The organism is Proteus mirabilis ATCC 29906, assembly GCF_000160755.1.
GTDB lineage: Bacteria > Pseudomonadota > Gammaproteobacteria > Enterobacterales > Enterobacteriaceae > Proteus > Proteus mirabilis.
Map to the genome: position 1 here is coordinate 184,906 of NZ_GG668583.1, position 57,671 is coordinate 242,576.

A 57,671-nucleotide genomic window follows, 5' to 3' on the forward strand; every position below is an offset into this window, starting at 1 on the left:
CGTGAAGAGTGGTTAAGGGGATTGCATCAAGCAGTTTTCCTTTCATGGGAAAGTTACTCCGTCAGTTTAAATTTCCTAAGTTGTTTTTGTGTCATTTGCATTTCTGCCCACCATGAGTCCGGTGCTTCAATTTCGCCACGATCATTAATATAAGGGCGAGGCAGTCCTTTACGACGAGAAACTTCAGCAAGTACTGGATAGCCACCTTCAAAGAGTAAAATTTGTTGCTCTTCTGCAGTTAATGCACTTTCGGTTCGATTATACATGCCCGCCGCCTGACGTTGGCGTTGTGCTTCATATAAAATTAATGCACTCGCCACAGAAACATTCAAAGATTGCACCATACCCATCATCGGTACAATGATATCTTGATCGGCCAGCGCGATAGCTTCTGGTGATATACCGGTTTTTTCTTGCCCCATAATAATACAGGTTGGTTGTGTGTAATCAATCTCACGAAAATCAACCGCTTTATCTGAGAGATGGGTCGCAAGAACTTGCATGCCTTGTGCACGAAAAGTGTTGATGGCGTCGGCAATGGTTGGGTGAGTATTAACATTTACCCAGCTATTACTGCCCGCTGCGGGAGAAACCAGCATACGCATTTTTTCTTCAGGCCAGATAGCATGGATTTTAGGGATCCCCACCGCGTCCGCAGTGCGTATTACAGCAGCAACATTATGAGATTTATGCACTTCTTCAAGGCAAACAGTGAGATCAGGTTGCCGCATCGCCATCATTTGGCAGATGCGGGCATAGCGTGTTGGATTCATAATTAGTTTTTATTACGGCTGACACGTAATACATCAGGCATGATACGAAGTTTACGCATAATATTGGCTAATTGGATGCGATCTTTGGCTGTCAGTCGAATAAATGCACAATAGACGCGTCCATCTTTCTCTTCGGTATTCATGCTCTGAATGCTTGAATTAGCGTCATTAATTGCTGCGGTTAAATTCGCTAATGCACCTTGATGGTTTATCATATCGACTTTGATTTCGGTAATAAAATCACCATCAATATCTTTATCCCACTCAACTGGCATGAATTTTTCTGGCTCTTTTTGATAACCGCGAATATTACGACAAGATTCGTGGTGAATAACTAAGCCTTTACCAGGGCTAATGTGCGCAACAATAGGATCACCAGGAATAGGGCGACAACATTTAGCAAATGAGATAAGTACACCATCAGCCCCTTTAATAGGTAATTTAGGTGTTTCGTCATTGGTTATGCTTAGATGTGTGTGTTCTTCTTGTTGTTGGTTGTCAATCAATAAGTTACGCGCCACAACAACACTCATCGCATTACCTAAACCTATCTCAGCCATAATATCGTCCATTGAGTGAAGCTTCATGCGCTTCAACTCTCGTTCAATATTTTCTAGCGGAATATCTGCCACTTTATGATGGCCTAAAGCGTGATTAAGTAGACGACGACCTAAATTAATAGAGTCTTCACGTTTTAGATTTTTGAGCAACTGTCTTATCTTTGAACGGGCTCTTGAACTGACGACAAAGTTTAACCAAGCCGCATTTGGTCTTGCACCCGGCGCAGTAATGATTTCAACGGTCTGTCCGGTACGTAAAGACTGTGAGAGTGGATAAGGTTGTCTATCAACCCTTGCACCGACACAAGCATGACCAATATCAGTATGAACTGCGTAAGCAAAATCAACCGGAGTCGCACCCGTTGGTAATTCAACAATGCGACCTTCTGGGGTGAAAACGTAAATTTCATCAGGAAAAAGGTCTGATTTCACGTTTTCGATAAATTCAAAAGAGCTACCTGCACTTTGTTGCAATTCAAGTAAACTTTGCATCCAACGTTGTGCTCTGACTTGGGCTGTTGTCCCCGGCTGCTCACCTTGCTCTTTATAAGCCCAATGGGCCGCAACGCCCATTTCAGCCATTTGATCCATATCTTCGGTGCGAATTTGTACTTCAACAGGGACACCATGAGGACCAATGAGCGAAGTGTGAAGGGATTGATAACCATTAGCTTTGGGGATAGCAATATAGTCTTTAACGCGGCCAGGGCGAGGTTTATAAAGGCTATGCATTTGGCCTAACACGCGATAGCAGGTATCGACATCTTTAACGATGACGCGAAAGGCATAAATATCCATAATTGAGTGAAAACGTTGCTCTTTTAGCAACATTTTACGATAAATGGAATAAAGGTGTTTTTCGCGACCGTTAACTTTGCATTGAATACTCGCTTCTGTAAGGCGCCCTTCAATTTCAGAGAGGATTTTATTAATCATCTCTTTACGGTTACCACGAGCTGCCTTAACAACTTCTTTAATCACGCGGTAGCGATTAGGATGTAGTGCCTCAAAGCCTAATTCTTCTAGCTCAGTTTTAATATGGTGTATACCTAAACGGTGAGCAAGAGGACTATAAATTTCCAGCGTTTCGCGTGCAATACGGCGACGTTTATCTGGGCGTAGTGAACCCAGCGTGCGCATATTGTGAGTTCGGTCTGCCAATTTGATCAAAATAACGCGAATGTCTTTTACCATCGCCATGATCATTTTGCGAAAGTTTTCAGCCTGAGCCTCTTTTTTATCTCGAAACTTTAATTTATCCAGTTTTGAGACGCCTTCAACCAGATCTGCCACCGTACTGCCAAACAGAGTTTCGATATCTTTAAATGTCGCAGGTGTATCTTCAATGACATCATGCAACAATGCCGCCATTAGCGTTTGATGATCTAATCGCATATCGGCAAGAATACAGGCAACCGCCACAGGGTGAGTAATATAAGGCTCACCACTTGAACGAGTCTGTCCCTCGTGGGCATCTCTGGCGACGATAAAGGCTTTTTTGAGTTGTTCAACTTGCTCAGGTGGCAAGTATTTTTGAACGATTTGATTCAGGCTTTCAAACAGGTACAAGGCAGACCTACCCCTATTTTATGAGACGATTAACGACGACCTTCCGCAATCGCTGAAACCGCTTGTAATTCTGCGGCTTCTTGCTCTTGCTGCTCTTGACGTTCACGAGCATCAAGAATTTTACCGTTAATCAAACCTTCTTCGATTTCGCGTAGTGCGATAACCGTCATTTTATCATTTTCTTCTGGTACTAAAGGATCTTTAGCGCCAACTTGTAACTGGCGCGCACGACGTGCTGCGACCAGAACGAGGTCAAAACGGTTACCAATTTTCTCTACAGCGTCTTGAACGGTTACGCGTGCCATATTTGTGTTACTCCACCATTAACGAAATGACTGGGCATAATACTGAAACTTATCTCAGTCTGCCAATAATTTGCTGATTAAATCACCATGTCGTAGTGTTTGACGATCAAGGCGTAATTTTTCTGAGCGAATGATTGATTGTAAATCAGCAAGCGCAGTATTGAAATCATCATTGATGAGCAAATAGTCATACTCATTAAAATGTTCCATTTCAGACACAGCTTGTGACATACGTTTAGCAATCACTTCTTCACTATCTTGCCCACGCCCGCGAAGTCGGCGGTAAAGCTCTTCTTTAGACGGTGGCAGAATAAAAATACTGCGAGCTTCAGGCATCTTTTTACGTACCTGCTGCGCACCTTGCCAATCGATATCTAAAAAGACATCAACGCCACTGGCTAAGATCTGTTTGATAACTTTACCCGATGTACCGTAATAGTTACCAAACACACAAGCGTGTTCGATAAAATCTCCACTTGCTATCATACTTTTAAATTCTTCTTCAGTGACAAAGAAGTAATGCTCACCATGGTTTTCTCCTGGTCTCATTGGGCGGGTAGTATGAGAGACAGAAACCTGTGTGTCATATAAAGGCTGTGTTTTTAATAAAGCCTGAATAAGACTTGATTTACCCGCACCGCTTGGAGCGGAAACAATATAAAGTGTTCCTTGGATCATGATGACTTTCTGAATTTGACTGGAGAATTAATATAAATGTATGTCTAGGGAGCAAATCCCCCTATAGTATACACATACCACGAAGCACATACAGTGCCCTTGTTTAATACAGGGCTATTTTTTTCTTAATTCAGCTATTTTTTTGTTTTGAAATAAGAGAAAAATTGAGTAAGCCCAATATTAACATACAAATAACGTCTCAGTGATAGGAATTGCCTTTTATCATCATCGAGAAAAGAGATGATACTTTGAGATACCCCACAGAATCTACAATAATTGCTGTTGTTATTACTCCGTTTCGCTAATCTTGATTTTCATAATTAAATACGGGTAAGCCAAGCTTATAGCGGATAGCGAGTAGCCGAGCCGTGAGTCCGGCAACAAGCGTAATAATAATCACGACATCTTTAGGGAGTGGCGTGTAAAACAGTAATCCCATGTAGAGCCAAGCGGCGCCAAATGCGACACCCGCATAGATCTCTTTTTGGAAGACGAGGGGAATGGTATTACACAGCATATCACGTAAAACGCCACCAAAAGCGCCGGTGATCACGGCTGCAATGGCAGCAATAATAGGACCATATTCCATATCGAGTGCAATTTGGGCACCGATAATAGAAAAAACCATCAATCCGATGGAGTCTAAAATGAGAAATAAGCGTCGTAGGTGTTTCATCATGGGGGCGACCCAAATAGTGATCACCGCAGCACAAGCTACTGTGACAATATACTCAGGGTGTTTGACCCAACCTAAAGGGTAGTGACCAAGAAGAATATCTCTTACTGAACCACCACCAATAGCAGTGGCTGATGCAATGATGATAACGCCAAAAACATCCATTTTACGGCGACCAGCGGCAAGTGCCCCTGTCATGGCTTCTGCGGTAATACCAATAATATAAAGAACACTAAGTAACATGATTTTTTAATTTTTTGACTGTTTAGTGAGGGTAGAGTAATCACCTTGCGAAAAAGTCTCGACTGAGTTTTTTTAGTGCCAGGTAAAATCAATTAGTTTTTATAATGTGGAAATTTATTTCCCGATAAGGATAACTATGTCTTTTCAGGAACAACAGATTACATTTGATAGTCGTCATCATCAGTTAACCAATATAAATGTTTGGACACCAGATAGCCAGTGGTTAGTTTATGATGTACGTCCCAATGGTGGATCTTTTACAGGATTAACCATAGAAAAAATTCATGCGAAAACAAAACAGCAACAGATAATTTACACCGCCACTCAAGGCGCTCATGTTGGGGTTGCCACAATAAGCCCTGTGGCACCGGTACGTTATGCTTTTATTCATGGCCCAGAAAATCCCGATGATTTATGGCATTATGATTTTCATCACCGTCGCGGTGTGATTGTTAATGAGCAGGAAGATCTTGGTGCAGTTAATATTGATGCTTGTTCCCTGACATCGCCTTATCAAGCTGGCGCGTTACGTGGTGGAACCCATGTGCATGTGTTTAGCCCTGATGGTACACGTTTAAGCTTTACTTATAATGATCACATAATGCATGAGTTAGGGCGCGAGTTCGATCAACGTAATGTTGCAATCGCAGTGCCACTCAAAGCCGTTAAAGTTGCGAAAAAGCACCCCCGTGAGTATGACGGTGAATATTTCTGTACCCTAATAAGCCAAACAGTCGCTTATCCACAAAAGGGCAGTGATGAAATTAATAAAGCCTATGAAGAGTGTTGGATAGGTAAACAAGGTTATACCAAAGCTGATGGCTCACAACAGCGCTGGGCTATTGCTTTTATTGGTGATACGGTCAGTGAAAGTGGTGAGAAGGTCGCTGATATCTTCTTAGTTGATTTGCCAGATGATGATCATGCTTTCAGTCTAGAAGGTGATAAACCTCTGGCAGGAACAGAGACGACGATGCCAGCTCCTGCACAAGGGATTGAACAAATTCGCTTGACGAATACCCACCATAGAAAATATCCCGGTGTTTTAAATCAACCTCGTCATTGGTTAAGAAGTTCACCGCAAGGAGATGCGATTGCTTTTCTGATGAAAGATGATGATGGTGTTGTCCAGCTATATACCGTTTCGCCAACTACCAAAGCGATTAGACAGGTCACTTCACAGCAATGGGATATTCAATCTGCATTCACTTGGAGCTATAGCGGAGAATATCTCACCTTTATTTGTGATAATAGTGTGATGTTATGTAATGCTAAAACAGGTGAATTAACGCGATTAACTGATAAAACAGCACAAGCACCAAGTGGTGACGCAGTCGTATTTTCACCTAATGATCAGTATATTGCTTTTATGCGTGATATTGATGGTTATCGGCAAATATTTACGGTAGAAAGTGGGTTATAACGTTTTTTTATTGTGAAAGGTAACTGATTTTGATGTTACCTTTTCTATTATTATTAATATACATATTATTTAAATAAAAATTAAAATATTTATTTGTCTTGATTCATTTTATTGGTTTTTATAAAGCTAATTGTCATGTTAAAGTTAACTTATTGTTTTAATAATAGTTATTAGTGATTAAAAATCAAATATATTTTAATGGATATAAAATATAACAATGGAATTAAATTTATGCTGGTGGAATATAGGAATATCTCCACCGACAAAATCAAAACAGAACGTCAAGACTGAAAAAGTTGGCTTAGCGAAAAAATATCTTGAAGAACTTATCATTAAAAAAACGCTTGATATCATTGCGTTGAGTGAGGTTTCTGAAAACGAAGGCTACGCTTTTAAGCAGTTGGCAACTCAATTAAAAATGGGTTATATCGATCTCTCAGGGAAAATAGGACGAATTATTATTGATATATCATTAATATATCAAATGAATAAACTAGAGTTTATTTCAAGTAAGTTTTTAACTAAACTCCAGCCTGATAATAGAATGGTAAGGGTAGGCGTTGCTGTTGTATTTAAAGAAATCGAACATCAAAAAATAATCACCCTTTTTTTATCACATTGGCCATCAATATTAAGTGCTAATGATACAACTCGAGAAGTGGCAGCTGCAGGATTAAGAAGTAGTATTAATAAACTCTTTGAAAATAATGGAGATGATGTTCAGTTTATTTGTATGGGGGATTATAATACAGAGCCTTATTCTAATGCGATGCTTAATATATTGTATGCGACAAGAGATTATCATTTAATAAAAAAGAAAAGAAAACTATTATTTAACCCATTTTGGTATCTCTTATCTGATAAGAAGACTAATAATTTAGGTACATATTATTATAATTCCGCATCTATTAATCGTTTGTATGTGTTTGATCAAATGATTTTTTCTTCATCATTTTTATATGGAAAAGAAGATTGTTTTAAATTAGATCTTGAACAGCTTGATTTTTATCGCGTCCTAAATGATGATAATCACTGCCTTGATGATATCTTTTTTAAGAAATTTGATCATTACCCCATATTTTGTAGGATCTTCCATGAATGATGAACATAAGATATTCGAAAAAATAAAAGCTTCACTCAATAGAGCATCTTTTATTATTGATCTACGAAGTAAGATAGAAGATAAAATCAGTGCAGTGGTCAAAAAGCTAGAAGTGATCACCAATAATAAAGTTAAGGTATCATTTGAAGATAATAATAAAAGTAATATTCATTTTATAAATAGTGAGCGCCTTGTTTATATTAATAATGCTGATTTAAGTAAAGAGGGTGGTTTTATACTATTTGGTTATAGCTTTAGTAAAATAAATGGCTTTCCTATTGAGATAGAAACGGAAATAGAATCTTTTCACGCAGAAGATATTGAAAATTTATTACATATTATTGTTAATATTATTGATAATGAGTCTATCAGGATCATCGAGCTTACTCATCATACTATTTATAATAAATTGATTAATCACCAATAAAAAACCGGCACTGCTTTCGCAATGCCGGTTTTTATTCTTTTGAGGAAACTAGATGAATAATATTTTTTTATCTATTAAATGAAGAAGTCGTAGTGCTGCACCATTGGGCTTAATTTCGTTTCTTTCCCACTTAGAAACGCTTTCTTTAGTCATATTCAATATCAAAGCAAGGGAAGATTGAGAGATATTATTTTGCTCACGGATCCTTTTTATATCTTCACCTGTCATAGGGGTAGGATGTTTATACTTAGCTTGTAATTCTTTCGCTTTTATTCTGGCGGCAATACGTTTAGTTGTACTGCCATCAGTGACTCCTGCATCTTCCATTTCTTGTGCAAATTTTAGCATTTCTTTCATTTTATCAGTCATATTTAACCTCTGTTAAAAGGCCTAGTGCAATCATTTTATCTATTTTATTTTGATTTGCATTGAAGAGATCTTTTGCTAGATCTTTATAGGACTCAAGTTCATCATCTGTGATCTCTTTGGTTTTTTTAGAGCTTAAACTCGATTTTTTCCAACCATCAGCAAAGAATAAATTATTCCCTTGCTTATAAAATATAATTGTTCTAATTCCGCTACTTTTACCTTTTCCTTGGATACAGGCACGTTTCTTGATAACACCACCACCTAGATCTGCCTCAAATTGTCCTGCAAGGACTTCGGTAGCGATAGCTATTAGTTCTGCATTCGTAAGCGTTATTTTTTTGAAACTATTTTTGAACATCTTTGTTTTATAAATAACCATCACGTCCTCTGTGGTAGTTTTTACTATAGTAAATTTTATCACTCAATCATAGAATGTAAATGGGTATTTTTTAATCGTTTTTTATTTTAATTTTAAGTAAAAAAACCGGCACTGCTTTCGCAATGCCGGTTTTATGTTGTTGTATGACTAAGTTTTATAACTTATTGTAAAACAGAAATATCAGCGACTTTTAAGAACAACTCGCGTAATTCATGTAGCATGGTTAAACGGTTGACACGAATTTCTTCGTCTTTATCCATTACCATCACTTTATCAAAGAAGTTATTCACAACATCACGTAAAGAGGCGAGTTCAACTAATGCTTCTTGGTATTTACGTTCAGCAAATAGAGGGGCTAGCTTATCTTGTAGCACAGAAAGATTAGCCGCTAGCTGAACTTCTTCAGGCGCTTTTAGCACCGAGGCTAATACTTTATCGTTGAGCTTAACATCTGCTGATTTTGCTAAGATATTAGAAACACGTTTATTGGCTTCGGCTAATGCAGCTGCTTCTTCTAAGGTTCGGAAGTAAGTAACGGCTTTTACACGAGCGTTAAAGTCAGCAGGTTGTGTTGGGCGGCGCGCTAATACCGCTTGAATAGTATCAATACTATAACCCAGCTCTTGATACCAAGCACGGAAACGACCTAGCATAAACTCTACGACATCACTGACGACATTTTTGTTCGTCAGTTTGTCACCATATAAGCGAGCCGCTTCTTGGGTTAATTCTTCAATATCTAATGGTAAATCTTGTTCAACAATAATACGTAGCACACCAAGGGCAGCACGACGTAAAGCGAAAGGATCTTTATCCCCTTTAGGGTGTTGACCAATACCAAAGATACCCGCCAGCGTATCCATTTTTTCAGCTATAGCGACAGCACTTGCTACTGGGTTAGATGGTAGTGCATCACCTGCAAAACGTGGTTGATATTGCTCTTTTAATGCGACAGCAACTTCTTCATCTTCACCATCATGGCGAGCATAATGCATCCCCATAACCCCTTGGGTATCGGTGAATTCAAACACCATATTGGTCATTAAGTCACATTTTGATAATAAACCAGCACGTGTTGCTTTATTGACATCAGCACCCATTTTCTCAGCAATAAAACCGGCGAGAGCTTGAATACGGTCTGTTTTGTCGCGTAGAGAGCCTAAATCTTTTTGGAAAAGAACAGTTTCAAGGCGTGGTAAGTTATCTTCTAAACGCTGTTTTCGGTCAGTTTTAAAGAAGAATTCCGCATCCGCTAAACGAGGGCGAACCACTTTTTCGTTACCACTGATTATCTGTTGAGGATCAGAGGATTCAATGTTAGAAACGAAAATAAAGTGAGGTAATAGCGCACCTTGTTTATCGTAAACAGGAAAATATTTCTGATCGCCTTTCATGGTGTAAACCAGTGCTTCAGCCGGAACTTCAAGGAATTTTTCCTCAAATTTTGCCGTTAACACCACAGGCCATTCAACTAATGAAGTGACTTCTTCAACTAGGCTGTCACTTAAATCAGCGACACCACCTAGTTTTTCAGCCGCAAGACGTGCATCATGAAGAATGATGGATTTACGGTTTTCGTAATCGGCAATGACCTTACCACGTTCATAAAGGATTTCAGGGTACTGGTCTGCATTATCGATAGTAAATTCAGCTTCACCCATAAAACGGTGGCCACGAATAATACGATCGCTTTGTACACCTAAGATTTCACCGTCAATGAGGGTATCACCCAATAATAAAGTAACAGTATGCACTGGACGCACAAAATGCGTTTCTTTATCACCCCAACGCATTAATTTAGGGATAGGCAGTTTTGCCAGTGCATTGCTTACCATACCAGCCAGTAGTTGGTTAACGGCTTCGCCTTTAACTTCAGCACGATAAAAGAGCCACTCACCTTTATCCGTTGATAAACGTTCAGCTTGATCAACAGTGATGCCGTTACCTCTAGCCCAACCTTCTGCGGCTTTAGTTGGCTTACCTTCAGCATCAAATGCTTGCGCTATAGCAGGGCCTCGTTTTTCAACGATCCTATCTGCTTGAGATTTTGCCATATTTGCCACTTTGATGGCTAAACGACGAGGAGCGGCAAACCAAGATACATCACCATGAGTAATATTGGCGTTATCCAGTTCAGCCGTAAAATGGGTCGCAAAAGATTCGGCTAAAGAACGAAGCGCTTTCGGCGGTAACTCTTCTGTGCCGATTTCCACAAGGAAAGTCTCAGTTGTCATAATAGCCTCTTACTTTTTACACATAGGGAAACCAAGCGCCTCACGGGAAGCATAATAAGCTTCAGCGACGGCTTTGGTTAAAGTACGGATACGTAAAATATAGCGTTGACGCTCTGTAACAGAAATCGCTTTACGTGCATCCAATAAGTTAAAAGTGTGACCTGCTTTTAAGATACGTTCGTAAGCAGGTAAAGGCAGAGGTTTTTCTAACTCTAACAACTCACGAGCTTCTTTTTCATATTGTTCGAAACAAGAGAATAAGAAGTCAACATCTGCATATTCAAAGTTATAAGTTGATTGTTCCACTTCATTTTGGTGATAAATATCGCCGTAGGTGGTTTTACCTAATGGGCCATCACACCAAACTAAGTCATAAACGCTATCAACGCCTTGAATGTACATTGCCAGACGCTCTAAACCGTAAGTAATTTCGCCAGTGACGGGTTTACACTCTAATCCGCCGACTTGTTGGAAATAGGTAAATTGCGTCACTTCCATGCCGTTGAGCCAAACTTCCCAGCCTAATCCCCAAGCACCTAATGTTGGGTTTTCCCAGTTATCTTCAACAAAACGAATATCATGGATAGTAGGATCTAATCCTAATTCTCTTAAAGAGCCAAGATAAAGCTCTTGGATGTTATCCGGTGATGGCTTGATGATAACTTGGAATTGGTAATAGTGCTGTAGACGGTTAGGGTTTTCACCGTAACGTCCGTCAGTTGGACGGCGTGATGGTTGAACATAAGCCGCTGCAATAGGCTCTGGACCTAATGCTCGTAAACAGGTCATTGGGTGTGAGGTACCTGCTCCTACTTCCATATCTAATGGTTGAACAATGGTACAGCCCTGACGAGCCCAATAATCCTGTAATGTCAGGATCAGCCCCTGAAAGGTTTTGGTATCAAACTTTTGCATGTTATATCCGCATGGCGATACATAGAATAAAAAGAAAGGTTTCAGTATACCTTCTAGACGAAAGATATACAGCAAGGAATACGGGCAATTTTCTCTTGATCAAAAAAATAGTGCCTTAATCGTTGTTATGACTATGCTCAAATAGCCAGAATGATTTTTTCTTAGTCTATTTACATGTGTTTTTATACAGTATATAAAGAGCGATATCAATTGTATGAATAACACCTATAAAGAACAAGGAATGTAGCAAATGAATAAACAACGTTGTGATTGGGTAACTCAAGATCCTGAATATCTCGCATACCATGATAATGAATGGGGAAAACCACAGCGAGATAAATACAAACTTTTTGAGATGATCTGCCTTGAAGGACAACAGGCAGGTTTGTCGTGGTATACCGTATTAAAGAAAAGAGCGGGATTTCGTCGTTGCTTTTTTGATTTTCGTCCTGAAAAAATAGCACTAATGACTGAAAAAGATGTGGAAACACTACTACAAGATCCGTCTATTATTCGTCATCGTGGCAAAATTAACGCCATTATCAATAATGCGCGTGCCTTTTTAGCGATGGAAGCTCAGGGTGAAGATTTCAGTGAATTTATTTGGCAATTTGTTGATGGAAAACCCATTGATAACCAGTGGCAGACTATTTCACAGGTTCCTGCTTTTACTGAAATTTCAGATGATATGGCTAAGGCGTTAAAGAAAAAAGGGTTTAAATTTGTTGGTACCACCACCTGTTATGCATTTATGCAAGCAGTAGGCATGGTTAACGATCATATACTCTGTTGTTTTTGTCGGCAATCTCAGCCGGAAAGTAGTATTAAATAGAAGAATACTAGTTTAGTTATCTTTAATTGGATTTAAAACTGAATTTATATTTCAATATTGGTTTTAAGGTTGGTGTTGATATTTAAGTATACATCTGTTAACGGTTGATGCTGAGTCCGGCTCACGGTATGGTGTTTATCTAATGAAAAACGACAAAGAAGATCCTGCAAAGATGACTCAACTATCACGATTTGGGCAAAAATTTGCTCGCCACTCAGGTATTTCTCGCTTGATGCAAGACTTAAATGAAGGAATACGTACACCAGAAGCGGTGATGTTAGGAGGAGGAAATCCTGCCCATATTCCTGAGATGGACAGCTATTTTCACCAATTATTACAAGAGATGGTGAATAATGGCTCATTAAGTGATGCCGTATGTAATTACGATGGGCCACAAGGTAAAGATGCGATGCTCAACGCCTTGGCTATTTGTTTAAAAGAAAAATTAGGATGGAATATTTCCGCTAAAAATATTGCGCTTACTAACGGCAGTCAAAGTGCTTTCTTTTATCTTTTTAATTTACTCGGTGGCCAATCTGCTGAGGGTAAAAAGCGCAAAATTCTTTTTCCCATCTCTCCGGAATATATTGGATATGCCGATGCCGGATTAGAAGAAGATTTGTTTGTTGCGAATAAACCCACTATTGAAATGCTACCTGATGGACAATTTAAATATCATGTAGATTTTGAACATTTAACGATAGGTGATGATATTGGTGCTATTTGTGTTTCTAGACCAACAAATCCAACAGGTAATGTGATCACTGATGATGAAGTAAAAAAGCTGGATGCCTTAGCGAAAAAACATGATATCCCACTGATTATTGATAATGCTTACGGCGTGCCCTTTCCGGGGATTATTTTTTCCCAAGCAACTCCCCACTGGAATGACAACACCATTCTTTGTATGAGCCTCTCTAAGCTAGGATTACCGGGGGCTCGTTGTGGCATTATTATCGCTAATGAAGAGCTTATTACTGCAATCACGAATGTGAATGGCATTATTAGTCTTGCCCCTGGAGGTATTGGCCCTGCGATGGCATTAGAAATGCTCAAACGTGATGATTTAATGCGATTATCCCAAGAGATAATTAGATCTTTTTATCATCAACGAGTACTTGAAACTATTGATATTATTCGTCGCTATCTACCTAAAGAGCGTTGCCTTATCCATAAACCGGAAGGGGCTATTTTCTTGTGGCTTTGGTTTAAAGATTTACCAATCTCAAGTGAAGAACTCTATCGGCGTTTAAAAAAACGTGGTGTATTGATGGTTCCTGGTCACTATTTCTTTCCAGGCTTAGAAGAGTCGTGGCAACATGCACATCAATGTATGCGAATGAATTATGTACCAGAGCCTGCATTAATTGAAAAAGGAATAAAGATCCTATCGGAAGAGATAGAACGATGCTTATCGCCAGAATAAATAAGTAATAAAAATGCCCCTTCAGCGAGAAGAAGGGGCAAAGACAATAACGAGGACTTTTGAGCATAAGTTTGACGGAAAGAAATTGATTACTAAAAGTTAGCAATCCGTCTCAATCTAAATTTCTTAGCACGAGCGCTATTAAAACAGATAATAATAAAATCGATGGCTTAAATAAGCCCCTTTTAAGCCCTTTATTATCCTTCTGTAAAGTGAAATTAAGCATTTGATAACAAATTGACTGCAACCATTTAATATATCTATTAAATTCGCTACAAAGCCCAAATAATCAGTGCCATTAGTTGTGGCGTGATGATACGTAAAAACATAGCTAAAGGATAAACCGTGGCATAAGAAAGTGCGGCAGCACCGCTATTTTGATGAATAGAATTAGCGAATGCTAGAGCGGGAGGATCAGTCATCGAGCCTGCAAGTACGCCACATAGGGTAAGGTAATTTAACTTAAAAACGAGACGAGCCATTATACCGACTATCAATAATGGGAGTAGTGTGATCGCGATACCATAGCCAATCCAACTTAACCCTTGTCCATATATTAAGGTATCAATAAACTCGCCACCGGAATTAAGGCCAACCACAGCTAAAAACATGACGATCCCGAGTTCACGTAGTGCAAGATTAGCACTTGGGGGCATAAACCAATAGAGTTTCCCGAAAGTACCAATACGGCCTAAAATCAAGGCCACGATCAGCGGCCCGCCAGCAAGGCCTAATTTTAGTGCAACAGGGATCCCCGGAATAAAAATAGGGATAGAGCCTAATAAAACCCCTAAACCAATGCCAATAAAAACAGGCAACATCTGTACTTGTTCTAATTTTTGTCGTGCATTACCTAAAAGTACCGTAATTGCTTCTATGGCCCCAGGTCTACCCACAACATTTAAAATATCGCCAAACTGTAGCATACTGTTATTACTAGGAATTAGTTCAATTCCTGCTCGATTTAATCGTGTGATAACAACATCATATTTTCTTTTTAAATCGAGATCTTTTAATCGTTTACTCAATACTGAGTCATTCGTGACAACAATGCGCACAGATTGTAATTGATGGGTTGAGGTAGAAAGTGAAGCATCTACTTCTTCGCCTAAAATAAGGCGAACCTTATTGAGATCTTCTCTTGAGCCGACAATATGCAGTAAATCGCCTAACTGAATAATAGTGGAAGGCATCGGAACCATAATCTCGTCGCCACGTTTCAAACGTGAACAGACAAGGGTATCTTCATTGAGTAGTGGGATATCTTGCATTAATAAGCCATCTAAATTGGGATTGCGAATGGCAATGTTAATGGTATGCAGTGTCTCTTTAGTGCTGTTTTGCTGATGGTTAAAGTGTTTTGCTTCTCGCTCTATATTGATTTTAAACAGCACGCGAATAAACCACATGACCAAAAGAATGCCACAAATTCCCATGGGGTAAGCCATAGCATATCCCATTCCCATTTGACTGATTATGGCTGGATCGATATTAAGGTCGGTGAGGATTTGTTGCCCTGCACCTAATGAAGGCGTGTTCGTTACCGCTCCGGAAAAAATGCCAAGAATAATGGGTAGTGGCACATTAAATAAGTGATAAATAAAGGCTGTTACTAGTGAACCAAGTAAAATAATCAAAATGGCAAAGGCATTGAGCTTAAGCCCAGATACACGTAAAGAAGAGAAAAAACCGGGGCCGACTTGGATACCAATGGTATATACAAAGAGGATAAGGCCGAATTCTTGAATAAAATGGAGTATCTGTGTGTTGAGCACCAGTCCATAACGTTGAGCTAAATGGCCGACAATAATCCCTCCAAACAGCACTCCGCCAATTCCTAAACTGACCCGATAGATTTTAACGTTACCTATCCAAAGTCCTAAGGCGCCTGCTAATGACAACATCACCATTGTTAATGCAATATCACTCATAAAACAGATCCTATGCCAAGTGAAATAGCCAAGTAACTCACTAGCTAAAACGATACATCTAGTTTGCCAAAAAGATAAAAAAACGCTGTGTCTTATTGCACAAATTCAGCATATATAACGATCAAAAAAATAAAAAAGATAAATATTCAGTTAAAATATTTATTTAAAATGAATAGGGTTGAATTTTAATATCAGTGAAACATAATAATTTATAACATCAGAATTATTATATAAAATGAGTTTATTTTTAGATTAAATTAATTACCTGTGTTATTAAAAATAAACCCCTTAGATCTTCTTTTTCTTGTCCTAACAAGGAAAACAGGTTTAACTATGTAATAAAGGTGTTTAACCCTAACGGCTTTTTATAGGTGCTCTATGAGATCCATAATCATTAACAAGTTAATACTAGCGACGTTTATGCTATCACTGACAGGGTGCTCAAGTGTTATGACGCATGCAGGCCCTAATAACGAGCTTTATTCAGGAACAAAAAATAACGTTAATATGCTTTCTGATGATGAAACAGGGTGGGCAATGAAACCGTTAGTTATTCTTGATCTTCCTTTTAGTGCGTTATTAGATACTTTATTGCTTCCTTATGATTATTATACACAACATGATGACAACAGTGATAATTCACCTAAAGAAAGGATAAAAAAATTAGGTAGCACTAATGATACACTTAATACTGGAAATAAAACCTAATTATTATAAATAAGACTAAATATAATCACTTATTTATTATTTAGTCATTATTTATATTTATTTTTTTGCTGTAGCTTCTTTTGGACCAAACATCTTGTTAAGGTTATCAAGCTCTTGCATTCCTTTTTCACAAATTGCTTTTTGCTCTTTTAGGGTGGAAGAACTGATCAACTTTTTATTTTGTTCAAAATTACCTTTTATTTCAGGCATGTTCTGTTTTAAGTCATCTCTAGTAGCAATATATTGTAAGAATTTATCGGCTTCTTTAAAGTAAACCCGACAAGTTTGTGATGTAGCCGCTTGGACTGAAAATGTGGTGACGAATAAAAGTAATGTGCTAATGCCCCAACGTGATTTCATGCTCTAAATTCACCTAACTGATTTGACATAGGGTAATTATATAAAAAGTGCATGAAATAAACGATAACAATAAAGAATAAATTTGTCATTTTTCATGATGTTTTCTGATAACTGTAAAGAAAAATAGCTGTTTCATATAACTTAAGTAAAAGTAGGGTTTATGATGCGGTTAATTTCAGCAATAGTGCTAATAAAAAGTTAAAAATCAGTCGTTTTGGTTGAAAACCATACGAACAGTTGGGAGATAAGAAAAAAGTATTGACGCTTTGGCTTTCTGGCAGTAAGATGCACCTCGTTTTCGGCGAGTAGCGCAGCCTGGTAGCGCAACTGGTTTGGGACCAGTGGGTCGGAGGTTCGAATCCTCTCTCGCCGACCATATTTAGAAACCCCGCTTTTTTAAAGCGGGGTTTTGTCGTTTTAAGGCATCTCTTTATAAATAATCGCTTATGATTTTTTACTCTCTGATCTGATAAGTCGACATAGTTGCATTATTGGTAACTGTGTAGGTAAGTCAGAGTAAAAAGACGGTTTTTATAAATCTTTTTTATTTCTCTTTACATATACATAGCACTCCTATTTCCGGTGATAAGAGTGTAAATTGAATGCGTATTGAGTTGTCTATTTTAATCTATTGTATTTTATGGTGTTGTGCTTTTTTTTCTGTAGCGAATGAAAGTCATATCGATCCCCCTGTACCAGTAGATTTACCGACAGAAACACAACTTAGAGATCAATTACTACAACAAAATGACAATGTCTCTTTAGTGAACTTAGCGCCACAAAATAAAAGGGAATTTATCACACCTTCTGTGCATTGTTTTTCAATCAAACAGGTAAAACTCCATCATCTCGATGAGTTTTCTTCCCCATCACTGCAACGCCAAGTGGCAAAATGGCAAGCTGAATTAGTTGGGCATTGTCAGTCACAGGCATTGTTAGAACAAGATATCAATATTCTGAATGCGCTGCTTTATGATGCAGGTTATGTGACCAGTGAGGTGGGTAAAGTTGATCTTTATGCCGATGACGAGGTATTGGATATCACATTAAATGTCGGGAGAGTGCAAGACATTGTTTCCGAAGCCCCGACAGATAAACGCTATTTGATTTCACAGGCAGTGCCTGTCAAAAAAGGTGATGTTTTAAACGTTAAAGATATTGAACAGGGGGCTGACAATTTCAGATCCCGTCCTAATAGTAATGTCAAAATTCAGATAGAACCCTCGTCAAAAGAACATGAGTCAATTATTTCTCTTTCTCAAGTGGGAAAAAGGACAATGGCAGGCTCGGTATCGATTGATAATAAGGAGCAGAAAATTTACGGAGATCTATTTGGTACTACAAGGCTAAGCTTTGGTAATCTAGCGCAACTTAATGATACTTTAATGGTTATTCTTTCAAGTCAACTCGATACCTTAAAATCAAGAGGTATCAAGAAGCAGATCTTTTTATGGCAAGTACCTTATCATTATTGGCGTGCGACATTATTTGGTTATGATATTGGTTCAAAAATGAGAGTCTCTGAAGTGACAAAAGAGTTACAAAAAACGCGTCAACAGCTTCTTTCTTTTGAGATCCAGCGCCAATTTAGACCTTCAACACAGCGTACGGTGACTTTAAGTGGTGGAATACAATATTACACTTATCGCAATGAAGTGTCAGGCTATCGCTTATCAGTCCATGAGCGTCGCAGTCCTTATATTAATGCGGGTATTGAGCAAAATTATCGCTTTATGAGAGGGGGTTTCCTTAATACAAAATTTCATTATAAGCAGAGTGTTTTTATTCCTGGCGCAAGACTATCACCGATAGATTCACTTAATGGTGTACCCATTTTTAATCTTAATTTTGATGCATTAATTCCCTTTAAAATCACTTCACAGCAATTTTTTTATCAACCAGAAATGATATTTCAACTGACTCGCTCAGATATTGATGGATTACTTGATAAAGCAACCATTGGTGGTCTGTATAGCGTGTATGGTTTTGAGTCCGGCAAAGGTTATTCTGATGCCAATCAGTTTGTTTCCCGGCATAAGGTTACTTGGCTTACACCCTTGAATAACCAAATGCTATTTTCCGCCATAGATTATGGTTCCGTTTCAGAAGATAGAAAAAACATTTTTTATAATAAAAATAAATATTTAGTTGGTGCGGCAATAGGATTAGAAGGTAGCTTTAAGAAACTAAGTTATCAGTTAGTATGGAGCATACCGTTATCAGCCCCTTCTAGTCGAGAAGCAACAGGATCGCAGTTTAATTTTAATACCCAATTTAACTTCTGATTATGGTGATTTATTTTATATTTTTTACTACTGTTTTTATAAATTATTTAATAAATAACTATAGATTATTGGCTTATATAGCATACTAGTAGTCAAAGAGAGAAAAAGGTATTTTTCTCTCTTTGGATTAACGGAGTATTGCGCTGATTATCTTCTATATACTGGTGTTATTCTTCGCTACTAACAGAATAAACCACCCACTTCTTTGTTTCATTTCAATATATTCGTTTAATATTTAAGCGTTCAATCACAAAATATCGTTTTTTTTTAAATAGTCATTTAACTTAAGACTTACTTAATGTGTGGTTTAATTCTCTACCATTAAATCAATTTGTCCAATTTTTATCCTGTAATTGTTTGGTATTTGTTTCGTTTATGTTTGCAACTTGTTCATTTTGGCGTAAAGCCCCTTATTGACGGAAACGAATACAGTTGGTTAATTGAACAATGACAAAATAAAAAGGTATTCCGTTTTTAAACAGGAAACCAAAAAACACAACAGAATAATGACGGAGAATAATGATGAGAAGCTCCAAAAAACAGACAGGGTTGCTAACCGCTACAATCGGCTTACTCGCTTTGGCTATTTCAGCGGGTGTGCAAGCGAAAACATTAGTGTACTGTTCAGAAGGTTCACCGGAAGGATTTAACCCCCAACTATTTACCTCAGGTACGACTTATGACGCAAGCTCAGTACCGCTTTATGATCGCTTAGTTGAGTTTAAACTCGGCACCACTGAAATTACTCCCGGCTTAGCTGAAAGTTGGGAAGTGAGCGATGATGGTAAGGTGTATACTTTCCATTTACGTAAAGGGGTTAGTTGGCATAGCAACAAAGAGTTTAAGCCCACTCGTGAATTTAACGCAGATGATGTGATATATACATTTATGCGTCAAATGGACCCAAATCATCCTTATCATAAAGTCTCTGGTGGAAGTTATGAATATTTCACTGGGATGGATATGAATAATATGATCGAGAAGATCGAAAAAGTGGATGACAATACGGTTCGCTTTGTACTTACCCGTTCAGAAGCGCCTTTCTTGGCTGATATGGCAATGGACTTCGCATCTATTCTTTCTGCCGAGTATGCAGATAATATGATGAAAGCAGGGACTCCTGAGAAAGTGGATCTCAATCCTATTGGTACGGGACCTTTCCAACTGCAACAATATCAAAAAGACTCACGTATTCTTTATAAAGCGAATGATAAATATTGGGGGAAAAAACCTGATATAGATCGTTTAGTTTTCTCTATTACGCCAGATGCTTCAGTTCGTTATGCCAAATTACAAAAGAACGAATGTCAGGCAATGCCTTACCCAAATCCTGCTGATATCGCCAAGATGAAACAAAATAAAGATATCCAGCTACTGGAACAACCCGGATTAAACGTGGGGTATATCTCTTTTAATGTGGAGAAAAAACCGCTCGATAACCAAAAAGTACGCCAAGCATTAAGTATGGCTGTGAATAAAGACGCCATTATTGAAGCTGTCTATCAAGGTGCAGGTCAGAAAGCGAAGAATCTTATTCCACCGACAATGTGGGGTTATAACGATGATATCGTCGATTATGAATATAACCCTGAAAAAGCCAAAGCATTGCTAAAAGAGGCCGGCCTTGCAGATGGCTTTACTATCGATTTATGGGCGATGCCAGTGCAACGGCCATATAACCCTAATGCTCGCCGTATGGCTGAAATGGTACAAGCTGACTGGGAAAAAATTGGTGTGAAAACCAAGATCGTCAGTTATGAGTGGGGTGAATATCTGAAACGTGCTAAATCAGGTGAACACCAAGCTGTGATGATGGGCTGGACGGGAGATAACGGTGATCCTGATAACTTTTTTGCCACACTGTTTAGTTGCGCTGCGAAAGAGCAAGGCTCTAACTACTCGAAATGGTGTTATAAGCCGTTTGAAGATCTGATCCAGCCTGCGCGGATCACGGCAGATCACGATAAGCGTGTTGAGTTATATAAGCAAGCTCAAGTGGTGATGCATGACCAAGCGCCAGCACTGATTATTGCTCACTCCACGGTATATGAACCAATCAGTAAAAAAGTAGAGAACTATGTGGTCGACCCATTAGGTAAACACCACTTTAATAATGTCTCTCTAAAATAGTCGTGATATTAACGAGCTGAGTTATCTTTACCACGGTACTTCTCTGAGCGTTTAGAGAAGTACCGCTATCCAATAATAATCAATACATTCAGTACACTGTGAGCGCAGGGGCTTTCCCCTGATTTATCAGCGCTATCTTTTAGCTGATGTGTAAAAAGAGAATTAGGATATGCTGCAATTTATCCTTCAGCGTTTGGGGCTCGTGATCCCAACGTTTATCGGAATTACGTTATTAACCTTTATTTTTGTCCATCTTATTCCGGGTGATCCGGTCATGATTATGGCGGGAGAGCGTGGATTATCACCAGAGCGTCACGCTTATTTAATGGCGGAATTAGGACTAGATAAACCGCTATGGCAACAATATTTAAATTACCTTAACGGCATTATGCACGGTGATTTAGGTATTTCACTAAAAAGTCGTATTCCTGTCTGGGATGAATTTTTGCCACGATTTAAAGCAACCTTAGAGCTAGGTATTTGTGCCATGATTTTTGCTGTTTCAGTGGGCATTCCCGTTGGGGTGCTTGCGGCAGTAAAACGAGGTTCTATTTTTGATCATACGGCAATCAGTGTGTCACTTGCAGGATATTCTATGCCTATCTTCTGGTGGGGGATCATGCTGATTATGCTCGTTTCAGTGAAGCTTGATCTAACACCTGTATCAGGCCGATTGGCGGATAGTGTCTTTCTAGATGATAGCTATCCACTAACGGGATTTATGTTGATTGATACGCTCTTTTGGGGGGAAGAAGGTGATTTTCTTGATGCGCTACACCATATTATTTTACCGGCCATTGTGCTTGGGACTATTCCATTAGCGGTTATTGTGCGCATGACGCGTTCGGCAATGTTGGAAGTATTGGGAGAAGACTATATTCGCACTGCCAGAGCAAAAGGATTAAGTCGTGCACGAGTGATTTTGATCCATGCATTACGTAACGCAATGTTACCTGTTGTGACGGTGATTGGTTTACAAGTTGGTACGATGCTAGCCGGAGCGATACTGACAGAAACTATTTTTTCATGGCCGGGGTTAGGTCGCTGGTTAATTGATGCTCTACAACGTCGAGACTACCCTGTTGTTCAAGGGGGAGTATTGCTCATTGCCACTATGATCATTTTCGTGAATCTATTAGTGGATGTGCTATATGGCATTGTTAACCCACGTATCCGTCATAAGAAATAAGGAGTGCATCATGGCTGAAAATAACGTAACACCGGTCATTAGTGCACCGGTGCCAATGACCCCCTTTCAAGAGTTTTGGCACTATTTCAAACAAAATAAAGGGGCGGTTGTTGGCTTAATTTATATTGTCATTATGCTGTTGATAGCGGCCCTTGCAGGCGTTTTAGCGCCTCATGCACCTAATGAGCAGTTTCGTGAGTTTCTTCTAACGCCCCCTGTATGGCAAGAAGGAGGAAGCTGGAGTTTTATTTTAGGTACTGATGATGTTGGGCGGGATATTCTCTCTCGCTTAATGTATGGTGCGCGCCTTTCATTACTCGTTGGTTGCATTGTCGTTATACTTTCGCTGATTTTAGGCATTATTTTAGGTTTAATGGCTGGCTATTTTGGTGGCATCGTTGATATCGCCATTATGCGCGTAGTTGATATTATGCTGGCATTACCCAGTCTTTTATTAGCATTAGTGTTAGTGGCTATTTTTGGGCCTTCGATTATTAATGCTTCAATCGCTTTAACCTTTGTTGCCCTACCTCATTATGTTCGACTGACGCGTGCGGCAGTGTTAACAGAAATTAACCGTGATTATGTTGTGGCGTCTCGTGTTGCGGGAGCAGGCTCTATACGCCAAATGTTTATCAATATCTTGCCTAACTGCATTGCTCCTTTAATTGTGCAAGCCTCTTTAGGTTTTTCTAATGCCATCTTAGATATGGCAGCCTTAGGTTTTTTGGGAATGGGCGCACAGCCACCGACACCAGAATGGGGAACCATGTTATCTGATGTACTGCAATTTACCCAAAGTGCATGGTGGGTAGTGACTTTTCCGGGGTTAGCTATTTTGTTGACGGTTTTAGCCTTTAACTTAATGGGTGACGGTCTACGAGATGCACTCGATCCAAAATTAAAGCAGTAACGGAGTAAGAGCATGGCGTTATTAAATATAAATCAATTATCAGTTCACTTTGGTGATGAAGATACTCCGTTTAAAGCGGTAGACCGGATCAGTTATCAAGTAGAAGAAGGTCAAGTGGTGGGCATTGTTGGCGAGTCAGGCTCAGGGAAATCAGTCAGTTCATTAGCGATTATGGGACTTATTGATTTTCCCGGTCGCGTATCAGCACAAGCCTTACAATTTGATGGACGTGATCTGATGCAAATTTCTGAATCTGAACGTCGTGATTTGGTTGGTGCTGAGGTTGCCATGATATTTCAAGATCCGATGACAAGCCTTAACCCTTGTTTTACGGTCGGTTATCAAATTATGGAGGCCCTCAAAGTTCATCAAGGAGGAAGTCATCGTACGCGTAAACAGCGGGCGATTGATCTATTAACGCTGGTGGGTATTCCTGATCCCGCATCACGTTTAAATGTTTATCCTCATCAACTGTCGGGTGGAATGAGCCAACGGGTGATGATTGCGATGGCAATTGCTTGCCAACCTAAATTATTGATTGCTGATGAGCCAACTACTGCTCTTGATGTCACCATTCAAGCGCAAATTATCGAGCTATTACTTGAATTACAAAAACAAGAAAATATGGCGTTAGTGTTAATTACTCATGATTTGGCATTAGTCGCAGAAGCTGCAGATACCATTATTGTGATGTATGCAGGGCAAGTTGTTGAATCAGGCCTCGCAACAGAAATTTTCAAAGCGCCTCGCCATCCTTATACGCAAGCTTTATTAAAAGCATTACCTGAATTTGCGAGTGATAAAGCTCGGCTTGAGTCATTACCGGGCGTGGTTCCGGGACGTTATGATAGACCGATGGGGTGCTTACTTAATCCTCGTTGCCCCTATGCACAGGATACTTGTTTTCAGATAGAGCCCGAATTGAAAGAGATAGGTAAACATCGAGTGAAATGTCATACACCATTGGATGATACAGGGAGACCAACATATGGCTAATGTTAATCCGAATACTGCAGTGCCTTTATTAAAAGCGGTTAATCTTGCCAAATATTACAGCGTTAAAGGTGGACTTTTTACGAAGGAAAAAACCGTTAAGGCACTAGATGGCGTCTCTTTTGAGCTCGAGCGAGGAAAAACGTTAGCCGTGGTTGGAGAGTCTGGCTGTGGTAAGTCTACTTTAGGTCGATTATTAACGATGATTGAAGTACCAACCTCAGGAGAGCTTTCATATCAAGGGCAAAATTTATTAGTTAAAGATAAATCTGCGGAAAAATTACGGCGCCAAAAGATCCAAATTGTCTTTCAAAATCCTTATGGATCATTAAATCCACGTAAGAAAGTGGGGCAAATATTAGAAGAGCCTCTATTAATTAATACCACGTTAAGTGCACAAGATCGTAAAGAAAAAGTACTTTCTATGATGGCGAAAGTAGGTTTAAAGGCTGAGCACTATAGTCGTTATCCGCATATGTTTTCAGGAGGACAACGCCAACGTATTGCTATCGCCCGTGGTTTAATGCTTGAACCTGATATTGTGGTTGCTGATGAGCCTGTATCTGCCCTAGACGTTTCTGTGCGAGCTCAGGTGCTTAATTTAATGATGGATCTCCAGCAAGAGATGGGACTTTCTTATGTTTTCATTTCCCATGATCTTTCCGTTGTTGAACATATTGCAGATGAAGTGGTGGTGATGTATTTAGGGCGCTGTGTTGAAAAGGGCACTAAAGCACAGATATTTGAAAACCCACAACATCCTTACACCCAAGCGTTATTATCAGCAACACCAAGATTAACACCGACATTAAGGCGAGAGAGAATTAAATTAACGGGTGAATTACCTAGTCCGTTAAATCCACCACCAGGATGTGCTTTTGCTGCTCGTTGTCGGCGCGCATTTGGAATGTGTACACAATTACAACCGACTTTAAAAGAGTATCATGGGCAGTTGATTGCTTGTTTTGCCGTAGAGCAAGATCACGGCGAGTTTTAATCAATAGATTGATAAATTTGGTTTATAAAATAAGAACAATGATATTATATGTTGTTCTTATTTTTATATGACTAGCGTTTCTTATTATTTAGTCTCTCTTTAAATTTACTAAATAAAAGGGACGTTATGTTTTATAAAAAATTGCCATCATTAAATCTTCTAGTTATCTCTATTTCATTTGCTTTTATGCATAATAGTGCAGTAGCCAATAACGTTATTGTAGATGCAGAAAAATCTGCAAACACAACAGTGAGCAAGAATGGAGATGGTTCAGAAACTATTTCTATCAACAAAGCAAACGATATGAATTTATCAGTTAACTATTTTGAACAATTTAATGTTGGAAAAGAAGGCGTTAATATTGATAATAGCGAGGCAAAAGCAAAAGTTATTCTTAACGAAGTAACTTCAAAAAAAACGAGTTCATTAGAGGGTAAAATCTCTGTTTTAGGACAAGATGCAGAATTGATTATCGCCAATCCAAATGGAATTGATTGCTACGGATGTCAATTTTCAGGTTCAGATAAGGTGATGTTAATTTCAGGGAAGTTAGATAGTATTACAGGAAAAAAAATTTACTTATCAGATGGTTATGTTAATCTAAAGAATGTTAATAATTTCAATGAAAAACAAACAATCAATGTTTTTTCTAATCGTATTAATATATTGGGTAAAAATAAAATCCCAGTTTTTAATGTGATCAATGGCTATGAAACGGTTAGTTTTGTTGATTATGATTGGAAAGGTGACCAAGGAAAAGAGCTATCTAAAGATAACCAAGAAGGTCTCTCTATTTTAGAAAATAGTTCATTAAAAACAGATCTTTTCTCTCTACAAGGTGGCATTTTTAATCTTGATGGGGATCTAATCACTAAAAAAATCAATATCATTCGTAATAAAGAAATTAATGCTAATGAAAAATCAGTATTCGGAATTATTAATAAAAAAAATGAATTTAGAGCATATAATGAAGTAGATCTAATGTTCATGTTAGCATCTATGAAGTTATATTTTCTTGAAATAGATGCAAAAAAATCAGCTGAAATAGCATTAGAATTAGAGGCATTAGAAGAAAAAATAATGGAGTTAGAGCCTCATAATATACATAAAAATAGACTAAAGAAAATAAGAGAACTAGCTACTGAAGCTAGGAGAGTTGCTGATCAACAGCAAGCAGAATATAACAAGATCCAGAGTGCTGTTCTTAAAATCGATGAAGCTAAACAAGCAGAAAAAAGAAAGTTGGAGGCTGAGGGTAAAGAAATAGGATCAGCACTTCAATATATAGAAAGTGACAATATTAACTTTAAAGGTAAACTAGCTATTATAAATAGCGAAGTTTTATTTAATGGGAGAAATATTAATGTTGATATTGATAAAACAACTTCTTATGTCAGAAATTCTGGTGTCTCATTTAATGCCCATCAAGATAATAACTACTCGGGTAGATTTGCGCTGAGAAATAGCAGTATCAGATTTTTAGGTTATCGAAATATCCCGATAGGAGATGGTAACGACAATAATAGCTTAGATAAAAATAAGCTTAATGATATTAATTTAAATAAACTATCTATGCTTGGTTTTGGTCAGATTTTTGCACATGGAGATAACATAAATATAACAGATGTTAAATTTAAAGAAACTCTTTCAGATGATGGATTAAGCAAAACTTATATAGATTTGATAGCTGATAATGAAATTAATATTAAAGGTCAGTTTAAAACTTCTTTAATTAATAAATATAGCTTATTTAAGTTTGCTAGCAAGATAACGGAGAATGATAAGGTTATTTTCGATATTAATCCACATAAAACTAAATAATTTAAATGATGATATTTTATAATAACAATTAAAAGAGTAATAAAATTATCATCTTAAAAAGATGAATATTATCTGGCTATTTGTGTTTATAGCCAGATAATTCTTTTTATTGATTTTAACCTGAGTAGAGATGCAGGCTTTCGTGTGTTTTTTCTTTATTGATTGTGATACATAATCGAAAAAATACAGTATAATCACCGTTGTTCAAGCATGGTTACTGGAAATAGCACTGATGAAACCTCATCTCAAACGTTCACTAACAATCAAACAGATGGCAGCTGTTGCAGGTGTCACGTTGGTGACTATTGCTATTTTTATTAGTATTCAGCTTGTTTATTTGATTGATCAACGCCGAGAAGATTATCAAAATCAGCTATTTAATGCGGCAGTCAGTATACAACAACCGCTAGCTGATGCGCTATTGCGTTCAGATTTAAATGATGCCAAACAACTGATCATTAGTTTAAAAACGACCGGGATACTGGGTAAAGCGATTGTGACACAACCCGAAAATGTTCAGGTGATGAACTTAGATTTTGCACCGAAAAAATCAGTTTCTCAATTTTCACGTTGGCTGTTTGGCATCCCTGTTGAAGTGACTATCCCTTTACAGCCTTTAGGTATTACCTCCGCTGACGATAAAGCCTATACCAGTCATCTTATTTTACAGGCAGATACTAACCGTTTTTATCGTTTTGCGAGTAATACTGTCGCACTGATGTTGACGACTTATTTATTAATGGGTCTTATCCTCACTATTGCAATTAGCTGGTGTATTAATCGTATTATGGTAAAACCGTTGCGCCACATTGCTGTGACTCTTAATAAAAGTAATCAGGTTTCGATGTTGTCGTGTTCAGAATCTCATCGTGATGATGAGATTGGTTTGCTGATTAAAGGATATAATCAACAAAAATCTGATCAAAAAGAGTCAGATATCTGAACCTTCTTACACCACTATGACTCTAATCACGTGAGTGATTTTATTTTAGCGTTCTGTGGTGATAAAGATGACAACGCAACATACAGACATTTTACATCTAACATGTCTTCCGGCATTTATTGTTAAACCTCATAAGTGGTTTAATACCAAGGATTAATAAAACAGAGGTTCACATGCAGGGTGCAATGACACGAATTTTATTGGGAAGCGTTATGTTCAGCGCTGCTATTTGTCAGGTTCAAGCTGAAGCACTGCAGCCTGATCCTGCTTGGCAAGAAGGGCGACTCGCAAATGGTTTCCAATGGCAAATTTTACAAACACCACAACGTCCAAATGATAGGATCCAAATTCGCTTATTAGTGAATACGGGCTCTTTATCAGAAAAGCGCAGTGAAACAGGGTTTTCATCTCTGGTGTCAAAACTGAATGTGTTAGAAAACACCGGATTAACACCAGAAAAACGCGATAATCTTTGGAAAAATGCATTCGATCCTGATTATCCATTGCCACCGATGATCGTCTCTTATGACTTTACGGTTTATAACTTAAGCTTGCCTAATAACCAGCCTGAATTATTAAAAGATGCCTTTGCATTATTGGCGGGCATAGCAAAACCGGCACAATATACAGAAGATGCGGTTCGAAATGCGATTCAATCACCGCTTCCGGTGGTGACTTTTCCCGCTAATATTGATGATCCTATCTGGCGTTCACGTCTAGAAGGCTCAAATCTAAAAGGCCATAATCCAGGTAAACCGGTTAATCATTCGGTAAATACAAAAGAGTTATCAGATTATCAACAGCGTTGGTATACCCCAGATATGATGACGTTATATATTGCGGGTAATGTTGATAATCGTATCTTAACCGAAAGTATTAATCAGGCATTTTCTTCTCTGGAAGGAAAACGCGTGACACCTGTGCCTGTGCCCGTTCTTGCCGATATGAAACCAGAAACATTGTATGTGCAAGAACCCATGCGAAAAAATGACCAAATCTCTCTTATTTGGGATCTAGATTGGTCACCAGTGAAAGATTCTGACACACTGAGCCGTTATTGGTTAAGTGATTTAGCGCGTGAAGTGATTTTTGTGCACTTAGGTCGTAGTCTCGAACAACGTAAAGAAAAAGAAAGTACGCAGGTGAATATCGATTGTCGAGTGCAATATCAACGAGCCAGTTGCTCGTTAAATGTTGATACAGCAACGGCAAATATTCCTGCACTTGCCACTTGGGTGGGGGAAGAGCTTGGCGAATTACGTAATCAAGGTGTCAGTGATGAATTGTATCAAGATTTACTTCAAGAAAAGCAAATTCAACTCACTCAATTGTTTGCGCGTTATGCCAAAACAAGTACTTCTATCTTAATTAATCAGCGTTTATTGTCTCAGCAAAGCAATATTATTGATATTCCACCAGAGCAATATCAGCGTTTACGCCAAGCATTTTTAGCGGGTTTAACGAAAGAGATGTTAAATCAAGAGTTATCGAGAATTCTATCTGAGGATATCACTTTTGTATTAACGCAAAGTAGCGAGACGCCAACGGTAAACTTGGGTGAATTGCGTGTGCAATTTGAAAAGCAAGTTCACCCAGAAACAGCGAATAGCTCAAACACGGCTAAAACATCGTTAACTACTGGTGAAAAAGCTTCGGTGCAGGCAGATGCACAACAGACAAAATAGATAAGTAGTACGGCATTAACTTAATAAATAAAAGCTGGAAATAGCCTAACGCTATTTTCAGCTTTTTTATCGTTATATGTTAAACCGCTAGCTTATTTTTTTGCACTGGCACGTAAATCGGTTACTGTTTTACCACCTATCCCCCAGTTATCTGTATCAACTTCATCGATAACGACGACAGTTGTCGCAGGATTTTTGCCTAACACATCCACTAAAAGCTGTGTTGCCCCAGCAATTAATTGTTCTTTTTGTTCTGCTGTTGCACCTTCGCGGGTAATTTTAATATTAACGTATGGCATTTATTTTTCCTTATTACGTTTTACATTATTGATAGGTGGTTAATGCAGGGAATTAACCCTATCTCGTGAGGTTACAATTTTAGGTGATAGATTGCGTTTCACTCTTGTGTTTTTCTTTGCGCATATTAGGTCCATCTGTTGCAATCCAAGCGGCACAAAAGAGTGTTAGTCGTGCAAAAAAGTAGAAGAAAGCCATTAAACCAATCACAGAGCCAAAAGCTGCACCAGAAGGTGAACTAGCTAATCTAGGTAATAACCATGTCATCACCGACTTTAAGATCTCAAAGCCAATTGCGGCGATAAGCGTTCCTTTTAATAATGAGATACGTTTAGGTTGGTGACGAGGTAAGATCCACAATATCCACAAAAATAACAGATAATTGGCACTAATAGAGATAGTTAAACCAATGGTTGTCCAAGCAGGTGTGAGCCATTCAATACCATCTAAACCTAATGTATGCACAATCAATTTTTGTGCGGAGCCAGCAACGGAGGTTAGTGTAATAGTGATAACAAGTGCAACAAGTAAACCGATAAGGGCTAAAAAATCGCGAAAATAACGAAAGTAAATTTTTTCTTGATCCTCTTTGTTGCGTTCCCATATCGGGCGGGACTGAGCCAAAATGGCTTGGCGTAAGTTCCCGACCCAGTTAACACCAGAATACAAGGCGATGGCTAACCCTGTTAAACCTACGGTTGTACGTTGACGAACCGCAGTATCAATACTTTGTTGAACGGTTGAGGCTAAAGTTGGATCATCAATACTATTGGCAACTCCCGTAATTAATTTTGCCAACAAATCAGGGTTTGAAGCTAAAATAAAACCCGCACAAGCAAAAGAGAGCATTAATACGGGAATTAATGATAAAAATGAGAAGTAAGTGATAGCCGCACCAAACTGGTTTCCCATTCGGTCAGTAAAACGCTCTGCCGCTCGAATAAGGTGAGCAATAAAGGGAATGTTGGTAACAAAATTAGTGAATTTTATACCAATACCAATGGCTTTTTTTCCACCATGAAGCCCTTTTTCTAACCCATGCTTAATGGGCTGAGTCAGTTGAGTGTTTTTATTGGATGCCTTTTTCTGTGTCTCTTCTGACATATATCCTCTTTAATTAAATCAGTCCATTCTTAAGAATTGAGTACTATTATGATAATGATTATTGAAAAATAGCATAAGGTTATGCCTATTACATAACTTAATGCTTATTATCATTAGCTATCTATTAGGGTAGCAGAGTTGTCTGCTTTGGCTTAAGTATGATGATATTTTTAACAGTTATGCGCTTTTTAGCTAAGCAAACCTATGATTAGCAGGTAGTTCGAATGAATAATAATTCCCATTATATGGCTTAACATAATGGGAATTTACGGGGCATTATTTTTTTGTGAGTAGCTCTAACTCTTCTTCAGCTGCTTTCAACTCAGCTTTTGCTTGCGCAAGTTTATCTTCTCTTTTAGTAATTTTATCGCGCTCTCCCTTAAGTTGCGCTTCTTTTAATTCTAATTCACGCTCTTTCACTTCCAGTTGTTTTTCACGTAATTCTAGGCGGGTATCTTCAACAACCTTTTCTGGAGTGCAATAACGTTCTACTTTATTAAGTGCTCGCTCTAAGCCTTGTACTCGATATTGATTACCATGCATTTTGGCATAGTCGATTTGTCGTTGAATATTCTGTTTTTTGATGTCACAACCATTAACCGCTGTTTCTGCTGATGCATAACTAGCTGTTAAACTAAGAATAATTGCAGTAAAAATATATTTTTTCATTCTATTCCTTTATCTGACTTAAGTTAAATATTGATTTATCATAACCTCTGCCTGCCAAGACTCAATGTTTCTTTTTCTTTCAATAAAGAAGTTCAGCTTTTTCTGATACACTTAGCTTATTCACTCTTTTCAGAGTAAGTTAATTACTTTGCTATGCCCATTTCTAACGGAAGATAAAGAATGCTGAGCTATCGTCATAGTTTCCACGCTGGCAACCACGCCGATGTATTAAAACATATTGTTCAAACCCTGATTATTGAGTCTTTAAAAGAGAAAGAAAAACCGTTTCTTTATTTGGATACTCATGCTGGCGCTGGACGTTATCAGCTCACCAATGCACATGCGACTCGCACGGGAGAATACTTAGAAGGCATTGCACGCTTATGGCAACAAGAAGAGGTGCCTGAACTTATCTTGCCTTATTTGGAGGCGGTCGGTTCGTTAAATACATCTGATGAGTTACGTTATTATCCCGGCTCTCCTTTATTGGCTGCTAAATTATTGCGTGAGCAAGATCTGTTAATGCTAACTGAATTACATCCCACCGATTTCCCTTTATTACGTACGGAATTTTCCCGCGATAAACGTGTGAGAGTGTGTCGGGAAGATGGCTTTGGACAATTAAAATCAAAACTCCCTCCCGCCAGTCGTCGTGGGTTTGCTTTAATTGATCCACCTTATGAACTTAAACAAGATTATAGTGCGGTTGTTAAAGGCATTGTGGAAGGCTATAAACGTTTCGCCACTGGGACCTATGCAATTTGGTATCCTGTTGTGCATCGCCAACAAATTAAACGGATGCTAAAAGAGCTAGAGGCCACCGGTATTCGTAAAATTCTGCAAATTGAGTTGGCAGTGAAACCAGATAGTGATCAACTAGGTATGACAGCATCAGGTATGATTGTTATTAACCCACCTTGGAAATTGGCATCACAAATGGCATCTATCTTGCCTTGGCTACATAAAACCTTGGTTCCTGAAGGTACTGGACACACATTAGTTGAATGGGTTGTACCAGAATAAGTCATTTATTACTGTTTTACCTATTACTGTAAAAGCGAAAACCTAACCTGCTAAGTAATAAAATTTGTCATAATAGACTTTATTACATGAAAGAATTAGCCTGTTAGGTACCTATTTTTCTACAGATAAATGGATTAGATCAATTATGAGCAAACATTACGATTATATCGCCATTGGTGGCGGTAGTGGTGGCATCGCATCAATCAATAGAGCGGCTATGTATGGCCAAAAATGTGCATTAATTGAAGCGAAAGCGCTAGGTGGCACTTGCGTTAATGTCGGTTGTGTCCCGAAAAAAGTGATGTGGCATGCTGCGCAAATTGCCGAAGCAATTCATCAATACGGTCCTGATTATGGTTTTGATACTACAGTAAACCGTTTTGATTGGGATACATTAATCAGTAGCCGTACTGCTTATATTGATCGTATCCACCAATCTTATGAACGTGTATTAGGTAATAATAAAGTTGATGTTATCCAAGGCTTTGCCCGTTTTGTTGATGCGCATACTATTGAAGTAAACGGTGAAAAAATTACCGCAGATAATATACTTATCGCCACGGGAGGCCGTCCTATTCAGCCAAACATTCCAGGGGCTGAATATGGTATTAACTCTGATGGTTTCTTCGAACTTAGCGCATTACCAAAACGTGTTGCTGTTGTGGGTGCCGGCTATATTGCTGTTGAATTAGCGGGTGTATTAAATGCGTTAGGGAGTGAAACACACTTATTTGTGCGTAAACATGCACCATTACGTAGTTTTGATCCACTAATCGTCGATACGCTGGTGGAAGTCATGGAAGCGGAAGGGCCTAAATTACACACCCATGCAGTTCCTAAAGCTGTGGTTAAAAATGCCGACGGTAGCTTAACGTTACAACTTGAAAATGGCTTAGAGCAGACGGTAGATACTTTAATTTGGGCAATTGGTCGTGAACCTGCTACAGATAATATCAATTTAGCGGCTACGGGTGTTAAGCTAAATGAAAAAGGGTATATTCAGGTTGATAAATTCCAAAATACCAATGTGCCCGGTATTTATGCCGTAGGTGATAACACAGGTGCGGTAGAATTAACCCCTGTTGCGGTAGCTGCTGGACGTCGTTTATCAGAGCGATTATTTAATAATAAACCTAATGAACATTTAGATTATACCAATATTCCAACAGTGGTATTTAGTCACCCAGCTATTGGTACTGTGGGTTTAACGGAACCTCAAGCTATTGAGCAATATGGCGCTGAGCAAGTGAAAGTCTATAAATCTTCTTTTACTGCCATGTATAGTGCAGTGACACGCCATCGTCAGCCTTGTCGGATGAAATTAGTCTGTGTGGGTGCTGAAGAAAAAATTGTCGGAATCCACGGTATTGGTTTTGGCATGGATGAAATGTTGCAAGGTTTTGCAGTGGCATTAAAAATGGGTGCCACGAAGAAAGATTTTGATGATACTGTTGCTATCCACCCAACGGCGGCGGAAGAATTTGTGACAATGCGTTAATTTTTTCACATTTAATTAAAAAGCGAGTACTACTATAGTGGTATTCGCTTTTTATTTTAGCTAATCGTGCTATCGAGTCTATTTATTTTATCTGCATAAATGGTCGCTTTAAATACAACATCAGTCGTTAAATGTTAATAAAATATTTATACCCTTTCTTATCAATACCTCCATCTAAGACATACTTTTCCTTTTAATTCAAGTTAATACTTATTTCGACTCTTTTATTCCACTTTATTATCAATAGGTTTTTTTTTATAAGTAACCATAATGTTTCTAATGGTATTATGTCTTATTAGTATTATTAACAAATTATTATATTCATTAACATTATAATAAAACATGATATTATAAAGCCTCTAAAAAATAATCTAATAACAATATAAATAGTAAGACTATTACTGAGGTAAAAGATGAACATTTCAAGGAGAAAGCTACTTTTAGGTGTTGGTGCTGCGGGCGTTTTAGCAGGTGGTGCGGCTTTAGTTCCAATGGTTCGCCGTGACGGCAAATTTGTGGAAGCTAAATCTAGAGCATCATTTGTTGAAGGTACGCAAGGGGCTCTTCCTAAAGAAGCAGATGTAGTGATTATTGGTGCCGGTATTCAGGGGATCATGACCGCTATTAACCTTGCTGAACGTGGTATGAGTGTCACTATCTTAGAAAAGGGTCAGATTGCCGGTGAGCAATCAGGCCGTGCATACAGCCAAATTATTAGTTACCAAACATCACCAGAAATCTTCCCATTACACCATTATGGGAAAATATTATGGCGTGGCATGAATGAGAAAATTGGTGCAGATACCAGTTATCGTACTCAAGGTCGTGTAGAAGCGCTGGCAGATGAAAAAGCATTAGATAAAGCTCAAGCGTGGATCAAAACAGCTAAAGAAGCGGCAGGTTTTGATACACCATTAAATACTCGCATCATTAAAGGTGAAGAGCTATCAAATCGCTTAGTCGGTGCTCAAACGCCATGGACTGTTGCTGCATTTGAAGAAGATTCAGGCTCTGTTGATCCTGAAACAGGCACACCTGCACTCGCTCGTTATGCCAAACAAATCGGTGTGAAAATTTATACCAACTGTGCAGTAAGAGGTATTGAAACTGCGGGTGGTAAAATCTCTGATGTGGTGAGTGAGAAAGGGGCGATTAAAACTTCTCAAGTTGTACTCGCCGGGGGTATCTGGTCACGTTTATTTATGGGCAATATGGGTATTGATATCCCAACGCTCAATGTATATCTATCACAACAACGTGTCTCAGGGGTTCCTGGTGCACCACGTGGTAATGTGCATTTACCTAATGGTATTCATTTCCGCGAGCAAGCGGATGGTACTTATGCCGTTGCACCACGTATCTTTACGAGTTCAATAGTCAAAGATAGCTTCCTGCTAGGGCCTAAATTTATGCACTTATTAGGTGGCGGAGAGTTACCGTTGGAATTCTCTATTGGTGAAGATCTATTTAATTCATTTAAAATGCCGACCTCTTGGAATTTAGATGAAAAAACACCATTCGAACAATTCCGAGTTGCCACGGCAACACAAAATACGCAACACTTAGATGCTGTTTTCCAAAGAATGAAAACAGAATTCCCAGTATTTGAAAAATCAGAAGTTGTTGAACGTTGGGGTGCCGTTGTGAGTCCAACATTTGATGAATTACCTATCATTTCTGAGGTCAAAGAATACCCAGGCTTAGTGATTAACACGGCAACAGTGTGGGGTATGACCGAAGGCCCAGCAGCGGGTGAAGTGACCGCTGATATTGTCATGGGCAAGAAACCTGTTATTGATCCAACGCCGTTTAGTTTGGATCGTTTTAAGAAGTAAACCCTTGTTTTACTGTAATTAAACACATTAAGGAGTTTTCATGCGCTATAAAAGTCTACTTGTTGCTTTACCTTTCGTGTTCGGTGTAGCAAGTGCAAATGCAGCGGAGAATGTTGTGCATCATAAATTAGACGGTATGCCTATTTCAGAAGCAGTTGAAATTAACGCAGGTAATAATCTGGTTTTCTTAAGTGGTAAAGTGCCTACTAAGAAATCCGCAGATGCACCAGAAGGTGAATTAGCTTCTTACGGTAATACCGAAGAGCAAACTATTAATGTTTTAGAACAAATCAAAACTAACCTGAATAACCTTGGTCTTGATATGAAAGACGTGGTTAAGATGCAAGTATTCTTAGTTGGTGGTGAAGAGAATAACGGCACTATGGATTTTAAAGGCTTTATGAACGGTTATTCTAAGTTCTATGACGCTTCAAAAACCAATCAATTACCAGCACGTTCAGCATTCCAAGTGGCTAAATTGGCTAATCCAGCATGGCGTGTAGAAATTGAAGTGATTGCAGTTCGTCCTGCTAAATAAAGACACCCTGTATTTTACCTTATTTTAAGGTAAACCAATTTTATAAAACGCTAGAGAAGGGCAACTTTCTTTAGCGTTTTTTATGGCTATTTTTTTTCCGTTAGCCACTGAATAATAAAATCAGCAATAGCTTCTGGCGAATTAATATCTAGCAGTGGGAGGGATGTGTCTAAATCACTATCACTAGCTAGTGCAATCACATGCTCATCCAATAACTCATTAACACTTCGCTCATTGATATGACGGTAAAGTGCAATTTTAGGGATAGCCTCTGTTTTGAAACCTTCCACTAAAATCATATCGAGTTTACTTGCATCAAAACGAGAAGCGAGATAGTACAAATCCAGCTCAGCTAAATCAGGGGTTTCGGTCATTAATGCCCAACGTTGTTGACTAGCGACTAATGTTTGTTCGGCTCCGGCTTTTCTAAGTTCATAGCTGTCTTTGCCTGGTTTATCGACATCCATATCATGATGGGTATGTTTTATCATACCAACCCGAATATTTCTGTTACGCAACAAAGGAATAAGTTTTTTTAGTAAGGTTGTTTTACCTGTACCACTCCAAGCGGTGATCCCTAATAGCGGTAACTGATTTTGTGTCATCTTATGAGCTCCTATTTTGCTATGTGATTGGCGTTTGCTATATCTTCAGGTGTGTTTAAATTAATAAAGGCTGCGGCCTGATTAGCAAATAAAACCGGTTTAGCGGCGATTTGGCGCATAAATAGCATTAATTTACGGTCACCTTGAGCGAGATAAGCCTCAAGTGTTGGAATAAGACAACGATTTAACAGTGCCAGTGTTGGATGCTCTCGCTGCCCATCGTCGGCATAGACGGCTAAGGCATCCCCTTTGTGACGATAGAGCGTTTCAACCAAGTTGCTAGGAAAATAGGGGACATCACAAGGAACAAACACAACCCAAGGGGTTTGAGCTTGTTTTAATAATGCCAGCATTCCAGCTAAAGGACCGGAAAAATCACTGGTTTCATCGGTGATAACAGGATACTGGCTTTGGCGATAGCGTTCCAGATTACGGTTTGCACTAATCAGAATAGAGGCAACCTGTGGTGATAACTTTTGGGCAATATGGAGGTATAAAGGTAGCCCATGTAAGAGTTGAAGCCCTTTATCAGCGCCTCCCATTCTAGTAGCTTGGCCACCGGCGAGTATACCGCCTGTGATATTCTGGTTTTTCATAGTCAATATTTGTGAATGAGTTTGCGAAAAATTGCGAACAATACTTATCAAGTAAAGACGATATAGTAATAGAAAGCACGAACTTATTCTGGTTACATGTAAAGCAACAGCAATTTTTTTAAAAAAGCGTAATATTTACGCAGATTGACAGAGGTTGTCTTTTTCTCTTAGAGAATACTTGGTACTTTGTTGTTATTTTAATAATAAGGATTTTTTGTATGAAATGTCACCGTCTTAATGAAGTGATGGAATTATTGCACCCAGTATGGGAAGAGCATTCTGATTTAAACTTAGTTCAATTATTACAGAAACTGGCGGATGAAGCAGGTTTTAAAGGTCAACTTGCTGATCTAACTGATGATATTTTGATCTATCATCTAAAAATGCGCAATACCGCACCCACAGATGTTATTCCTGGGCTGAAGAAAGATTATGAAGAAGATTTCAAAACAGCTATTTTACGTGCTCGCGGTGTGATTAAAGATTAATTTCAGGATAGGACATGGCCATATCTGCCTCATTTAATTTTCAAGGATTGTCTCCCGATAGTATTTGGGATGCGCTAATTAATATTGGGTTTTATCCTGATTCAGGGCTGACGGAATTAAACAGCTACGAAAATCGTGTTTTTCAGTTTATGGATGAGCATAAACAACGTTATGTGGTGAAATTTTATCGTCCTCAACGTTGGAGCTATTCACAAATAAAAGAAGAACATGAATTTGTTTTAGCGCTAAAAGAGGCACAGGTTTCTGTCGCAGCGCCTATCGAGGTAAAAGGCGAAACAGTTCATCTTTCTAATGAAGGGTTTTATTTTGCATTATTCCCAAGTATTGGGGGAAGAGCATATGAAACTGATAATCTATTTCAGCTTGAAGAGGTGGGGCGGACATTAGGACGTATTCACCAAATAGGTAGAAAAAAGAGCTATCAATATCGGCCGACACTGTCTGTTGCGGACTATTTGGTCGCGCCAAAATTAGAATTTGAACAAAGTGATTTAGTTCCAACGCAATTAAAATCTCAATTTATTGATGCTATTGATAAAATTATTCATGAAGTGAGTCCTAAATTATCAGACTCAACATGGAAAAAATTACGACTACATGGGGATTGTCATCCCGGCAATATATTGTGGCGTGATGAAGTCGTTATGGTTGATTTTGATGATTCTCGTATGGGAAGTGCAATTCAAGATTTTTGGATGTTATTAAGTGGCTCAAAGCAAGATCAGCTTATACAGCTAGATACATTGCTTGAGTCTTATAATGAATATCAAGATTTTGATGTGAGAGAACTATCATTAATTGAACCTCTACGTGCGATGAGAATGGTGCATTATATCGCATGGGTATTAAAGCGCTGGAAGGATCCTGCTTTTCCAAGAACCTTTGTTTGGTTTCAAGAGCAAGACTTTTGGTTTAAACAACTCGCTTTATTTAAAGGGCAAGTGGAGCAATTAAATGAGCCACCTTTACAACTTAGCCCAATGTATTAATTTTTAGGAGATAATACGAAATGAAAAAAATTTGGCTGGCGTTAGCAAGTATGGTGTTAGCATTTGGTGTTTCAGCTGCCGATATTTCTGAAGGTAAGCAGTATACAAATCTTTCTAAGCCTGTTGCAGGTGCTCCACAAGTGGTTGAATTTTTCTCTTTTTATTGCCCTCATTGCTATCAGTTTTCTGAAGTGTATAAGGTCAATAGTACAGTTGAAAAAAATGTACCAGAAAACACCAAAATGGCTCGTTACCACGTTGACTTCTTAGGGCCGTTAGGTAAAGAGATGACCCGTGCATGGGCGGTTGCTATTGCATTAGGTGTTGAAGACCAAGTCTCTCCAGCCTTATTTAAAGGAATACAAGAAACACAATCTATTCGCTCTGTTGATGATATTCGCACTACCTTTATTAATGCAGGGGTAAAAGCGGAAGATTATGATGCAGCAATTAATAGTTTTGTGGTTAACTCATTGGTAAGCCAACAACAAAATGCGGTAACTGATTTCCAAATTAATGGTGTACCGGCAATGGTTATTGATGGTAAATATAAAATGAAAAATGATGGCATTAGTGCTAAATCACCAGAAGAGTATGCAAAAGCTTATTCTGATGTCGTCAATCAATTACTGATGAAAAAATAATTGATCAATTATTGCTAATTGATAGATAAGTAGAAATAGCTACCAATGTTAGATAAAAATGGCACCCACTGTTTGTGAGTGCCATTTTTTTATTCTTCATATTTCCTTCATAATATAACTATCCACATTAATTGATGTATATCTAATTAATTCAATATAATTAGTAATGCATCGTAAGTCATTGATTTTTTAATTATGTTAATAAAGTGAAAATAGACTTAATCACTTAATATAGATAGGGTTACAAAAATACTCACAGAGTTATCCACAGGATATTCATGAATAATACAAACAATGTAATGTCAGGGAAATAGTCTGTAATATTACTGTAAATCAATATTAACGAACTGACTCTTTTGGTTCCTTGTTTATGGTTGTGTTGCGCTAATTTTTTTAGATAAAGAAGCAATAACTTGTTATATTTTAGTTTATTATTTTCCGTTGCTAAGTGTAATTGCTTAGTGTTTGGAAATGTTAAATAGCTAACCTCTTAGAATAATGAAAAATGTAGATTTTATATTAATAATAATTCTTTAGCATTTAATTTAACTGCTTTATTCTCCCATTTTGCTTATTTGACAATATTCTTTTACTTATGCTAGAACTGGTAATAGTTATATTTATTATCCAAAATAAAAAATTCATTTTTATATATTGGATAAATAACAGTAGGAGGCGTGATGCAAAACGAAACAGATCCTGAAAATCTTACTTTACTCGATGAATCTACCTCAACAAGCCTTGTTCCTTATCGTGGAATTAGATTAGCGAATAACCCAATAAATAAATTAATGAGGAAAATTAAACAGAAACTCGCCACGCTAAATGAAATTAATATTGTCACATTAGTCAGTTGGATAGCAACAGTCACTGCCTGTGGTATGTATGTCTCTTATATTCCACAAATAATGGACAATCTTAATGGCATTAAAACTAGCCCATTCCAGCCTTTTGTTGCAGCCATAAACTGTTTATTATGGACTTATTATGGCGTGAAAAGTAAAGAATATCCCGTTGCGATTGCTAATGCTCCCGGTATTCTATTTGGTACTATTGCTTGCCTTACTGCAATTATTTAATTAATTAACTATACCGTGTTTTATTACCGTATTTTATTAAAAATAATATAGAGAATATAAATAACCATATATTATTGAGGTGTTTCTATATTATTTTTAGTCATTATTTTGTATAAAACGAATAATATTTATCGTCTTTTTATTAAGATAAAATTGATCTGCTTGATTTATTCGAATCAATGATTGTCGGTGACTAACCGATAATTATATCTGTCTATCGTGATAAGAAGTTTGTCAATAATCTCAGGTAATATTCGTCTATTGCGTTGCAATGTGGCATTCTAGTCATATCAATGAACCTCAGAACAATGATGAACAGATTATGGTCCAGATAGCAGAAAACCCCTTTATCCTTGTAGATGGCTCTTCATACCTTTATCGTGCCTATCATGCTTTTCCTCCGCTAACTAATAGCAAAGGTGAACCCACAGGGGCGATGTATGGTGTGTTAAACATGCTACGCAGCCTAATAATTCAGTATAAGCCTAGTCATGTGGCGGTTGTGTTTGATGCTAAAGGCAAAACATTCCGTGATGAGTTGTATGAGGAATATAAATCTAATCGCCCACCAATGCCAGATGATCTGCGTGAGCAGATTGAGCCTTTGCATGAAATGGTTCAAGCTATGGGCTTACCGTTACTTTCTATTACTGGCGTCGAAGCTGATGATGTGATTGGCACATTGGCATTAAAAGCAGCCAGTGATGGTCGTAATGTGTTAATCAGTACCGGTGATAAAGATATGGCACAGCTAGTTACGCCCAATATCACACTTATCAACACGATGACGAATGTTATTTTAGGCCCCGATGAAGTTAAAGAAAAATATGGGGTGCCACCGGAGTTGATTATCGACTTTCTCGCCCTGATGGGTGACTCATCAGATAATATTCCCGGTGTTCCGGGGGTGGGTGAAAAAACAGCATTAGGGCTATTGCAAGGACTTGGTAGCTTAGAGGATATTTATCAACAGCTTGATAAAATAGCCACATTGAGTTTCCGAGGTGCGAAAACACTTGGCGCTAAAATGGTTGAACATGAGAAAGTTGCCAAACTTTCTTATCAATTAGCGACAATTAAAACAGATGTAGCGCTTGATAAAACCTTTGATGACTTAGTGGTTAATGAACCTAATTTAGATAAGTTACTTGAAATGTTTACGCGTTATGAATTTAAACGCTGGATAAGTGACTTACAAAATGGTGGTTGGTTAGCTCAACGCAGTAGCCGTAAAGCGCCAGTCCCCTATAGTGCAGAAGTCGCAACACCCAAAGAGCAGCCAGCTGCAGACAATTTCCCGGTTATCTCTCAAGAGAACTATGAGTCTATATTGACTCATGAAAGCTTAATGCGCTGGGTTGAGGTACTGAAAAAAGCGCCCGCCTTTGCTTTTGATACTGAAACAGATAGCTTGAATAATATTGATGCACGTTTAATCGGTCTGTCATTTGCGGTAGAGCCTGGCAAGGCCGCTTATATTCCATTGCGTCATGATTATCTAGATGCACCAGAGCAATTACCTGTTGATGAGGTACTAACTGCTTTAAAACCGATTTTAGAAGATAAAACCATCTTAAAAATTGGGCAAAACCTGAAATTCGACCGCGGCATTATGGAAAATGAAGGCATCGAATTAAACGGTATTTATTTTGATACCATGTTGGAGTCTTATGTCTTAAATAGTGTGAGTAGCCGCCATGATATGGATACCTTAGCGGAAAAGCATTTAAATCATAAAACGACGACATTTGAAGAGATTGCTGGTAAAGGTAAGGGGCAACTTACTTTTAATCAGATTGAGGTTGAACAAGCGACCTTATATGCAGCGGAAGATGCTGATATTACCTTGTTACTGCATCAAGCGCTTTATCCTCAAATAGAGGCGATTGCACCGCTAAAACACGTTTATCATGATATTGAGATGCCATTAGTCCCTGTGCTTTCACGCATGGAGCGTAAGGGCGTATTGATTGACGCACAAGTGCTTGCCATGCAATCCCAAGAAATCACTCAACGTTTAGCTGAGATTGAAAAAGAGACATTCGCGTTAGCAGGGCAAGAATTTAATCTCTCTTCACCTAAGCAATTACAAGAGATTTTATTTGAAAAACTCAATCTTCCTATTATCAAGAAAACACCAAAAGGTGCTCCTTCAACAAATGAAGAAGTGTTAGAAGCGTTAGCGCATAGTCATGAGTTACCTCGTTTAATTTTAGAACATCGTGGATTGGCAAAATTAAAATCGACTTATACGGATAAATTGCCGTTGATGGTCAATAGTAAAACTAAGCGGGTGCATACTTCATATCATCAGGCGGTGACTGCGACAGGACGTTTATCTTCTCGTGATCCTAATCTGCAAAATATTCCAGTAAGAAATGAAGAGGGGCGTCGTATTCGCCAAGCGTTTATTGTCCGTGATGGTTTTAAAATAGTTGCTGCCGACTATTCTCAAATCGAATTACGTATTATGGCGCATTTATCGCAAGATAAAGGTTTGCTTGATGCTTTTGCTCAAGGGAAAGATATTCACCGAGCTACTGCATCTGAAGTGTTTGGTATACCTTTAGACGAAGTCACCGCTGAGCAACGCCGTAGCGCTAAAGCAATTAATTTTGGTCTGATTTATGGGATGAGTGCTTTTGGTTTATCTCAACAAATTGGTGTTGAACGAAAAGAAGCACAGCGATATATGGATCTCTATTTTGAACGTTATCCAGGGGTATTAGATTATATGGAGCGTACCCGCAAACAAGCGTCACAGCAAGGCTATGTGGAAACGTTAGATGGACGCCGTTTATATCTGCCAGAGATTAATTCTAAAAATGCGATCCGACGTAAAGCATCAGAGCGTGAAGCGATTAACGCACCTATGCAGGGAACAGCAGCCGATATCATTAAAAAAGCAATGATTGCGGTGGATAATTGGATCTGTCATGAATGCCCTGATGATGTACATATGATTATGCAGGTACACGATGAATTAGTGTTTGAGGTACGAGAGTCATATTTAGAAAAAGCAAATGCGATGATCCATAAACTCATGGAAAGTAGCATGGAGCTTGCTATTCCACTGAAAGTCGAAGTCGGAGTCGGTAATAACTGGGATGAAGCCCATTAATGACGAGATAACACTTTGTTTATAATAGATATCAGTATGTTTTTTTAACTGATGAATTTAAGCGGGATAGCCATAAGGTTTTCCCGCTTTGCTATATTTAAAGCTTGGGAAGGGGCAATAGGAAGTGTGGGGGGATAAAAAATAAAAAGCCCAGTTGTTTGACTGAGCTTACACTATAAAAGTCATTAGTATTAACAATATCAAAAGTTAAATACATTCCATTAAGCAACTTGGGTGCTGTTGAGTTTGCTTAATTTTTTCTGTTTTTTCTCGATACGTTGACGTTTTAACGGCGATAAATGGTCTATAAATAGTTTACCATTGAGGTGATCTAGCTCATGTTGAATACAGCCAGCAAAGAGATCGGCTGCTTCTAGCTCGATTTCATCCCCATTTCTATCTAGTGCTTTGACTTTTAAGTAGCGAAAGCGTTGTGTGGGAGCAAAAGAGTCTGGGATAGAAAGACAACCATCCATCATATCCATTATTTCATCTTCAGTACTGATAATTTCTGGGTTAATAAGAGCAATGGGTTGATCTCTATTTTCAGAAACATCAATAACGACAATACGTTTAGAGACATTAACCTGAGGAGCCGCTAAGCCAATTCCTCTTTCTGCGTACATGGTTTCAATCATGTCATCGATTAATGTGCGTATTTCGTCATCTACTTTTTCCACAGGTGTAGCAACTTTGCGTAGTCGCTCATCAGGAAAATGCAGTAGCGTTAATACAGCCATGAATACCTCATTTTATCGCTAATTTACAAATTTATTACGGTCTCGCGATAAGCCTATCACAAAATTAGTCTGTATAAACCGCACATTTTGTGTGATTTGTTTTATTTTTAAGCACTTTTTACAGGTGATTTAGATCTCATAAATATGTAATTAAACTACATTTATTGAGCGTTTGAATACATAAACATCAAGCTGAATCGTGTTTGCATGTGAAAAAAAATTACAAAAGGGCTTTTATTAGCCAAAAAAATAGAGTACATTATCTCTTGTAGGGTACAGAGGTAAGATGTTCTATCTTTCAGACCTTTTACTTCACGTAATCGGATTTAGCTGAATATTAGCTGCCCCAGTCGACTTTATTTCGACTGGGGCATTTTTTTATCTAAAATTTGCACGAGTGATTAATGCTAAGAATGGAAGGGGAAGCCATATTTTCCCCTAGTAAAGCGGATAGCGAGTTAAGCTTCTGTCTCTGGCTCGTTAGTATCAGTAAACCACTCATTTAAGGTATTACGTAATTTATCAATGCCTTATTTTTTTCAAAGAAGAAAAACACTCAACACGTATATCACCTGATTTTTCTGACAGTGCATTCTGTACCGCCATTAACTGCTTTTTACGTGCCCCTGATGCTAATTTATCCGCTTTAGTGAGCAAGACGAGAGTCGGAAGCTCTGAATCCACCGCCCAATCAATCATCTGCATATCGAGATCTTTTAATGGATGACGGATATCCATTAAAATAACAACTCCTTTTAAGCACTCTCTTTTTTGCAGGTATTCACCTAAAGAGCGTTGCCATTTGCGTTTCATCTCTTCGGGGACTTGAGCATATCCGTAGCCAGGTAAATCGACTAAACGTCGTCCTTCCTCAATTTGAAACAGATTGATAAGTTGAGTACGACCGGGTGTTTTACTGGTTCTTGCCAATCCATTTTGTTGCGTTAGTGCATTTAATGCACTGGATTTACCCGCATTAGAACGACCCGCAAAGGCAATTTCAATTCCTGTATCTGGTGGTAAATGGCGGATATCAGGTGCACTGATAATGAAATGTGCTTTTTGGTAATTAAATTGGGTCATTATGGTATAAGCCTCTCTGAAATAATGCGCTTCCTCATGCATACTAAGATGAGTTTTGCATAGAGAATCGAAAATCGATTAATTAACTATTCCCTCTATTTTGGCGTAATTTAGCGACTTATAACAGTAATTAAACATGAAAATTTACCCTGTTATGATGTAAATGCGTTTATTGTGCGTAAATAAAGGTAAATGATTGGCACTATTTGCCCCAGCGAATTAAAATCGCTGCATATTAAGTAAGTTGTAGACTATTAAAGTAAAGGATCCCTGCATGTTAAAACGTTTTTTTGTCACTCTCGTTACCGCTTGCACCTTGACAACAACAAGCCTTGCAATGGCTGCAACGGGAGAGACCTTTGTTAAATTAGTCACATCTGAAGGCAATATTGAACTGTCACTGGATAATAAAAAAGCCCCTATCACAACGAAAAATTTTATTCAGTATGTCGAAGATGGTTACTATAACGGGACCACTTTTCATCGAGTGATCCCCGGATTTATGATCCAAGGTGGGGGATTTACGGCAGATTTGCAACAAAAGCAGACACGAGAGCCGATTAAGAATGAGGCTGATAATGGCTTACGTAACTTAAAAGGCACCATTGCAATGGCTCGTACATCAGATAAAGACAGTGCCACAAGCCAATTCTTTATTAATGTTGCTGATAATGCCTTTTTAGATCACGGTCAACGTGATTTTGGTTATGCGGTGTTTGGTAAAGTAGTGAAAGGCATGGATGTTGTCGATAAAATTTCACAAGTGCAAACCCGCAATATTGGTCCTTACCAAAATGTACCCGTTAAAACCGTGACGATTTTATCCGCTGAGGTGGTTAAAGAATAATGGGTGATTAGGTTAGACACTTCTCTAGCCTAAGTCAGTCAATGAACAGATATCCAGAATGCGTTCTCACATTCTGGATATTGTCGATCAAAAAAATTATTTCTGATCTTTGTTTTTGACATATGATCTTCTATTACCGCGCTTGTTTGCTTTATTTATCTCTTAATTGATGAATAATCACCGTCATTATTGTTATTGCGCAATAAATCAACAGCTTTTCTTACTTACTATTTATATTTTACACCTGTGCTATGATAATCGGCTTCGTTGTATCCAGGTCGGTTGAATAACGAGCTATTTTGTCAGGGATATAACGGTTTCAAAATAGCATTAAAACAGATAATGATAATAAAATCAGTCGGATAAGCTAATATGCTGTTACTTATTGATAATTACGACTCGTTTACCTACAACCTTTACCAGTATTTTTGTGAACTGGGGGCGGAGGTTGTTGTTAAACGTAATGATGAGATTGGGCTTAAAGAGATAGAAAAGATGATGCCATCACATCTTGTTATCTCTCCGGGACCTTGCACGCCAGATGAAGCAGGGATCTCTCTTGAGGCGATACAGCGATTTGCCGGGGAAATACCTATTTTAGGTGTTTGCCTTGGTCATCAGGCGATTGGGCAAGCTTTTGGTGCATCCGTTATCAGAGCCCGTGAAGTGATGCATGGCAAAAATTCATTAATACACCATAATCAGCAAGGGGTGTTTAAAGGGCTTAATCGACCTTTAAGCGTTACCCGTTATCACTCTTTAGTGATTGATGCGACAACCTTGCCTGTCCCTTTTGAGGTTACAGCATGGAGCCAACATGACGGGAATGTTGATGAAATTATGGGGATACGTCATCGTACTTTACCCATTGAAGGTGTGCAATTTCATCCTGAAAGTATTCTGAGTGAACAAGGGCATGAGTTATTAAATAATTTTCTTAAATATTAATTGGATAATGAAAATTTAGCGTCATTATCCACTTTTATATCAAACCTTATTTGATTTTTTATTCATATTTAGTGATTATATTTTCATTGTATAGCTAAATGTCGGTCAGGTGGGGTAATGATAAATCAACGTATTAATAGGGCAACTTACGATCAGGTAATGTTGCCAATTTATTCACCAGCAGATTTTATTCCTGTTAAAGGGCAAGGTAGCCGTGTTTGGGATCAACAGGGAAAATCCTATATTGATTTTGCTGGTGGTATTGCTGTTCTAGCGCTTGGGCATGCGCATCCACTATTGAATAAAGCACTGCAAGAGCAAAGTGAGAAGCTTTGGCATGTAAGTAATGTGTTTACTAATGAGCCGGCATTATGTTTAGCTCAGAAATTAATCCAACATACTTTTGCTGAACGTGTCTTTTTTGCCAATTCTGGGGCAGAAGCGAATGAAGCCGCACTTAAATTAGCACGACATTACGCTATTACCCGTCATAATCCTTATAAAACGAAGATAATTGCCTTCCACCACGCCTTTCATGGTAGAACATTTTTTACAGTCTCTGTTGGGGGACAACCTAAATATGCGGATGGTTTTGGTCCTAAACCTGCGGATATTATACATGTCCCTTTTAACTCTCTTGATGCTGTAAAAGCCGTGATTGACTCTCATACTTGTGCCGTAATACTGGAGCCTATCCAAGGTGAGGGCGGAGTGACACCGGCGACAGCGGAGTTTATGCATGGCTTACGTACACTATGTGATAAGCATCAAGCGCTATTAATTCTTGATGAAGTACAAACGGGTATGGGGCGAACCGGCAAACTATTTGCTTATATGCACTATGATATACAGCCCGATATTATTACCAGTGCCAAAGCATTAGGTAGTGGTTTTCCTCTCAGTGCGATGTTAACCACCGAGGATATCGCTTCGGTAATGGGGGTAGGAACACATGGTACGACTTATGGGGGGAACCCATTAGCCTGTGCAGTAGGCAATGCTGCTTTTGATTTAATCAACACTCAGGCGGTATTAGAAGGTGTCAGTGAGCGTCATCGTTGGATAGTGGATGAATTGCAGGCGATAAACCAAACTTATGCTGTGTTTTCTCAAATTCGTGGACAAGGCTTATTAATTGGCGCGCAGTTAGCACCACTGTATGCAGGTAAAGCAAAAGAGTTACTTGCACTGGCCTCTAAGCATGGCTTAATGATATTAAATGCCGGGGCTGATGTAATACGCTTTACACCATCGCTGATTATTACCCTCGAAGAGTTACAAGAGGGCATGAATGCGTTACGAAAAGCGCTTGATGAGTTTGTAAAAGCAGAGTGAATTCAAATGTAAAACCCCATCATTGCGATGGGGCTTCATACAAAATAATCACTGTCCATCAGTTAAATGGGCTGTTTTCAATGCAACTTAACGAGTACCGTAAACAACGATAGTTTTACCGTGTGCTGAAATGAGGTTTTGATCTTCCAGCATTTTTAAAATACGGCCTACAGTTTCACGTGAACAACCTACAATTTGACCGATTTCCTGACGTGTAATTTTAATTTGCATGCCATCAGGATGCGTCATTGCATCAGGTTGTTTAGCTAAATTTAATAAAGTTTGTGCAATACGACCTGTTACATCAAGGAAAGCAAGGTTACCTACTTTTTCTGATGTGGTTTGTAATCTATTCGCCATTTGAGCGGAAAGGCGCATCAGAATGTCAGGATTGACCTGAATTAATTGGCGGAATTTTTTATAGGAAATTTCTGCTACTTCACAGGCTGTTTTTGCTCTAACCCATGCACTACGTTCTTGATCTTCTTCAAATAATCCAAGTTCACCGATGAAGTCACCTTGGTTTAGGTAGGAAAGGATCATCTCTTTTCCTTCTTCATCTTTAATAAGAACAGCCACGGAACCTTTAACAATATAATAAAGTGTTTCCGCTTTTTCACCTTGGTGGATCAGCGTGCTCTTGGATGGATATTTGTGAATATGGCAGTGTGACAAAAACCATTCAAGAGTCGGGTCTGTTTGCGGCTTGCCGAGAACCATTCGCGTTATCCTCTGTACGTTAATGCAGCCTTTCAAAACGGATTGACACCCTTTTGATACAGCGTGCTTAAAATCCTATCTTTACCGATTAACTTCCTGAGAATTCGGAAAGTTAATAAGGAATAGATTATAATAAATGAGAAAATAATGCATTGATCTTAACCACTATCATCAAGCAGATATTGTTTTTAACACAGTTAACGCATTAAGTCTCGTTTTACGCAGTCAGCATAATAAACCTATTTGCTAATTGCTAGTTGAATTATGAGAATGTACTCTTTTAGTCTTAGTTGTATTTAGGGGAAAAATAAAATGGAAGCACGTGTTAAATGGGTTGAAGATTTATCTTTTGTTGGCGAATCATCTTCCGGCCATCAAGTTATGATGGATGGTAATTCAGGTGATAAAGCGCCTAGTCCGATGGAAATGGTATTAATTGCTGCGGGTGGTTGTAGTGCTATTGATGTGGTGAGTATCTTACGTAAAGGTCGCCACCAAGTCACTGATTGTGAAGTGAAATTAACATCAAAACGTCGTGAAGAGGCACCTCGTTTATTTACCGATATTAATTTACATTTCATTGTTTCCGGCAAAGCGTTGACAGATAAAATTGTTGAGCGAGCTGTACAATTATCAGCAGAAAAATATTGCTCTGTTTCTTTAATGTTAGGAAAAGCGGCCAATATTACGCACTCTTTTGAAATTAAAGATCCTGAATAAATTTGATATTTTAAAATAAATTTTAATATATAAAATAATATCCCTAAAATACGGGGATATTATTTTCGTCAAAAATAACATATCTATTTTAGCTAATTTTTTCACCATTCAATAATTTCTTCACCAGTGGTGCCATGATTAATTCCATCGCTAAGCCTAATTTCCCTCCTGGAACAACAATAGTATTGATAGTCGACATAAATGAACCATGCAACATTGCCAATAGATAGGGGAAATCGATATCGGTTAAGCCACGAAAGCGAATAACAATAAAACTTTCATCCAGTGTTGGAATAGCTTTAGCTGAGAAGGGATTAGAGGTATCCACCGTAGGAACGCGTTGGAAATTGATATGAGTGCGAGAAAACTGTGGAATGATGTAACTGATATAATCATCCATCGAACGTACCACAGAATCTCTCACCGCTTCTTGAGAGTGCCCGCGCTCTGTGGTGTCTCTAATTAATTTTTGTATCCATTCAAGGTTAACAATAGGCACAACACCGACTAATAGGTCAACGTGTTGAGCGACATTATGTTGATCGGTAACGACTCCACCATGCAATCCCTCATAAAATAAAATATCTGTTTTTTCTGGCAATGCTTCCCAAGGTGTAAATGTCCCGGGTAATTGGTTATAAGGGGTTGCTTCATCATAAGAATGAAGATATTTGCGAAATTGCCCTTGCCCTGTTTGGCTATAGTGACTTAGGGTTGAACTTAATAAATTAAAGTCATTGGCTTCAGGGCCAAAATAGCTGATATGCCGTCCTTGCTCTTTCGCTTTTCTAATGGCCATATCCATTTCAGGGCGTGTATAACGGTGAAAACTATCCCCTTCAATAGAGGCTGCATGGGCGTTGAGTTGCTGAAATATTTTACGAAAAGCTTGGCTGGTTGTAGTAGTACCTGCACCACTTGAACCAGTAACAGCAATAATAGGGTGTTTGATTGACATATCATGTTCCTTTTCAAAATAAGGGCTATACCTTATTGTTAAATGTGATGTGATAGTGCCAACTTAGGTAAGATCAATCAGGGCGAAACTGTGCAGCTGGCATAATGTTGACGCTTTCATGAAGCTCAGACCACACTAACACGGCCTCACCCGAGACGAGTTGTTTTTTTACGTCGGCAACTTTTTGTTCAAGCGTTTTCTCTTGCATACCATAATCAGTCCCTTCTCGTAAAACGAAACTTTCAATCAAGTTATCTAGCGTTTCGGTTGATAGTTCTTGCCAAGGGATGATCATTTTACTTTCTCCAAATAGGTTGATAGCCAGTCGGGAATACGTTTTTCAAGCCACATTACAGGCTTAGAGAGTTTTCCACTAACAAAACCTACATGCCCACCAAATTCTGTTAATTGGTATTCAATATTTTTGGGTAATGTTGTGATATCAGGTATCACTTCTGTAGACATAAAGGGATCATCTTTGGCGTGAATGATAAGTGTATTTTTTTTGATCTGATTGAGTAAAGGGAGAGCGCTACATTGACGATAATAATCAAGGGCGTCTTTGAAACCGTGAATTTTTGCCGTGATCAGATCATCAAATTGACGTAACTTTTTAATGGATTTAATGGTTAATAGACTAATAGGTAACGATTGGGGATAGCGGATCAATTTGCGAGTCGCATTGCGTTTTAACCCTTTCAGTAAATACCATTGATAGAAGCGCGAAAATCCTCGCTCTATTTTGGTTGAGCAAGGTTCTAACATCAAAGGTGCGGACACTATAACAGCGGCATCTAATACCGCATTTTCACCACTTTCGGCAAGATAATAGGCCAGCATATTGCCTCCTAAAGAGTAACCTACCGCTGCGGTTGGTTGTTCGCCAAATTGCTCTTTTAACCAATTCAGAAAATAGCGGGCATCTTCTGTTTCACCAGAATGATAAATGCGTTTTTGCCGATTGGGTTCGCCACTACAGCCTCGAAAATGCATGACAACACCTAGCCATCCTCGCGCTTTCGCCGCGGCTAGCATGCCATGAACATAAGGGCTATTAAAGTTACCTTCCAAACCATGAAAGATAACCAAACGGGGCTTATGTTGCGCTGTTTTGGGTTCTTCACTCCATGCTAAGTCGACAAAATCATTATCAGGCAAATTAAGCCGTTGCCAATAAGGCGTTAATAGTGGCGTTCTTCGCACTATTCGAGGCAAAAGTGTCTGTAAATGGGGATTCTTAGCCCAAGGTATTGGATCAAAATATTGAGACATAGTTCCGTTTATTAAAATGAATTAATGCTTGTTTGCTAAATAACATACTGCTATTTTCGGTGAAAATAAAACATCTGTCACATCTTTGAGCATTTCACTATGACAAATAGCCTAGTTGTTTCGTTGAGCGTTTTCCTTTTTATTGCAGCCATTACGCCCGGACCTAATAATTTACTATTAACCTCTTCGGGGGCTCATGTTGGTTTAAAACGCTCTTTAACGTTGATGGCAGGCATTATCGTCGGAATGCAATGTGTATTACTTAGCTCTGCGTTTGGTATTGCGACATTATTGATTATTTATCCTGCATTGCATATCGGTTTAAAGATTATTGGTAGCATTTATCTTTGTTGGTTAGCTTGGAAAACAGCAACCGCTTCTTATCAACGATTAGATATTTCAAGTAAAGTGCCCCAAACAGTGACGGCGTTTCAAGGTGGATTATTGCAATTTTTAAATCCAAAAGCTTGGATGATGGGACTAGGCGCCGTAGGAAGTTTTAGTTTAGCCGGTGATGGTTATTTGGGATCGATTGGTGTAATTAGTGTTGTGATGTTGGTGGTAAATTTTATCGCTGGTATGGTATGGATTTTAGGTGGAACATTTATCAGTCGTTTTTTACAAAGCAGACGAGCATGGTTCTTATTTAATATTATAATGGGGATATTAACCGCCATGTGTATTCCATTGATTTGGATTGAATAAATATAGGCTAAAATAAATGATTTAATTTCTTTTTATTGTTGTAAATAATATTTTTTTTAGTTTAGTTAGTCTCTTGTTTTGTTGTATTGCATTTAATTAGATAATTTAGCTATGTTGAGTTATTTTCTACGATTATTATTATACCCAAATATGTTATTTAATCACACATTACACATAATTATTTATTACCGTTGTTGATGATTATCTATTAATAATATTAAGTATGATTAAAGTGTTGTTTTGTGTATTTCTTGATTATTTTATCTTTAATTTTAATCGTAGCTGTGACAAGGAATTATTTATTCCGTTTGATTGACCATGGTTGTTGAGTGTTTATTGGTTGTTTATTTTTATTAACATTAATTTTATGATTATTTATCAATGGGATAAAAAATTTTTATTATGCTATATATTGATATTTAATGGAATTTTATCTGCAGTGATATTAAGGAATAAATTATTTCAAAAAACTAAAAAAAATTTAAGCATTATTTATAATTCGTTTAAAAATAGATGTGCTTATACGTAAAATTTTAGATAAAATCATAAACAGAATTATTATAAAGGTATTGTTAATATTATTAACATTTTCTATTGAGTAGATGATGTTTTTTATTCACTTTACCATCAATAATTAATTAATTAATTAATTATTTAATACAATTAAATTTGTTAATAATTAAATCATTATAAAAATAGTATAATTTAAGTGGATTATGTCATTATGCCTACATTAACGAAGATAGCGTGGATAAAACCAGGGATGGCGACAAATCAACGTAAAATAGCGGATTATATTTTAGAACACCCTGAAAAAATCGTGACTTTATCATCACAGCAATTAGCCGAAATTATGGGAGTCAGCCAATCAGCAATAGTGAAATTTAGTCAAAAGATAGGATTTAAAGGATTTCCTTCTTTAAAGCTGGCTATCAGTGAAGATTTAGGCCGAAAAAATGCTAATTCAGAAAAAAACTCCAGCATATTACATAACCAAATAGATTCAGAGGATAGCCTGGTTGTTATTGCGCAGAAATTAGCACAAGAAAAAAATAATTCAATTCGGGATACCACACGTCAAATTAATTATCACCAGTTTGAACAAGTGATCCAACAGATTGATGACGCCTCTCGGGTACAAATTATAGGTATTGGTGGATCAGGTTTAGTTGCCAGAGATTTAAGTTATAAATTACAGAAAATAGGTATTACGACTTTAATTGAAACTGATCACCATGTACAAATTTCTGTTGCTCAGATGTTAAGCCCTCGGGATTTACAAATTGTGATCTCTTACAGTGGCAAAAGAAAAGATATGCTGGTCGCTGCATCTGTGGCTAAAAAACAAGGTGCTAAAATTATAGCGATCACAGGAGAAAAACATTCACCACTAGGTCTGATGGCCGATTATATATTAGAAACTATTGCTGATGAAGGTGAGTGGCGTAGTGCTGCTATTTCTTCTCGCACTGCACAAAACACCATTACCGATCTTATCTTTATGGCATTATTAAAGAAGCGTGATGAAAATGCGAAGGCTTTAGTATTAAGCTCTCAAGCACTAATTAATAGTCTGGATGATTAATTTATTTGAACTGATTCAAATTTTTAATATTTAAAAGTTAATATTTACACTTATTTCTAAAGTTATTCTCTTTGTAGCCGAAACGTTAGTTATTTAGCACGTGTTTTTTTATTGAGATATCTCATTTCAATGACGAGGAGAGTAACTAATGCGTAACAATCAACCGGTGACACAGCGAGAATATCCGGTAGCTGAAAACGCAACACTGATGTCAACAACCGATGTTAATGGCAATATTATTTATGCTAATGAGGATTTTGTTGAAGTCAGTGGTTTTTCAGCACAAGAGTTAATGGGGCAACCCCATAATATTGTCAGACATCCAGATATTCCTGCTGATGTATTTAGAGACATGTGGAAAACATTAAAACAGGGGGAGGTTTGGACGGGAATAGTTAAAAATAGGCGCAAAAATGGCGATCATTATTGGGTAAGAGCTAATGTCACCCCTATTATTCGTCAAGGTAAAATTCAAAGTTTTATGTCAGTGAGGACGGCGGCAAAAAAAGAAGAAGTAGAACAAGCCGCAGCACTTTATGCCGCTTTTAACCAAGGTAAATATCCCTCTCACACTTTTTCTAAGGGGGCTTTCATTTATAAGGGCTGGAAAAGTTGGCGCTCATGGAAACAAACACTCTCACTAAAGCAGCGTGTACGCTTACTTCTCTTATTACCATTTCCTTTTATATTATTAAGTGTTTGGTTTGCTGGTTTAAATGGTTGGGGTTTATTCATTCATACCGCTATCTTACTTTCACTATTGATAGCCAATGAGCGAATTTTTTATTTTCAAATAGTGAAGCCGATTATGATCCTTAATAAGCACGCTAATCGGGTGGCTACAGGTGATGAACACAACGTTGATTATCTTGATCGTATTGATGAAATTGGTATGACTCAACGTTCTGTAAACCAATTAGGGCGGATGTTTCGTTGGCTTGTGAACGATGTCAGTCATCAAATCCATCAAGTTGCTTTTTCTTGTGATCAATTAGCAGCGGGGAATCGTGATCTCTATACGAGGACTGAACAAACTGCAAGTCATGTTGAGACTACTGCGTCAACCATGAATCAATTAACCACAGCGGTGAGTAATAATAGTGAAACGGCAGGGCAGGCTAATAATTTATCTAATATGACTTGCAAGGCAGCAATACAAGGCGGAACAGCAATGGATACTATTGTGCATACGATGGACGATATTGCGAAAAGTTCTGAGCGTATCAGTAATATTATTGGTGTCATTGACAGTATTGCATTTCAAACCAACATATTGGCATTAAACGCTTCGGTGGAAGCCGCCAGAGCAGGAGAGCAAGGACGCGGTTTTTCTGTGGTAGCCAGCGAGGTGCGTAATTTAGCGCAACGCAGTGCAGAGGCGGCAAAAGAGATCAAAGCATTGATTAATACATCAAGTAACAATATTAAGATTGGCTCAAAGCAAGTAAATGAGACGGTGGAAACAATGGAAAATATTGTGGTTCATGTAAAAAATGTCACGAGTCTTATTGGTGAAATCAGCCTTGCATCATCAGAACAAAGTGCAGGATTAAAAGAGCTTGGTCGAGCTGTAGAGCAGTTAGAATCAATAACACATGAAAATGCAGATTATGTCTCTAAAGCGTCATCAATTTCCGGAGAAATGAAAGAACAAACGAATTATTTAGTAAAAGCCATTCATGTATTTCACTAAATAATAAGAAAAGTCGAATAAAGAAATAGGTAAAGATCTTACAGATAATATAAAACACCTCATTTTTATGAGGTGTTGATATACATATAAATAGATTAGCACTTGTTAAAAACTTGTCCAATCATCATCTTCATCTTCTTTGAATGTCGATTGTTTATGGTTTTTTGGCTCTTTTATTCTTGAGTCTTGTTGATTTTCTTTTATGAGCGATAACCCAATATTTGCTGATTTCTCAACGGGTTTTGCTAATGTGCTATTCTTCGAAAATAGACTTTCCGCTGTTTTAAATTGCTCAACAATTTGCTCAAGATCACCCGCCTTTTCGGTTAGTAAACTTGCTACAGCAGAAGATTGCTCCACCATTGCGGCATTTTGTTGTGTCGCTTTATCCATTTCAGTGACGGCTAAAGAGACTTGAGAAATGCCTCGCGTTTGTTCTTCTGATGCAGATAGGATCTCAGTCATTGAGCTTTCAACATGTTTAACTGATGTGAGGATCTCATCCATTGAAGTACTGACTTGTTCAACCAGTTGATTACCTTGTTTGACGCGGTTAATCGACGCATCAATAAGCTCTTTGATCTCTTTTGCCGCCTCTGCACTACGTTGCGCCAATTCTCTTACTTCTGTGGCAACAACAGAAAAACCACGTCCTTGCTCTCCTGCTCTGGCCGCTTCTACCGCAGCATTGA

At 38.2% G+C, this 57,671-nt stretch carries 55 protein-coding genes, 1 tRNA gene and 1 pseudogene (2 of these 57 only partly in view); 33 read left to right on the top strand and 24 right to left on the bottom strand.

Annotated features, from left to right (window positions below; genetic code table 11):
• The 6 genes from recG to HMPREF0693_RS16805 all read right to left on the bottom strand — a co-directional run.
• Positions 1-46 carry the 5' portion of an ATP-dependent DNA helicase RecG gene (gene recG / locus HMPREF0693_RS16780; protein WP_004246817.1) on the bottom strand. Its footprint begins 2,042 nt before the window's first position, so 46 of the gene's 2,088 nt are visible here — the first part of the coding sequence; the start codon lies at positions 44-46; its stop codon lies off the left edge, out of view.
• A 7-nt stretch (positions 47-53) separates the two neighbouring features.
• The gene (gene trmH, locus HMPREF0693_RS16785; RefSeq protein ID WP_004246818.1) at positions 54-773 is read right to left on the bottom strand and encodes a tRNA (guanosine(18)-2'-O)-methyltransferase TrmH; all 720 of its coding nucleotides are present in this window, start codon (positions 771-773) and stop codon (positions 54-56) included.
• 2 nt (positions 774-775) lie between these two features.
• A complete protein-coding gene (spoT, locus tag HMPREF0693_RS16790) occupies positions 776-2,902 on the bottom strand; it encodes a bifunctional GTP diphosphokinase/guanosine-3',5'-bis pyrophosphate 3'-pyrophosphohydrolase (RefSeq protein ID WP_004246819.1) in 2,127 nt (708 codons plus the stop codon).
• Between the two features lie 29 nt (positions 2,903-2,931).
• Positions 2,932-3,207, bottom strand: coding sequence for a DNA-directed RNA polymerase subunit omega (gene rpoZ / locus HMPREF0693_RS16795; RefSeq protein WP_004246820.1), 276 nt, complete (start codon positions 3,205-3,207; stop codon positions 2,932-2,934).
• 54 nt (positions 3,208-3,261) lie between these two features.
• Entirely contained in the window at positions 3,262-3,885 is a 624-nt protein-coding gene (gmk, locus tag HMPREF0693_RS16800) for a guanylate kinase (protein ID WP_004246821.1), read from the bottom strand.
• Positions 3,886-4,186: 301 nt separating this feature from the next.
• Entirely contained in the window at positions 4,187-4,804 is a 618-nt protein-coding gene (locus tag HMPREF0693_RS16805; RefSeq protein WP_004246822.1) for a trimeric intracellular cation channel family protein, read from the bottom strand.
• Positions 4,805-4,940: 136 nt separating this feature from the next.
• Between HMPREF0693_RS16805 and HMPREF0693_RS16810 the strand changes: the two genes are divergently transcribed.
• The 3 genes from HMPREF0693_RS16810 to HMPREF0693_RS16820 all read left to right on the top strand — a co-directional run bounded on the left by HMPREF0693_RS16810 (position 4,941) and on the right by HMPREF0693_RS16820 (position 7,756).
• Positions 4,941-6,227, top strand: a complete 1,287-nt coding sequence (locus tag HMPREF0693_RS16810; protein WP_004246824.1) for a YidR family protein — start codon at positions 4,941-4,943, stop codon at positions 6,225-6,227.
• Between the two features lie 217 nt (positions 6,228-6,444).
• On the top strand, positions 6,445-7,329 hold the full coding sequence (locus HMPREF0693_RS16815) for an endonuclease/exonuclease/phosphatase family protein (RefSeq protein WP_004246826.1): 885 nt from the start codon (positions 6,445-6,447) through the stop codon (positions 7,327-7,329).
• Positions 7,322-7,756: a hypothetical protein gene (locus tag HMPREF0693_RS16820; RefSeq protein WP_004246827.1), complete on the top strand. Its 435-nt coding sequence runs from the start codon at positions 7,322-7,324 to the stop codon at positions 7,754-7,756. Before HMPREF0693_RS16815 ends, HMPREF0693_RS16820 begins: the two co-directional genes overlap by 8 nt.
• A 48-nt stretch (positions 7,757-7,804) precedes the next feature.
• Here HMPREF0693_RS16820 and HMPREF0693_RS16825 read toward each other — a convergent pair whose 3' ends face one another.
• The 4 genes from HMPREF0693_RS16825 to glyQ form a co-directional block, all read right to left on the bottom strand.
• On the bottom strand, positions 7,805-8,125 hold the full coding sequence (locus tag HMPREF0693_RS16825; RefSeq protein ID WP_004246828.1) for a helix-turn-helix domain-containing protein: 321 nt from the start codon (positions 8,123-8,125) through the stop codon (positions 7,805-7,807).
• Complete coding sequence (locus HMPREF0693_RS16830; protein ID WP_004249093.1) at positions 8,118-8,504, bottom strand: type II toxin-antitoxin system RelE/ParE family toxin; 387 nt, start codon at positions 8,502-8,504, stop codon at positions 8,118-8,120. Before HMPREF0693_RS16830 ends, HMPREF0693_RS16825 begins: the two co-directional genes overlap by 8 nt.
• 161 nt (positions 8,505-8,665) lie before the next feature.
• Entirely contained in the window at positions 8,666-10,738 is a 2,073-nt protein-coding gene (glyS, locus tag HMPREF0693_RS16835) for a glycine--tRNA ligase subunit beta (protein ID WP_004246830.1), read from the bottom strand.
• Positions 10,739-10,747: 9 nt separating this feature from the next.
• Positions 10,748-11,653 carry a glycine--tRNA ligase subunit alpha gene (glyQ, locus tag HMPREF0693_RS16840; protein ID WP_004246832.1) on the bottom strand — a complete coding sequence of 302 codons (906 nt, stop codon included), beginning with the start codon at positions 11,651-11,653 and terminating at the stop codon, positions 10,748-10,750.
• A gap of 250 nt (positions 11,654-11,903) precedes the next feature.
• On the opposite strand from glyQ, the gene HMPREF0693_RS16845 reads away from it, so the two are divergent.
• Together HMPREF0693_RS16845 and HMPREF0693_RS16850 are read left to right on the top strand one after the other, a co-directional pair.
• Positions 11,904-12,485 carry a DNA-3-methyladenine glycosylase I gene (locus HMPREF0693_RS16845; RefSeq protein ID WP_004246833.1) on the top strand — a complete coding sequence of 194 codons (582 nt, stop codon included), beginning with the start codon at positions 11,904-11,906 and terminating at the stop codon, positions 12,483-12,485.
• Between the two features lie 172 nt (positions 12,486-12,657).
• Positions 12,658-13,911 (top strand): valine--pyruvate transaminase, encoded by a 1,254-nt coding sequence (locus tag HMPREF0693_RS16850; protein WP_036932504.1) that lies wholly within the window; start codon positions 12,658-12,660, stop codon positions 13,909-13,911.
• A 272-nt stretch (positions 13,912-14,183) separates the two neighbouring features.
• Here HMPREF0693_RS16850 and HMPREF0693_RS16855 read toward each other — a convergent pair whose 3' ends face one another.
• Positions 14,184-15,842, bottom strand: a complete 1,659-nt coding sequence (locus HMPREF0693_RS16855) for a putative transporter (protein ID WP_004246835.1) — start codon at positions 15,840-15,842, stop codon at positions 14,184-14,186.
• Positions 15,843-16,220: 378 nt separating this feature from the next.
• On the opposite strand from HMPREF0693_RS16855, the gene HMPREF0693_RS16860 reads away from it, so the two are divergent.
• Complete coding sequence (locus tag HMPREF0693_RS16860; RefSeq protein WP_004246836.1) at positions 16,221-16,550, top strand: YceK/YidQ family lipoprotein; 330 nt, start codon at positions 16,221-16,223, stop codon at positions 16,548-16,550.
• Positions 16,551-16,607: 57 nt separating this feature from the next.
• On the opposite strand, the gene HMPREF0693_RS16865 is transcribed toward HMPREF0693_RS16860, so the two are convergent.
• Positions 16,608-16,910, bottom strand: coding sequence for a DUF5339 family protein (locus HMPREF0693_RS16865; RefSeq protein ID WP_004246838.1), 303 nt, complete (start codon positions 16,908-16,910; stop codon positions 16,608-16,610).
• Between the two features lie 299 nt (positions 16,911-17,209).
• Here HMPREF0693_RS16865 and HMPREF0693_RS16870 point away from each other — a divergent pair.
• The 10 genes from HMPREF0693_RS16870 to HMPREF0693_RS16915 all read left to right on the top strand — a co-directional run bounded on the left by HMPREF0693_RS16870 (position 17,210) and on the right by HMPREF0693_RS16915 (position 29,866).
• A tRNA-Pro gene (locus tag HMPREF0693_RS16870) sits at positions 17,210-17,286 on the top strand.
• A 226-nt stretch (positions 17,287-17,512) separates the two neighbouring features.
• Positions 17,513-19,195 (top strand): ShlB/FhaC/HecB family hemolysin secretion/activation protein, encoded by a 1,683-nt coding sequence (locus HMPREF0693_RS16875; RefSeq protein ID WP_004246839.1) that lies wholly within the window; start codon positions 17,513-17,515, stop codon positions 19,193-19,195.
• A gap of 522 nt (positions 19,196-19,717) precedes the next feature.
• The gene (dppA, locus tag HMPREF0693_RS16880; RefSeq protein WP_004249098.1) at positions 19,718-21,325 is read left to right on the top strand and encodes a dipeptide ABC transporter periplasmic-binding protein DppA; all 1,608 of its coding nucleotides are present in this window, start codon (positions 19,718-19,720) and stop codon (positions 21,323-21,325) included.
• A gap of 169 nt (positions 21,326-21,494) precedes the next feature.
• A complete protein-coding gene (gene dppB / locus HMPREF0693_RS16885) occupies positions 21,495-22,514 on the top strand; it encodes a dipeptide ABC transporter permease DppB (protein ID WP_004246841.1) in 1,020 nt (339 codons plus the stop codon).
• 10 nt (positions 22,515-22,524) lie between these two features.
• Positions 22,525-23,427: a dipeptide ABC transporter permease DppC gene (gene dppC, locus HMPREF0693_RS16890; protein WP_004246842.1), complete on the top strand. Its 903-nt coding sequence runs from the start codon at positions 22,525-22,527 to the stop codon at positions 23,425-23,427.
• 12 nt (positions 23,428-23,439) lie between these two features.
• A complete protein-coding gene (dppD, locus tag HMPREF0693_RS16895) occupies positions 23,440-24,423 on the top strand; it encodes a dipeptide ABC transporter ATP-binding protein (protein WP_004246844.1) in 984 nt (327 codons plus the stop codon).
• Positions 24,416-25,417, top strand: coding sequence for a dipeptide ABC transporter ATP-binding subunit DppF (dppF, locus tag HMPREF0693_RS16900; RefSeq protein ID WP_036895743.1), 1,002 nt, complete (start codon positions 24,416-24,418; stop codon positions 25,415-25,417). Before dppD ends, dppF begins: the two co-directional genes overlap by 8 nt.
• A 126-nt stretch (positions 25,418-25,543) precedes the next feature.
• The gene (locus HMPREF0693_RS16905; RefSeq protein ID WP_004246846.1) at positions 25,544-27,238 is read left to right on the top strand and encodes a two-partner secretion domain-containing protein; all 1,695 of its coding nucleotides are present in this window, start codon (positions 25,544-25,546) and stop codon (positions 27,236-27,238) included.
• A gap of 232 nt (positions 27,239-27,470) precedes the next feature.
• On the top strand, positions 27,471-28,181 hold the full coding sequence (locus HMPREF0693_RS16910) for a HAMP domain-containing protein (protein WP_004246847.1): 711 nt from the start codon (positions 27,471-27,473) through the stop codon (positions 28,179-28,181).
• 212 nt (positions 28,182-28,393) lie between these two features.
• Positions 28,394-29,866, top strand: coding sequence for a M16 family metallopeptidase (locus tag HMPREF0693_RS16915; RefSeq protein ID WP_223293380.1), 1,473 nt, complete (start codon positions 28,394-28,396; stop codon positions 29,864-29,866).
• A gap of 92 nt (positions 29,867-29,958) precedes the next feature.
• Here the strand turns inward: HMPREF0693_RS16915 and HMPREF0693_RS16920 are convergent, their stop codons facing one another.
• The 3 genes from HMPREF0693_RS16920 to HMPREF0693_RS16930 all read right to left on the bottom strand — a co-directional run bounded on the left by HMPREF0693_RS16920 (position 29,959) and on the right by HMPREF0693_RS16930 (position 31,936).
• A complete protein-coding gene (locus HMPREF0693_RS16920; protein WP_004246849.1) occupies positions 29,959-30,165 on the bottom strand; it encodes a 2-hydroxymuconate tautomerase family protein in 207 nt (68 codons plus the stop codon).
• Between the two features lie 79 nt (positions 30,166-30,244).
• Positions 30,245-31,267, bottom strand: a complete 1,023-nt coding sequence (yhjD, locus tag HMPREF0693_RS16925; protein WP_004246850.1) for an inner membrane protein YhjD — start codon at positions 31,265-31,267, stop codon at positions 30,245-30,247.
• Positions 31,268-31,543: 276 nt separating this feature from the next.
• The gene (locus HMPREF0693_RS16930; protein ID WP_004246851.1) at positions 31,544-31,936 is read right to left on the bottom strand and encodes a DUF1090 domain-containing protein; all 393 of its coding nucleotides are present in this window, start codon (positions 31,934-31,936) and stop codon (positions 31,544-31,546) included.
• 180 nt (positions 31,937-32,116) lie between these two features.
• Between HMPREF0693_RS16930 and HMPREF0693_RS16935 the strand changes: the two genes are divergently transcribed.
• The 4 genes from HMPREF0693_RS16935 to HMPREF0693_RS16950 all read left to right on the top strand — a co-directional run bounded on the left by HMPREF0693_RS16935 (position 32,117) and on the right by HMPREF0693_RS16950 (position 36,830).
• Positions 32,117-32,959 carry a 23S rRNA (adenine(2030)-N(6))-methyltransferase RlmJ gene (locus HMPREF0693_RS16935; RefSeq protein ID WP_004246852.1) on the top strand — a complete coding sequence of 281 codons (843 nt, stop codon included), beginning with the start codon at positions 32,117-32,119 and terminating at the stop codon, positions 32,957-32,959.
• Positions 32,960-33,104: 145 nt separating this feature from the next.
• Positions 33,105-34,457: a glutathione-disulfide reductase gene (gorA, locus tag HMPREF0693_RS16940; RefSeq protein ID WP_004246853.1), complete on the top strand. Its 1,353-nt coding sequence runs from the start codon at positions 33,105-33,107 to the stop codon at positions 34,455-34,457.
• A 413-nt stretch (positions 34,458-34,870) separates the two neighbouring features.
• Positions 34,871-36,292, top strand: a complete 1,422-nt coding sequence (locus tag HMPREF0693_RS16945) for an NAD(P)/FAD-dependent oxidoreductase (protein ID WP_004246855.1) — start codon at positions 34,871-34,873, stop codon at positions 36,290-36,292.
• A 40-nt stretch (positions 36,293-36,332) separates the two neighbouring features.
• Positions 36,333-36,830, top strand: coding sequence for a RidA family protein (locus HMPREF0693_RS16950; RefSeq protein ID WP_004246856.1), 498 nt, complete (start codon positions 36,333-36,335; stop codon positions 36,828-36,830).
• An 86-nt stretch (positions 36,831-36,916) separates the two neighbouring features.
• Here the strand turns inward: HMPREF0693_RS16950 and mobB are convergent, their stop codons facing one another.
• Together mobB and mobA are read right to left on the bottom strand one after the other, a co-directional pair.
• Positions 36,917-37,435: a molybdopterin-guanine dinucleotide biosynthesis protein MobB gene (mobB, locus tag HMPREF0693_RS16955; RefSeq protein WP_004246857.1), complete on the bottom strand. Its 519-nt coding sequence runs from the start codon at positions 37,433-37,435 to the stop codon at positions 36,917-36,919.
• 11 nt (positions 37,436-37,446) lie between these two features.
• The gene (mobA, locus tag HMPREF0693_RS16960) at positions 37,447-38,031 is read right to left on the bottom strand and encodes a molybdenum cofactor guanylyltransferase MobA (RefSeq protein WP_004246859.1); all 585 of its coding nucleotides are present in this window, start codon (positions 38,029-38,031) and stop codon (positions 37,447-37,449) included.
• Positions 38,032-38,249: 218 nt separating this feature from the next.
• Here mobA and HMPREF0693_RS16965 point away from each other — a divergent pair, with 218 nt between their 5' ends.
• The 5 genes from HMPREF0693_RS16965 to polA all read left to right on the top strand — a co-directional run bounded on the left by HMPREF0693_RS16965 (position 38,250) and on the right by polA (position 44,373).
• Positions 38,250-38,519, top strand: coding sequence for a YihD family protein (locus HMPREF0693_RS16965; protein WP_004246861.1), 270 nt, complete (start codon positions 38,250-38,252; stop codon positions 38,517-38,519).
• A 14-nt stretch (positions 38,520-38,533) separates the two neighbouring features.
• Complete coding sequence (locus HMPREF0693_RS16970; protein WP_004246862.1) at positions 38,534-39,529, top strand: serine/threonine protein kinase; 996 nt, start codon at positions 38,534-38,536, stop codon at positions 39,527-39,529.
• A gap of 20 nt (positions 39,530-39,549) precedes the next feature.
• Positions 39,550-40,173, top strand: coding sequence for a thiol:disulfide interchange protein DsbA (dsbA, locus tag HMPREF0693_RS16975; RefSeq protein WP_004246863.1), 624 nt, complete (start codon positions 39,550-39,552; stop codon positions 40,171-40,173).
• A 680-nt stretch (positions 40,174-40,853) separates the two neighbouring features.
• Positions 40,854-41,252 carry a SemiSWEET family transporter gene (locus HMPREF0693_RS16980; RefSeq protein ID WP_004246864.1) on the top strand — a complete coding sequence of 133 codons (399 nt, stop codon included), beginning with the start codon at positions 40,854-40,856 and terminating at the stop codon, positions 41,250-41,252.
• A gap of 322 nt (positions 41,253-41,574) precedes the next feature.
• The gene (polA, locus tag HMPREF0693_RS16985; RefSeq protein WP_036932505.1) at positions 41,575-44,373 is read left to right on the top strand and encodes a DNA polymerase I; all 2,799 of its coding nucleotides are present in this window, start codon (positions 41,575-41,577) and stop codon (positions 44,371-44,373) included.
• A 221-nt stretch (positions 44,374-44,594) separates the two neighbouring features.
• Here the strand turns inward: polA and def are convergent, their stop codons facing one another.
• The gene (gene def, locus HMPREF0693_RS16990) at positions 44,595-45,113 is read right to left on the bottom strand and encodes a peptide deformylase (RefSeq protein WP_004246867.1); all 519 of its coding nucleotides are present in this window, start codon (positions 45,111-45,113) and stop codon (positions 44,595-44,597) included.
• 286 nt (positions 45,114-45,399) lie between these two features.
• Between def and spfP the strand changes: the two genes are divergently transcribed.
• The gene (gene spfP, locus HMPREF0693_RS19870) at positions 45,400-45,447 is read left to right on the top strand and encodes a small protein SpfP (RefSeq protein WP_438361642.1); all 48 of its coding nucleotides are present in this window, start codon (positions 45,400-45,402) and stop codon (positions 45,445-45,447) included.
• 124 nt (positions 45,448-45,571) lie between these two features.
• On the opposite strand, the pseudogene yihA reads toward spfP, so the two are convergent.
• Positions 45,572-46,196: pseudogene (gene yihA, locus HMPREF0693_RS16995) on the bottom strand (ribosome biogenesis GTP-binding protein YihA/YsxC).
• Between the two features lie 274 nt (positions 46,197-46,470).
• Here yihA and ppiA point away from each other — a divergent pair.
• From ppiA to HMPREF0693_RS17010, 3 genes are all read left to right on the top strand, one after another.
• On the top strand, positions 46,471-47,043 hold the full coding sequence (gene ppiA / locus HMPREF0693_RS17000) for a peptidylprolyl isomerase A (protein WP_004246869.1): 573 nt from the start codon (positions 46,471-46,473) through the stop codon (positions 47,041-47,043).
• Between the two features lie 372 nt (positions 47,044-47,415).
• Positions 47,416-47,991 (top strand): aminodeoxychorismate synthase component II, encoded by a 576-nt coding sequence (locus tag HMPREF0693_RS17005; protein ID WP_004246870.1) that lies wholly within the window; start codon positions 47,416-47,418, stop codon positions 47,989-47,991.
• Positions 47,992-48,108: 117 nt separating this feature from the next.
• Positions 48,109-49,326 carry an aspartate aminotransferase family protein gene (locus HMPREF0693_RS17010; RefSeq protein WP_004246871.1) on the top strand — a complete coding sequence of 406 codons (1,218 nt, stop codon included), beginning with the start codon at positions 48,109-48,111 and terminating at the stop codon, positions 49,324-49,326.
• An 87-nt stretch (positions 49,327-49,413) separates the two neighbouring features.
• Here the strand turns inward: HMPREF0693_RS17010 and crp are convergent, their stop codons facing one another.
• A complete protein-coding gene (gene crp, locus HMPREF0693_RS17015; protein WP_004246872.1) occupies positions 49,414-50,046 on the bottom strand; it encodes a cAMP-activated global transcriptional regulator CRP in 633 nt (210 codons plus the stop codon).
• A gap of 312 nt (positions 50,047-50,358) precedes the next feature.
• On the opposite strand from crp, the gene HMPREF0693_RS17020 reads away from it, so the two are divergent.
• Positions 50,359-50,766 (top strand): OsmC family protein, encoded by a 408-nt coding sequence (locus tag HMPREF0693_RS17020; RefSeq protein WP_004246873.1) that lies wholly within the window; start codon positions 50,359-50,361, stop codon positions 50,764-50,766.
• Positions 50,767-50,854: 88 nt separating this feature from the next.
• On the opposite strand, the gene HMPREF0693_RS17025 is transcribed toward HMPREF0693_RS17020, so the two are convergent.
• The 3 genes from HMPREF0693_RS17025 to HMPREF0693_RS17035 form a co-directional block, all read right to left on the bottom strand.
• Positions 50,855-51,724 carry a phosphoribulokinase gene (locus HMPREF0693_RS17025; protein WP_004246875.1) on the bottom strand — a complete coding sequence of 290 codons (870 nt, stop codon included), beginning with the start codon at positions 51,722-51,724 and terminating at the stop codon, positions 50,855-50,857.
• A gap of 73 nt (positions 51,725-51,797) precedes the next feature.
• Positions 51,798-52,019 carry a YheU family protein gene (locus HMPREF0693_RS17030; RefSeq protein ID WP_004246876.1) on the bottom strand — a complete coding sequence of 74 codons (222 nt, stop codon included), beginning with the start codon at positions 52,017-52,019 and terminating at the stop codon, positions 51,798-51,800.
• Positions 52,016-52,996, bottom strand: a complete 981-nt coding sequence (locus HMPREF0693_RS17035) for a hydrolase (protein ID WP_004246877.1) — start codon at positions 52,994-52,996, stop codon at positions 52,016-52,018. The genes HMPREF0693_RS17030 and HMPREF0693_RS17035 overlap by 4 nt, the downstream gene beginning before the upstream one ends.
• 99 nt (positions 52,997-53,095) lie before the next feature.
• Here HMPREF0693_RS17035 and HMPREF0693_RS17040 point away from each other — a divergent pair, with 99 nt between their 5' ends.
• From HMPREF0693_RS17040 to HMPREF0693_RS17050, 3 genes are all read left to right on the top strand, one after another.
• Positions 53,096-53,701 (top strand): LysE family translocator, encoded by a 606-nt coding sequence (locus HMPREF0693_RS17040; RefSeq protein WP_004246878.1) that lies wholly within the window; start codon positions 53,096-53,098, stop codon positions 53,699-53,701.
• A 724-nt stretch (positions 53,702-54,425) separates the two neighbouring features.
• Complete coding sequence (locus tag HMPREF0693_RS17045) at positions 54,426-55,286, top strand: SIS domain-containing protein (RefSeq protein ID WP_004246879.1); 861 nt, start codon at positions 54,426-54,428, stop codon at positions 55,284-55,286.
• A 148-nt stretch (positions 55,287-55,434) separates the two neighbouring features.
• Positions 55,435-56,979, top strand: a complete 1,545-nt coding sequence (locus HMPREF0693_RS17050; protein WP_004246880.1) for a methyl-accepting chemotaxis protein — start codon at positions 55,435-55,437, stop codon at positions 56,977-56,979.
• A gap of 105 nt (positions 56,980-57,084) precedes the next feature.
• On the opposite strand, the gene HMPREF0693_RS17055 is transcribed toward HMPREF0693_RS17050, so the two are convergent.
• Positions 57,085-57,671, bottom strand: partial view of a methyl-accepting chemotaxis protein gene (locus HMPREF0693_RS17055; protein ID WP_004250079.1) — the 3' portion only. Its footprint extends 1,141 nt past the window's final position; only the last 587 of its 1,728 coding nucleotides appear in the window; its start codon lies off the right edge, out of view; it ends in the stop codon at positions 57,085-57,087.

Excerpts from the sequence above, each read along its gene's own strand:
- trmH (WP_004246818.1), bottom strand. The coding sequence starts at position 773 with ATGAATCCAACACGCTATGCCCGCATCTGCCAAATGATGGCGATGCGG.
- rpoZ (WP_004246820.1), bottom strand. The coding sequence starts at position 3,207 with ATGGCACGCGTAACCGTTCAAGACGCTGTAGAGAAAATTGGTAACCGT.
- gmk (WP_004246821.1), bottom strand. The coding sequence starts at position 3,885 with ATGATCCAAGGAACACTTTATATTGTTTCCGCTCCAAGCGGTGCGGGT.
- HMPREF0693_RS16805 (WP_004246822.1), bottom strand. The coding sequence starts at position 4,804 with ATGTTACTTAGTGTTCTTTATATTATTGGTATTACCGCAGAAGCCATG.
- HMPREF0693_RS16810 (WP_004246824.1), top strand. The coding sequence starts at position 4,941 with ATGTCTTTTCAGGAACAACAGATTACATTTGATAGTCGTCATCATCAG.
- HMPREF0693_RS16815 (WP_004246826.1), top strand. The coding sequence starts at position 6,445 with ATGGAATTAAATTTATGCTGGTGGAATATAGGAATATCTCCACCGACA.
- HMPREF0693_RS16820 (WP_004246827.1), top strand. The coding sequence starts at position 7,322 with ATGAATGATGAACATAAGATATTCGAAAAAATAAAAGCTTCACTCAAT.
- HMPREF0693_RS16825 (WP_004246828.1), bottom strand. The coding sequence starts at position 8,125 with ATGACTGATAAAATGAAAGAAATGCTAAAATTTGCACAAGAAATGGAA.
- HMPREF0693_RS16830 (WP_004249093.1), bottom strand. The coding sequence starts at position 8,504 with ATGGTTATTTATAAAACAAAGATGTTCAAAAATAGTTTCAAAAAAATA.
- glyS (WP_004246830.1), bottom strand. The coding sequence starts at position 10,738 with ATGACAACTGAGACTTTCCTTGTGGAAATCGGCACAGAAGAGTTACCG.
- glyQ (WP_004246832.1), bottom strand. The coding sequence starts at position 11,653 with ATGCAAAAGTTTGATACCAAAACCTTTCAGGGGCTGATCCTGACATTA.
- HMPREF0693_RS16845 (WP_004246833.1), top strand. The coding sequence starts at position 11,904 with ATGAATAAACAACGTTGTGATTGGGTAACTCAAGATCCTGAATATCTC.
- HMPREF0693_RS16850 (WP_036932504.1), top strand. The coding sequence starts at position 12,658 with ATGACTCAACTATCACGATTTGGGCAAAAATTTGCTCGCCACTCAGGT.
- HMPREF0693_RS16855 (WP_004246835.1), bottom strand. The coding sequence starts at position 15,842 with ATGAGTGATATTGCATTAACAATGGTGATGTTGTCATTAGCAGGCGCC.
- HMPREF0693_RS16860 (WP_004246836.1), top strand. The coding sequence starts at position 16,221 with ATGAGATCCATAATCATTAACAAGTTAATACTAGCGACGTTTATGCTA.
- HMPREF0693_RS16865 (WP_004246838.1), bottom strand. The coding sequence starts at position 16,910 with ATGAAATCACGTTGGGGCATTAGCACATTACTTTTATTCGTCACCACA.
- HMPREF0693_RS16875 (WP_004246839.1), top strand. The coding sequence starts at position 17,513 with ATGCGTATTGAGTTGTCTATTTTAATCTATTGTATTTTATGGTGTTGT.
- dppA (WP_004249098.1), top strand. The coding sequence starts at position 19,718 with ATGAGAAGCTCCAAAAAACAGACAGGGTTGCTAACCGCTACAATCGGC.
- dppB (WP_004246841.1), top strand. The coding sequence starts at position 21,495 with ATGCTGCAATTTATCCTTCAGCGTTTGGGGCTCGTGATCCCAACGTTT.
- dppC (WP_004246842.1), top strand. The coding sequence starts at position 22,525 with ATGGCTGAAAATAACGTAACACCGGTCATTAGTGCACCGGTGCCAATG.
- dppD (WP_004246844.1), top strand. The coding sequence starts at position 23,440 with ATGGCGTTATTAAATATAAATCAATTATCAGTTCACTTTGGTGATGAA.
- dppF (WP_036895743.1), top strand. The coding sequence starts at position 24,416 with ATGGCTAATGTTAATCCGAATACTGCAGTGCCTTTATTAAAAGCGGTT.
- HMPREF0693_RS16905 (WP_004246846.1), top strand. The coding sequence starts at position 25,544 with ATGTTTTATAAAAAATTGCCATCATTAAATCTTCTAGTTATCTCTATT.
- HMPREF0693_RS16910 (WP_004246847.1), top strand. The coding sequence starts at position 27,471 with ATGAAACCTCATCTCAAACGTTCACTAACAATCAAACAGATGGCAGCT.
- HMPREF0693_RS16915 (WP_223293380.1), top strand. The coding sequence starts at position 28,394 with ATGTTCAGCGCTGCTATTTGTCAGGTTCAAGCTGAAGCACTGCAGCCT.
- HMPREF0693_RS16920 (WP_004246849.1), bottom strand. The coding sequence starts at position 30,165 with ATGCCATACGTTAATATTAAAATTACCCGCGAAGGTGCAACAGCAGAA.
- yhjD (WP_004246850.1), bottom strand. The coding sequence starts at position 31,267 with ATGTCAGAAGAGACACAGAAAAAGGCATCCAATAAAAACACTCAACTG.
- HMPREF0693_RS16930 (WP_004246851.1), bottom strand. The coding sequence starts at position 31,936 with ATGAAAAAATATATTTTTACTGCAATTATTCTTAGTTTAACAGCTAGT.
- HMPREF0693_RS16935 (WP_004246852.1), top strand. The coding sequence starts at position 32,117 with ATGCTGAGCTATCGTCATAGTTTCCACGCTGGCAACCACGCCGATGTA.
- gorA (WP_004246853.1), top strand. The coding sequence starts at position 33,105 with ATGAGCAAACATTACGATTATATCGCCATTGGTGGCGGTAGTGGTGGC.
- HMPREF0693_RS16945 (WP_004246855.1), top strand. The coding sequence starts at position 34,871 with ATGAACATTTCAAGGAGAAAGCTACTTTTAGGTGTTGGTGCTGCGGGC.
- HMPREF0693_RS16950 (WP_004246856.1), top strand. The coding sequence starts at position 36,333 with ATGCGCTATAAAAGTCTACTTGTTGCTTTACCTTTCGTGTTCGGTGTA.
- mobB (WP_004246857.1), bottom strand. The coding sequence starts at position 37,435 with ATGACACAAAATCAGTTACCGCTATTAGGGATCACCGCTTGGAGTGGT.
- mobA (WP_004246859.1), bottom strand. The coding sequence starts at position 38,031 with ATGAAAAACCAGAATATCACAGGCGGTATACTCGCCGGTGGCCAAGCT.
- HMPREF0693_RS16965 (WP_004246861.1), top strand. The coding sequence starts at position 38,250 with ATGAAATGTCACCGTCTTAATGAAGTGATGGAATTATTGCACCCAGTA.
- HMPREF0693_RS16970 (WP_004246862.1), top strand. The coding sequence starts at position 38,534 with ATGGCCATATCTGCCTCATTTAATTTTCAAGGATTGTCTCCCGATAGT.
- dsbA (WP_004246863.1), top strand. The coding sequence starts at position 39,550 with ATGAAAAAAATTTGGCTGGCGTTAGCAAGTATGGTGTTAGCATTTGGT.
- HMPREF0693_RS16980 (WP_004246864.1), top strand. The coding sequence starts at position 40,854 with ATGCAAAACGAAACAGATCCTGAAAATCTTACTTTACTCGATGAATCT.
- polA (WP_036932505.1), top strand. The coding sequence starts at position 41,575 with ATGGTCCAGATAGCAGAAAACCCCTTTATCCTTGTAGATGGCTCTTCA.
- def (WP_004246867.1), bottom strand. The coding sequence starts at position 45,113 with ATGGCTGTATTAACGCTACTGCATTTTCCTGATGAGCGACTACGCAAA.
- ppiA (WP_004246869.1), top strand. The coding sequence starts at position 46,471 with ATGTTAAAACGTTTTTTTGTCACTCTCGTTACCGCTTGCACCTTGACA.
- HMPREF0693_RS17005 (WP_004246870.1), top strand. The coding sequence starts at position 47,416 with ATGCTGTTACTTATTGATAATTACGACTCGTTTACCTACAACCTTTAC.
- HMPREF0693_RS17010 (WP_004246871.1), top strand. The coding sequence starts at position 48,109 with ATGATAAATCAACGTATTAATAGGGCAACTTACGATCAGGTAATGTTG.
- crp (WP_004246872.1), bottom strand. The coding sequence starts at position 50,046 with ATGGTTCTCGGCAAGCCGCAAACAGACCCGACTCTTGAATGGTTTTTG.
- HMPREF0693_RS17020 (WP_004246873.1), top strand. The coding sequence starts at position 50,359 with ATGGAAGCACGTGTTAAATGGGTTGAAGATTTATCTTTTGTTGGCGAA.
- HMPREF0693_RS17025 (WP_004246875.1), bottom strand. The coding sequence starts at position 51,724 with ATGTCAATCAAACACCCTATTATTGCTGTTACTGGTTCAAGTGGTGCA.
- HMPREF0693_RS17030 (WP_004246876.1), bottom strand. The coding sequence starts at position 52,019 with ATGATCATCCCTTGGCAAGAACTATCAACCGAAACGCTAGATAACTTG.
- HMPREF0693_RS17035 (WP_004246877.1), bottom strand. The coding sequence starts at position 52,996 with ATGTCTCAATATTTTGATCCAATACCTTGGGCTAAGAATCCCCATTTA.
- HMPREF0693_RS17040 (WP_004246878.1), top strand. The coding sequence starts at position 53,096 with ATGACAAATAGCCTAGTTGTTTCGTTGAGCGTTTTCCTTTTTATTGCA.
- HMPREF0693_RS17045 (WP_004246879.1), top strand. The coding sequence starts at position 54,426 with ATGCCTACATTAACGAAGATAGCGTGGATAAAACCAGGGATGGCGACA.
- HMPREF0693_RS17050 (WP_004246880.1), top strand. The coding sequence starts at position 55,435 with ATGCGTAACAATCAACCGGTGACACAGCGAGAATATCCGGTAGCTGAA.